At 70.9% G+C, this 57,063-nt stretch carries 51 protein-coding genes (1 of these 51 only partly in view); 21 read left to right on the top strand and 30 right to left on the bottom strand.

Going from position 1 to position 57,063, the window contains the following annotated elements:
• The 3 genes from QSK15_RS19990 to QSK15_RS20000 all read left to right on the top strand — a co-directional run.
• On the top strand, positions 1–239 hold a 239-nt coding region (locus tag QSK15_RS19990), incomplete at its 5' end, for a C39 family peptidase (protein ID WP_285795668.1).
• 261 nt (positions 240–500) lie between these two features.
• Positions 501–1,415 (top strand): DUF1996 domain-containing protein, encoded by a 915-nt coding sequence (locus QSK15_RS19995; RefSeq protein ID WP_285795669.1) that lies wholly within the window; start codon positions 501–503, stop codon positions 1,413–1,415.
• Positions 1,416–1,517: 102 nt separating this feature from the next.
• Positions 1,518–2,117, top strand: coding sequence for a DUF305 domain-containing protein (locus QSK15_RS20000; protein WP_285795670.1), 600 nt, complete (start codon positions 1,518–1,520; stop codon positions 2,115–2,117).
• Positions 2,118–2,168: 51 nt separating this feature from the next.
• Here the strand turns inward: QSK15_RS20000 and QSK15_RS20005 are convergent, their stop codons facing one another.
• Positions 2,169–3,821, bottom strand: a complete 1,653-nt coding sequence (locus QSK15_RS20005) for an ABC-F family ATP-binding cassette domain-containing protein (RefSeq protein ID WP_285795671.1) — start codon at positions 3,819–3,821, stop codon at positions 2,169–2,171.
• Positions 3,822–4,093: 272 nt separating this feature from the next.
• Positions 4,094–4,699, bottom strand: coding sequence for a TetR/AcrR family transcriptional regulator (locus tag QSK15_RS20010; protein WP_285795672.1), 606 nt, complete (start codon positions 4,697–4,699; stop codon positions 4,094–4,096).
• A gap of 131 nt (positions 4,700–4,830) precedes the next feature.
• Here QSK15_RS20010 and QSK15_RS20015 point away from each other — a divergent pair, with 131 nt between their 5' ends.
• Positions 4,831–5,931: an aldo/keto reductase gene (locus tag QSK15_RS20015; RefSeq protein ID WP_285795673.1), complete on the top strand. Its 1,101-nt coding sequence runs from the start codon at positions 4,831–4,833 to the stop codon at positions 5,929–5,931.
• On the opposite strand, the gene QSK15_RS20020 is transcribed toward QSK15_RS20015, so the two are convergent.
• The 4 genes from QSK15_RS20020 to QSK15_RS20035 form a co-directional block, all read right to left on the bottom strand.
• Complete coding sequence (locus QSK15_RS20020; protein WP_285795674.1) at positions 5,889–6,848, bottom strand: alpha/beta hydrolase; 960 nt, start codon at positions 6,846–6,848, stop codon at positions 5,889–5,891. The two genes, QSK15_RS20015 and QSK15_RS20020, sit on opposite strands and share 43 nt — an antisense overlap.
• A gap of 74 nt (positions 6,849–6,922) precedes the next feature.
• Positions 6,923–7,819 (bottom strand): acetyltransferase, encoded by an 897-nt coding sequence (locus tag QSK15_RS20025; protein ID WP_285795675.1) that lies wholly within the window; start codon positions 7,817–7,819, stop codon positions 6,923–6,925.
• Between the two features lie 158 nt (positions 7,820–7,977).
• Positions 7,978–9,177 carry a low temperature requirement protein A gene (locus tag QSK15_RS20030; protein WP_285795676.1) on the bottom strand — a complete coding sequence of 400 codons (1,200 nt, stop codon included), beginning with the start codon at positions 9,175–9,177 and terminating at the stop codon, positions 7,978–7,980.
• Positions 9,178–9,292: 115 nt separating this feature from the next.
• A complete protein-coding gene (locus tag QSK15_RS20035) occupies positions 9,293–10,837 on the bottom strand; it encodes a flavin-containing monooxygenase (protein ID WP_285795677.1) in 1,545 nt (514 codons plus the stop codon).
• A 267-nt stretch (positions 10,838–11,104) separates the two neighbouring features.
• Here QSK15_RS20035 and QSK15_RS20040 point away from each other — a divergent pair, with 267 nt between their 5' ends.
• From QSK15_RS20040 to QSK15_RS20055, 4 genes are all read left to right on the top strand, one after another.
• Positions 11,105–12,058 carry an AraC family transcriptional regulator gene (locus tag QSK15_RS20040; protein ID WP_285795678.1) on the top strand — a complete coding sequence of 318 codons (954 nt, stop codon included), beginning with the start codon at positions 11,105–11,107 and terminating at the stop codon, positions 12,056–12,058.
• Positions 12,059–12,191: 133 nt separating this feature from the next.
• Entirely contained in the window at positions 12,192–12,575 is a 384-nt protein-coding gene (locus QSK15_RS20045) for a MerR family transcriptional regulator (RefSeq protein ID WP_285795679.1), read from the top strand.
• 14 nt (positions 12,576–12,589) lie between these two features.
• A complete protein-coding gene (gene trxA / locus QSK15_RS20050) occupies positions 12,590–12,901 on the top strand; it encodes a thioredoxin (RefSeq protein WP_449892765.1) in 312 nt (103 codons plus the stop codon).
• 295 nt (positions 12,902–13,196) lie between these two features.
• Positions 13,197–14,165 (top strand): glycoside hydrolase family protein, encoded by a 969-nt coding sequence (locus tag QSK15_RS20055; RefSeq protein ID WP_285795681.1) that lies wholly within the window; start codon positions 13,197–13,199, stop codon positions 14,163–14,165.
• A 1-nt stretch (position 14,166) separates the two neighbouring features.
• Here QSK15_RS20055 and QSK15_RS20060 read toward each other — a convergent pair whose 3' ends face one another.
• Positions 14,167–15,060 (bottom strand): NAD-dependent epimerase/dehydratase family protein, encoded by an 894-nt coding sequence (locus QSK15_RS20060; protein ID WP_285795682.1) that lies wholly within the window; start codon positions 15,058–15,060, stop codon positions 14,167–14,169.
• 131 nt (positions 15,061–15,191) lie between these two features.
• Between QSK15_RS20060 and QSK15_RS20065 the strand changes: the two genes are divergently transcribed.
• Positions 15,192–15,611 carry a PPOX class F420-dependent oxidoreductase gene (locus QSK15_RS20065; RefSeq protein ID WP_285795683.1) on the top strand — a complete coding sequence of 140 codons (420 nt, stop codon included), beginning with the start codon at positions 15,192–15,194 and terminating at the stop codon, positions 15,609–15,611.
• 61 nt (positions 15,612–15,672) lie between these two features.
• Here QSK15_RS20065 and QSK15_RS20070 read toward each other — a convergent pair whose 3' ends face one another.
• Positions 15,673–16,557 carry a bile acid:sodium symporter family protein gene (locus tag QSK15_RS20070; protein WP_285795684.1) on the bottom strand — a complete coding sequence of 295 codons (885 nt, stop codon included), beginning with the start codon at positions 16,555–16,557 and terminating at the stop codon, positions 15,673–15,675.
• 145 nt (positions 16,558–16,702) lie between these two features.
• Here QSK15_RS20070 and QSK15_RS20075 point away from each other — a divergent pair, with 145 nt between their 5' ends.
• Both QSK15_RS20075 and QSK15_RS20080 read left to right on the top strand, forming a co-directional pair.
• Positions 16,703–18,028, top strand: coding sequence for a glycoside hydrolase family 18 protein (locus QSK15_RS20075; protein ID WP_285795685.1), 1,326 nt, complete (start codon positions 16,703–16,705; stop codon positions 18,026–18,028).
• A 137-nt stretch (positions 18,029–18,165) separates the two neighbouring features.
• A complete protein-coding gene (locus QSK15_RS20080) occupies positions 18,166–20,955 on the top strand; it encodes a M14 family zinc carboxypeptidase (RefSeq protein WP_285795686.1) in 2,790 nt (929 codons plus the stop codon).
• Positions 20,956–21,037: 82 nt separating this feature from the next.
• Here QSK15_RS20080 and QSK15_RS20085 read toward each other — a convergent pair whose 3' ends face one another.
• Positions 21,038–23,098, bottom strand: coding sequence for a cellulose binding domain-containing protein (locus tag QSK15_RS20085; protein ID WP_285795687.1), 2,061 nt, complete (start codon positions 23,096–23,098; stop codon positions 21,038–21,040).
• A gap of 618 nt (positions 23,099–23,716) precedes the next feature.
• Here QSK15_RS20085 and QSK15_RS20090 point away from each other — a divergent pair.
• The gene (locus QSK15_RS20090) at positions 23,717–24,424 is read left to right on the top strand and encodes a SanA/YdcF family protein (protein ID WP_285795688.1); all 708 of its coding nucleotides are present in this window, start codon (positions 23,717–23,719) and stop codon (positions 24,422–24,424) included.
• Positions 24,425–24,430: 6 nt separating this feature from the next.
• Here the strand turns inward: QSK15_RS20090 and QSK15_RS20095 are convergent, their stop codons facing one another.
• From QSK15_RS20095 to QSK15_RS20110, 4 genes are all read right to left on the bottom strand, one after another.
• Positions 24,431–25,414 carry a LacI family DNA-binding transcriptional regulator gene (locus tag QSK15_RS20095; RefSeq protein ID WP_502889639.1) on the bottom strand — a complete coding sequence of 328 codons (984 nt, stop codon included), beginning with the start codon at positions 25,412–25,414 and terminating at the stop codon, positions 24,431–24,433.
• An 89-nt stretch (positions 25,415–25,503) separates the two neighbouring features.
• A complete protein-coding gene (locus tag QSK15_RS20100; RefSeq protein ID WP_285795690.1) occupies positions 25,504–26,337 on the bottom strand; it encodes a carbohydrate ABC transporter permease in 834 nt (277 codons plus the stop codon).
• Positions 26,334–27,332, bottom strand: coding sequence for a carbohydrate ABC transporter permease (locus QSK15_RS20105; RefSeq protein ID WP_285795691.1), 999 nt, complete (start codon positions 27,330–27,332; stop codon positions 26,334–26,336). Before QSK15_RS20105 ends, QSK15_RS20100 begins: the two co-directional genes overlap by 4 nt.
• 49 nt (positions 27,333–27,381) lie before the next feature.
• Positions 27,382–28,674 (bottom strand): extracellular solute-binding protein, encoded by a 1,293-nt coding sequence (locus QSK15_RS20110; RefSeq protein WP_285795692.1) that lies wholly within the window; start codon positions 28,672–28,674, stop codon positions 27,382–27,384.
• Positions 28,675–28,926: 252 nt separating this feature from the next.
• On the opposite strand from QSK15_RS20110, the gene QSK15_RS20115 reads away from it, so the two are divergent.
• Positions 28,927–30,549 carry a glycoside hydrolase family 43 protein gene (locus tag QSK15_RS20115; protein ID WP_285795693.1) on the top strand — a complete coding sequence of 541 codons (1,623 nt, stop codon included), beginning with the start codon at positions 28,927–28,929 and terminating at the stop codon, positions 30,547–30,549.
• Between the two features lie 46 nt (positions 30,550–30,595).
• Here QSK15_RS20115 and QSK15_RS20120 read toward each other — a convergent pair whose 3' ends face one another.
• From QSK15_RS20120 to QSK15_RS20130, 3 genes are all read right to left on the bottom strand, one after another.
• Complete coding sequence (locus tag QSK15_RS20120) at positions 30,596–31,222, bottom strand: hypothetical protein (RefSeq protein WP_285795694.1); 627 nt, start codon at positions 31,220–31,222, stop codon at positions 30,596–30,598.
• Between the two features lie 133 nt (positions 31,223–31,355).
• Positions 31,356–32,066, bottom strand: a complete 711-nt coding sequence (locus QSK15_RS20125; RefSeq protein WP_285795695.1) for a hypothetical protein — start codon at positions 32,064–32,066, stop codon at positions 31,356–31,358.
• Complete coding sequence (locus QSK15_RS20130) at positions 32,063–32,662, bottom strand: RNA polymerase sigma factor (RefSeq protein WP_285795696.1); 600 nt, start codon at positions 32,660–32,662, stop codon at positions 32,063–32,065. The genes QSK15_RS20125 and QSK15_RS20130 overlap by 4 nt, the downstream gene beginning before the upstream one ends.
• Before the next feature lie 268 nt (positions 32,663–32,930).
• Here QSK15_RS20130 and QSK15_RS20135 point away from each other — a divergent pair, with 268 nt between their 5' ends.
• A complete protein-coding gene (locus tag QSK15_RS20135; RefSeq protein WP_285795697.1) occupies positions 32,931–34,139 on the top strand; it encodes a chitosanase in 1,209 nt (402 codons plus the stop codon).
• Positions 34,140–34,365: 226 nt separating this feature from the next.
• Here QSK15_RS20135 and QSK15_RS20140 read toward each other — a convergent pair whose 3' ends face one another.
• The gene (locus QSK15_RS20140; protein WP_285795698.1) at positions 34,366–34,998 is read right to left on the bottom strand and encodes an MBL fold metallo-hydrolase; all 633 of its coding nucleotides are present in this window, start codon (positions 34,996–34,998) and stop codon (positions 34,366–34,368) included.
• A 140-nt stretch (positions 34,999–35,138) separates the two neighbouring features.
• Here QSK15_RS20140 and QSK15_RS20145 point away from each other — a divergent pair, with 140 nt between their 5' ends.
• Together QSK15_RS20145 and QSK15_RS20150 are read left to right on the top strand one after the other, a co-directional pair.
• Complete coding sequence (locus tag QSK15_RS20145) at positions 35,139–36,389, top strand: HNH endonuclease signature motif containing protein (protein WP_285795699.1); 1,251 nt, start codon at positions 35,139–35,141, stop codon at positions 36,387–36,389.
• A 335-nt stretch (positions 36,390–36,724) separates the two neighbouring features.
• A complete protein-coding gene (locus tag QSK15_RS20150) occupies positions 36,725–38,617 on the top strand; it encodes an ABC transporter ATP-binding protein (RefSeq protein ID WP_285795700.1) in 1,893 nt (630 codons plus the stop codon).
• A gap of 137 nt (positions 38,618–38,754) precedes the next feature.
• Here QSK15_RS20150 and QSK15_RS20155 read toward each other — a convergent pair whose 3' ends face one another.
• Complete coding sequence (locus QSK15_RS20155) at positions 38,755–39,258, bottom strand: PepSY domain-containing protein (protein WP_285795701.1); 504 nt, start codon at positions 39,256–39,258, stop codon at positions 38,755–38,757.
• A 139-nt stretch (positions 39,259–39,397) separates the two neighbouring features.
• Entirely contained in the window at positions 39,398–39,880 is a 483-nt protein-coding gene (locus QSK15_RS20160) for a GNAT family N-acetyltransferase (RefSeq protein WP_285795702.1), read from the bottom strand.
• 69 nt (positions 39,881–39,949) lie between these two features.
• On the opposite strand from QSK15_RS20160, the gene QSK15_RS20165 reads away from it, so the two are divergent.
• The gene (locus tag QSK15_RS20165; RefSeq protein WP_285795703.1) at positions 39,950–40,831 is read left to right on the top strand and encodes a LysR substrate-binding domain-containing protein; all 882 of its coding nucleotides are present in this window, start codon (positions 39,950–39,952) and stop codon (positions 40,829–40,831) included.
• Between the two features lie 59 nt (positions 40,832–40,890).
• Here QSK15_RS20165 and QSK15_RS20170 read toward each other — a convergent pair whose 3' ends face one another.
• Genes QSK15_RS20170 through QSK15_RS20185 form a run of 4 tightly spaced genes read right to left on the bottom strand, consistent with a single transcriptional unit; the run spans position 40,891 to position 44,179 of the window.
• Positions 40,891–41,445, bottom strand: coding sequence for a DUF5872 domain-containing protein (locus QSK15_RS20170; protein WP_285795704.1), 555 nt, complete (start codon positions 41,443–41,445; stop codon positions 40,891–40,893).
• 28 nt (positions 41,446–41,473) lie between these two features.
• Entirely contained in the window at positions 41,474–42,763 is a 1,290-nt protein-coding gene (locus tag QSK15_RS20175; RefSeq protein ID WP_285795705.1) for a sensor histidine kinase, read from the bottom strand.
• A complete protein-coding gene (locus QSK15_RS20180) occupies positions 42,760–43,455 on the bottom strand; it encodes a response regulator transcription factor (protein ID WP_285795706.1) in 696 nt (231 codons plus the stop codon). Before QSK15_RS20180 ends, QSK15_RS20175 begins: the two co-directional genes overlap by 4 nt.
• A 25-nt stretch (positions 43,456–43,480) precedes the next feature.
• Positions 43,481–44,179 carry an SDR family NAD(P)-dependent oxidoreductase gene (locus tag QSK15_RS20185; RefSeq protein ID WP_285795707.1) on the bottom strand — a complete coding sequence of 233 codons (699 nt, stop codon included), beginning with the start codon at positions 44,177–44,179 and terminating at the stop codon, positions 43,481–43,483.
• Positions 44,180–44,280: 101 nt separating this feature from the next.
• On the opposite strand from QSK15_RS20185, the gene QSK15_RS20190 reads away from it, so the two are divergent.
• Both QSK15_RS20190 and QSK15_RS20195 read left to right on the top strand, forming a co-directional pair.
• Positions 44,281–45,183: a helix-turn-helix domain-containing protein gene (locus QSK15_RS20190; RefSeq protein WP_285795708.1), complete on the top strand. Its 903-nt coding sequence runs from the start codon at positions 44,281–44,283 to the stop codon at positions 45,181–45,183.
• A gap of 57 nt (positions 45,184–45,240) precedes the next feature.
• The gene (locus QSK15_RS20195; RefSeq protein ID WP_285795709.1) at positions 45,241–45,735 is read left to right on the top strand and encodes a septum formation initiator; all 495 of its coding nucleotides are present in this window, start codon (positions 45,241–45,243) and stop codon (positions 45,733–45,735) included.
• 37 nt (positions 45,736–45,772) lie between these two features.
• On the opposite strand, the gene QSK15_RS20200 is transcribed toward QSK15_RS20195, so the two are convergent.
• On the bottom strand, positions 45,773–46,213 hold the full coding sequence (locus QSK15_RS20200) for a MarR family winged helix-turn-helix transcriptional regulator (RefSeq protein ID WP_285795710.1): 441 nt from the start codon (positions 46,211–46,213) through the stop codon (positions 45,773–45,775).
• 54 nt (positions 46,214–46,267) lie between these two features.
• On the opposite strand from QSK15_RS20200, the gene QSK15_RS20205 reads away from it, so the two are divergent.
• On the top strand, positions 46,268–46,624 hold the full coding sequence (locus QSK15_RS20205; protein ID WP_285795711.1) for a hypothetical protein: 357 nt from the start codon (positions 46,268–46,270) through the stop codon (positions 46,622–46,624).
• Between the two features lie 13 nt (positions 46,625–46,637).
• Here QSK15_RS20205 and QSK15_RS20210 read toward each other — a convergent pair whose 3' ends face one another.
• The 3 genes from QSK15_RS20210 to QSK15_RS20220 all read right to left on the bottom strand — a co-directional run bounded on the left by QSK15_RS20210 (position 46,638) and on the right by QSK15_RS20220 (position 52,093).
• Entirely contained in the window at positions 46,638–47,714 is a 1,077-nt protein-coding gene (locus QSK15_RS20210) for a hypothetical protein (RefSeq protein ID WP_285795712.1), read from the bottom strand.
• A complete protein-coding gene (locus QSK15_RS20215; protein ID WP_285795713.1) occupies positions 47,711–48,058 on the bottom strand; it encodes a PadR family transcriptional regulator in 348 nt (115 codons plus the stop codon). The genes QSK15_RS20210 and QSK15_RS20215 overlap by 4 nt, the downstream gene beginning before the upstream one ends.
• A gap of 93 nt (positions 48,059–48,151) precedes the next feature.
• A complete protein-coding gene (locus QSK15_RS20220; protein ID WP_285795714.1) occupies positions 48,152–52,093 on the bottom strand; it encodes a ThuA domain-containing protein in 3,942 nt (1,313 codons plus the stop codon).
• A gap of 367 nt (positions 52,094–52,460) precedes the next feature.
• Here QSK15_RS20220 and QSK15_RS20225 point away from each other — a divergent pair, with 367 nt between their 5' ends.
• Positions 52,461–52,751, top strand: a complete 291-nt coding sequence (locus QSK15_RS20225; protein ID WP_285795715.1) for a DUF1540 domain-containing protein — start codon at positions 52,461–52,463, stop codon at positions 52,749–52,751.
• Positions 52,752–52,786: 35 nt separating this feature from the next.
• Here the strand turns inward: QSK15_RS20225 and QSK15_RS20230 are convergent, their stop codons facing one another.
• The 3 genes from QSK15_RS20230 to QSK15_RS20240 all read right to left on the bottom strand — a co-directional run.
• The gene (locus QSK15_RS20230) at positions 52,787–54,247 is read right to left on the bottom strand and encodes a dynamin family protein (RefSeq protein ID WP_285795716.1); all 1,461 of its coding nucleotides are present in this window, start codon (positions 54,245–54,247) and stop codon (positions 52,787–52,789) included.
• Entirely contained in the window at positions 54,244–56,097 is a 1,854-nt protein-coding gene (locus QSK15_RS20235) for a dynamin family protein (RefSeq protein WP_285795717.1), read from the bottom strand. Before QSK15_RS20235 ends, QSK15_RS20230 begins: the two co-directional genes overlap by 4 nt.
• A gap of 115 nt (positions 56,098–56,212) precedes the next feature.
• Positions 56,213–57,063 carry the 3' portion of an IniB N-terminal domain-containing protein gene (locus tag QSK15_RS20240; RefSeq protein WP_285795718.1) on the bottom strand. Its footprint extends 34 nt past the window's final position, so only the last 851 of its 885 coding nucleotides appear in the window; its start codon lies off the right edge, out of view; it ends in the stop codon at positions 56,213–56,215.

Raw genomic sequence — 57,063 nt, forward strand, 5'->3', positions numbered from 1 at the left:
TCGTCCGCACCGTCGACGACGGCCGCGCCGTGGTCGCCAACATCGCCGGCACCACCACCGACACCGACGGTGCCATCCACTCCTTCGAGGGCGGGCACTACATCAGCGTCGTCGGCTACCGCGACGGTGGGAACGTGGTGAAGATCGCCGACTCCGCCAACCCCGACACCGCCTCCTACGACGTCACCGTCGAGCACCTCGCCGACTGGATCGCCACCCGCGGCTACGCCACCAGCTGACCCACAACACCGGCACACCAACACACCAGCACACAACCGAAGGGCCGGACCCCATCACGGGGCCCGGCCCTTCGGCGTATTTTCCATCAGTTGCCGGACGTATTGACAAGAGTCGACATACGGGTGACGCTGGAACCAAGAGAGCGCTCTCTCTTCTTGGGCTCACCAAGCCACCACCATGTCTGGCCAGGACACACTCCGCTGTCTTCGGCGGCGGCGCCGGAGCTGTCCCTGACCCGTCCTCCCGACAGGAGTCACACGATGGACAGGGCCGCACCCCTCTCCGGCATGCCCCGCCGACTGCGCCTCGCCACGGCGATCGGTGCACTACTGGTGCTCCTCGGCACGTACCTGGTCTCCGCCACCGACCGGGCCGACGCCGCCCCCGACCGAGCCGGCGCTGACTTCGGCGCCAACGCCATCCGGGTCGCCGAGTTCCCCGCCGACTGCACCTACAGCCACCGGTTGCCGGACGACCCGATCATCTTCCCCGGGCTGCCCGGGGCCTCGCACATGCACAGCTTCTTCGGCAGCACCGTGACGAACGCCAACACCACGCTCCCCGACCTGGTCAACTCCCCCACCACCTGCAATCCACGGGTGGACGTCTCGTCCTATTGGGTGCCGACCCTGTACCGGGACAACGTCGCGGTGGAGCCGGCGATCGCCACGTTCTACTACCTGGGCGAGGGCGTACGCGCTGACGTCGTCGCGAACACCCAGCCGTTCCCGCAGGGGCTGCGGCTCGTCGCCGGCAACGCGAAGGCCACCGGGCCGAACGACAGCATCGCCCGCTGGTCCTGCCTGCACGCCGGACACGTGCCGCCGTCGAAGGACTTCGTCAACTGCCCGTCCGGCACGATGCTGGAGTCGTACCTGGACTTCCCGCAGTGCTGGAACGGCCGCGACCTCGACTCACCGGACCACAAGAGCCACCTGGCGTACCCGGTGAACCAGGCCTGCCCGAGCACCCACCCCGTGCACGTGCCGAAGTTGCGGCAGGTGCTGCGGTACCCGGTCACCGGTGACCCGTCGCGGTTCCGGTTGGCCTCCGGGCCGGGCTACACCATGCACGGCGACTTCTTCAACGCCTGGCCGGTGGCCGAGCTGGCCCGTCGGGTCCAGGACTGCATCCGTCCCGTCATCAAGTGCGGTCACGACGGCCGACCGATCTGAGCGACCGGGTCACACCCGGCGGCGGGTCCGGTCATCCCCGGGCCCGCCGCCTCCGGTCCGACGAGCGTCGGACCTGGTAGAGCGGGGTGGGGAGGGAGTCGGATGCACCAGTCCAGGGCGGGTGCCCTGCTCGTCGCCGTGCTGCTCGTCGCGGGCTGCGGTGTCGGGCACCGGGCGCCGGCCGGCACACCACCCGTTACCACGCCACCGGCGACAGTCACGCCGACACCGTCGGGTACGGCGGGTTCGTTCAACCCGACCGACATCGCGTGGCTGCAACTGACCGCCGCCATGGCCGAACGGCTGCTGCCCGTACTCGATCTGGTGCCGGCGCGCACCACCGACCCGGCCTGGCGGCGAAGGGCCGCGCAGGTCGCGGCCGCCCAGCGCGCGGACCTGGACCACGCCCGTCGACTACTCGCCGAGGCCGGCGCGCCGACGACCAATCCGCACAAGGGGCACGACATGCCGGGCATGGTCACCGCCGAGCAGTTGGCGGCGCTGCGGTCGGCCACCGGGGCGCCGCTTCACCGTCTGCTCGCCGGGCACCTGCGGGCGCACCTGACGCAGTCGATCCGGATCGCCGCTGCGGAGCAGCAGAACGGAGTCCAGCCCGCGACCGTCGCGCTCGCTGCCGCCATAACCCGCAACGCCACCACCCACCTCACCCACCTCCCACCTGAACCCCACCCACCCGGGTGATCAAGAGTTTCGCGTCACGACACGCCGAGTGGGTCGACGCAAACCTCTTGATCACCGCCGCAGGGAGCCGGGAACAGGGGGTGGACAGGGCGGCGGGATGGTGAGGTCGCGGCCCTGCCAGCGGGAGCGGAGTCTGCGGTCGTGACTGGCGACGACGATCGCGCCCGGGCCGGCACCCAGGGCATCCTCCAGTTCGTCGCAGAGCGTCGGCGAGAGGTGGTTGGTGGGCTCGTCGAGCAGGAGCAGTTCCGGCGGGTCGGCGACGAGCACCGCGAGGGCGAGCCGACGGCGCTGCCCCACCGACAGGTCGGCCACCGGGCGGTCGAGGTCCGCCGGGGCGAGCAGGCCGAGCGACGACAGTGGTAGGGCAGCGGCCCGCCCCAGCCCGACGGCCGCGTCGAAGATCTGCCGGGCGGTCCGCCGCGCGTCCGCGAAGACGCCGTCCTGGGCGAGCAGGCCAACCCGCAGACCGGGTCGTCGCCAGAGCGCCCCGGCACCGGTCAGGGAGCCGGCGAGCACCGCGAGCAGGGTCGACTTGCCCGCCCCGTTGGGGCCGGTCACCAGCAGCCGATCGCGGGACCTGATCTCCAAGTGCGCCACCCGCAGTCGACCGGGAACCTCCAGTCGGTCCACGGTGACGATGGCCTCGTCGCTGTCGCCGACAGCGAGCACGCTCGTGTGGAAGCGCAACGGCTCCGACGGCACCGGAACGGGGTCACGCTCGATCGTCTCCAGTCGGCGGGTGGCGTCGCGGACGCGACGGGAGATCTGGTTCTGTACACGGCCGGCGGTGTGCCCGTACCCCATCTTCTCGCTGTCGCGCGGGCCGCGGCCGTGCGCGACCTGATGCCCGGTCACGGCGGCGGCCTCCCGAAGGTCGGCGAGGAGCGCCTGCTCGTCGTCGTAACGCCGACGCCACCGTTGCGCCTCGGCGCGCTTCGCCGCCAGGTAGGCGGTGTAGCCGCCGCCGAAGCGGACCGGTCCGTCGACCGCCGGGTCCAGGTCGATGAGATCGGTGCAGACCGCGTCCAGGAAGGCCCGGTCGTGACTGGCCACCACTACCACCCCGGGCATGCCGCGCAGCTGGTCCTCGCAGAACGCTGCCGCCGCGTCGTCGAGGTGGTTGGTGGGCTCGTCGAGCAGCAGCGCGGCCGGCCGGCGGATCAGCACCGCCGCGAGGGCGAGCCGGCCTCGTTGCCCGCCGGAGAGTGCGCCCACCGTCCGGTCGTGGGGCAGCGCGCCGAGGCCGAGGCCGTCGAGGACCGTCCAGGCCCGCCGATCGGCGTCCCAGGCGTCGCGGTCCTGCGCCCGCTCCAGAACGTCGCCGTACGCAGCCAGCAGCCGGTCGTGCTGCTCGCTGTCCCGTAGCGAATCGGCCAGCGCGACGCCGATCCGGTCCAGCTCGGCGAGGTCGGTACGCGCCTCGCGCAGCGCGTCGTCGAGGACCGCGGCGATGGTCGTGGATGGGCCGAAGGGCAGCTCCTGGTGCAGGAAGCCGACGTCCGGTGGGCTCGTGACGGTGCCGGAGTCGGGTACGTCGACACCGGCCAGGACCCGCAGCAGGGTCGTCTTGCCGGTGCCGTTCTCACCGATCAGGCCGATCCGGTGGCCGGGCGCGGCGGTCAGGGAGACGCCGTCGAGCACCCGGCGGTCGCCGCGGACCCGCACCAGGTCCTGGGCGATGAGAGCAGGTCGAACAGACATGGGAACCTCGGAGAACGACGATTCGGGCGCGCACACGGGCACCCGGTGGGAGCAGGACATGACGACGGGGGCCGCGACGACGGCGGCGCGATCACGCGCCCGTCGGCGGCCGGTCCGGGTGCTCACCCGGAGATGTCGTCGTCACCTGCCACGTCTGCTCCCTGTCTCCGGCAACTCGCGTCAGAGACTAGCTGACCGTTCGGCGGCCCCGGCTGACATGATCGACCGCCCTTCCCCGACCCCGTCGGCCGGACGAGCAGATCCTGACACGATCAGGCCGTTCGAGCACCTGCCCGAAGCGAGTCGATGGTGAGGTCGAGGACGGCTTCGAGGTGGTCGATCTTCCCGGTGGAGAGCAGCAGAAGCACACCGCCCTGGATGCCGGCGAGCAGCGCCGCGGCGGCCCGGTCGGCGTCGAGGTCTCCGGCGATGTCGCCGGTCGACTGCATGTGCCGGATGCCCTCGGTGATCGCCTTCTGCCAGCGCCACATCAGCCCGGTCACGATCGCCTGCGCGCCGGGCGCCCGCCGGCCGGTCTGGCCGAGCAGACCGTTGAGGGGGCACTTCACCCCCTGCGCCTGGTACCGCTCGATCAGCCGGTCCCGCCAGGCGAGCCAGGCCGGCCAGGTCGTCAGGTTGCTCAGCATCGGCTCCTGGTCGAGGAGCACCTGGTCCGCCTCGTGCTGCGCCACCGCGAGCAGGAGCCCCTCCTTCCCGTCCGGGAAGTAGTGGAAGAGCTGCCCCTTGCTGGTGCCGGTGTGGGCCATCACATCTTCGAGGCGTACCTCGTCGACGCCGCGCTCGCGGATCTCGGCGGCCGCGCCGGCGACGATGCGGGCCCGGGTCGCCTCGCCCTTGCGGGTCAACGCCCGTGTCATGGGACCTCCTGGTCTGGGGTGCGGGTCCGACCCTAGCTCGCCTTTTGGACTTGCAGGTCCATTTTTGCCGAGCAAAAGTCTGGAACACGCGGCCCACAGCGGGCCGACACCACGATCGGAAAGGCACCACCATGAACCACTACTACCTGCTCGGGCGGTCCGGTCTGCGGGTGAGCCGGCTGGCACTGGGCACCATGAACTTCGGCGTCGACGGGTTCCACGCCGCGTACGGCAGAACCGAACAGGAGGCCGAACCGATCTTCCGGCAGTACCTGGAGGCGGGCGGGAACTTCATCGACACGGCGGACTTCTACACCGCCGGCGAGAGCGAGAAGATCCTCGGCCGCCTGATCGAGCGGGCCGGCGTACGTGAGCGGCTCGTGCTCACCAGCAAGGCCACCAACACCGTCGACCCGTCCGACCCGAACGCCAGCGGCAACGGTCGCAAGCACATCATGCGGGCCGTGGAGGCGTCGCTGCGCCGGCTCGGCACCGACTACATCGACCTGTACCTGCTGCACACCTGGGACCGGATCACCCCGGTCGAGGAGGTCGTGCACACCTTCGACGACCTGGTGCGCTCCGGCAAGATCCGGTACGCCGGGCTGTCCGACGTCCCGGCCTGGTACGCGGCCCGGGCGCAGAGCTACGCCGAGGCGCACGGGCTGGCCCCGATGGTCAACGTGCAGTTGCCGTACTCGCTCGTCACCCGGGACATCGAGGCGGAGCACGTGACGATGGCGCAGAGCCTGGGCATGGGGCTCACCGCGTGGAGCCCCATCGGCGGAGGGCTGCTCAGCGGCAAGTACCGGCGGACCGCCGAGGGCATGAGCGGGGCCGGCCGCCTGACGAACCCCGACGCCGCGGGTCGGGAGATCAGCCCCAACGACTGGCAGGTGATCGAGACGCTGGAGAGCGTGGCCGCCGATCTCGGGCGCAGCATGGCGCAGGTGGCGATCAACTGGGTGGCCACCCAGCCCGCCGTCGGGTCGGTGGTCATCGGGGCCAGCGGCCCCGAACAGCTCGCCAGCAACCTCGGCGCGCTCGACTTCGAGATCCCGGCCGACGCCCGACGTCGGCTCGACGAGGCGAGCGCTCCGAAGCTGCCGCTGCTCTACGGCATGTTCACCCCGCAGTACCAGTCCTGGGTGGTGAGCCCCGGCCTCGGCATCGGCGACAAGCCCGCCGGCTACGCCCCGGCGGTGTTCAACGGCGCCGGGTCGCCCTCGTAGAGCGCGACGTACCGCCGTCGCCACTCGTCGCCGTCGACGCCGAGATTGAGGGTGTTGTGCTCGACCCCCAACTCCTTTGGCAGGGTGCACACCCGCAGCGGTATCGCGTTCGCGTCGGCGATCCGGCGCGGCAGGTGCACCGCCGCCCGGAGGTCCACCACGGCGTCGAGCGGGCTGATCGCGACAGCTGCGGTCCGCAGACCGGTCCGCCGGGGCGGATTCGGCAGGGTACGGGCGATCGTCAGGTACTGGGTGACGGCGGCGAGGGAGTATCCGCGCGACGTGACGCGGTCCCGCAGGACGTGGCGTCCGTACAGCACGATGAGCGGTTTGACCGCGTAGGCCGGTGCCTGTCGCGGGTTCGGGCCGAAGAACGGCGACAGCAACAACAGGTGCCGTACGACGTTGCCGGGCACCTGCGCAAGCCAGGTGGCCAGCACGGCACCGCCGGAGATCCCGACGACGCCCACCTCGTCGCCGAGGGCCGCCGCGACGGCCCAACCCTGCGCGGCGTACGTCGTCAGCTCACCGGCCTGGACCCGGTGGTGGGCCCGCCGGTCGACGGTGCCGTGCTGGGGGGCCCGCGGGATCCAGACGTTGTACCCACTGTCGAAGAACGCCTCGGCCAAACCCGCGTACTGGTCCGGCGCGAGGGTGTATCCGTGCAGCAACAGCACGGCCCGGTCGGTACGGGAACCGTGGCTCAGCAGGCGACTGCGCGACTCGGGCCGAATCTCCGGATCGGCCGCCTCGGCGGCGATGGTGGCCTCGGCGGCACGGATGGCCGTGTCGAAGTCAAGCGGTCGGGCCGGCGCGCCCGACAGCGCACGGCGGCCCACCGGCCAGAGGTAGAGCCCGGCGACCGCCGCCACGACCAGCGCCAACCCGCCGAGGAGAAGGGCGATGATCTCCGGCATGTCCAGATGCTGACAGCTGACGGGGTCCGCGCCGGCTGAGGGGTGCGCCCGGGTGACCGGGCGCACCCGGTCAGCTATTCCTGACTGTCCGCCGGCGCGAAGGCGACCCGGGAACGCAACTGCCGGAAGCCGGTCCGCTCCAACTCCGCAAGCACCCTCACCCGGTGCGACTCCACATCGGCGATGACCTCGCGGGCACCACCGGCGGCCAGCACCCGCACCGCCTCGGCCAGCAGCTCGGGCCGGGCCGCCTCGTCGAGCAGGCCGAGATAGGCGAGCAGGGGGTAGCAGGCATCTCCGGCGGTGCCGACCAACCCGACCGGGTCGCCGGCCGCCAGGGCGACGCGCCATTCCTCGGTGGCGTCGCCCAGCCAGGCCACCGGGTCGGTGGCGAGGTCGACACCGGCAACCACCCGCGCGATCTCGACGCCGGTCAGCACGTCCGGCTCGACGATCCTGGCTACCAGCGCGTTGATTTCCGCCACGTCGGCGGGCGGCCGGAAGTCGTAGCGCCCGGAGGACGCCGGCAACGGGGGGCCCGTCCAGGAGCACCGGATCCGCTCCCCCCGCTCGACCAGCCCGGCCAGCCGGGCGGCCGCCATCGGTGCGCGCACCACGGCCAACACCTCCGGCCGACGCCGCCAGTGCGCCGGCAGCGCGGCGTAGTAGAGACCGGGACCACCCAGCGCCTCGTGGGCGGCGCGCAACAGCTCGGCACCCACCTCCGGCTCGGCGTCCAGATCGAACCGGTCCAGCCAGGGGGCACCGACCGCACCCGGCGGCAGGAGCCAGGCGGCCCGGCCCACCAACCGCCCGGCGCGCAACGCGACCCAGGTGGTCTCGGGCCGGTAGCCGCCGCCAGCCACCCCGTCGGCGTACCCGACCTGGCGCAGCTGGGGCAGCGGATCGGGCATGGAGTCGAACAGATTTTCCTCGCCCGCGACGAGCGGACGAATGACCAGATCAGTCATGGGTTGGTCCTCCGGGAAGCGAGCGCCCCGGGTCAGATCCGCGCGGACGCCGGAGCGCGGAGGGGGCGCAGAACATCGGACATTGTTCTGACCTCCTTCCCGCTCGACGGCGTGCCCGACGACCATACGTAACGTGGGCGGCGACCCGCAACCGATCCTCACAGCGTCGGGTTGGTCTCCGCCCCCCGCTTATGGGCCTGCTGGTCGTACACGGTGATGCCGGCCAGGATCAACGCCGCCACGGCAGCCACCGCGACCGGCGGGAGCAGCACCATCACGGGGGCCGCCACGACCATCGCCAGCGCACCGTAGTACAGCGCCCGACACCGCGGTGCGTTCCGGCTCTCCCTCTCCAGGAAGCTACGACCGATCAGGAACAGCACCGGACCGCCGAAGACGATGGCCACCAGCGCCCAGTCGATCGGCGGGTGCGGATCCTCGATGATCTGCCCGAAGCCGACGGCGGTGCAGATGATGCCGCCGACGATCAACAGCAGGCTGTAGCTCGCCCACCGGGACAGCTGGATCCCCTCCCCGCTCGGGGACGCGGCACGGCCGGACCTGACGTGATAGAAGTAGATCCGCCAGAACGAGACGACCGCCACGAACGAGGCGACGAGGGTGATCGTCCCCGCGGTCGAGAAGCCGGGGAAGCTGACCGCGGCGCCGGATTCGAGCACCACCTCGGCGAGAGCGATCATGAAGAACTGGTTGTACCGCTCGGCGAGATGCTCCTGCGAGACGGTGACCCCCGAGGTGGTGAGCTGTTTCCTGCCCATGCGGGGCAGGGCGTAGGTGGTGGCGGCGCCGATCAGCTCGATGGCGAGAGCGAGTGTCCAGAAGACACCCCGACCGAGACCACCGCTGATGCCGCCACTGATCCACAGCACGCTGGACGCCAGGTGCCAGGCGAGCACCCGGACCGCGAACCCTCGGCCCGCGTGACCGCGCAGGGCGACCGTCAGGAAGAGCGGCCGGCCCACCTGGATGACCACGTAGGTGCAGGCGAAGACGACGCCGCGTTGGCCGAAGGCCTGTGGCAACGTGACAGCCAGCACCAGCGTGCCGAACATCGTCGCCAGCAGGACGACCTGCAGGTCGGGGCGGCGAGGGTCGTAGGTGCTCGCCAGCAGGGCGTTGAGCGACCAGATCATCCACATCGCGGTGAAGAAGAGGACGGTCTGGCCCGCCTCGGAGAGCAGCGTCTGCCGGACGATGGTCAGGTCGTCCGCGACCCGCCCGGCGAGGCGGGCCAGCGCGAAGACGTAGACGATGTCGAACAGCAGTTCCAGGACGGTCGCCGAGCGCGGGCTCCTGCTGTCCCCGAGCCCACGAAAGAACTCGGTGCGGGTCAGCACGGACGGCGGGGCAGCTCAGCCGGCCGGGGCAGCCGGCACGGACGCAGCGCGGTGGTGGCCCTGTTCCGCTGCCATCGCCCCCGAGCCTCCTCACCGACCAGTCCCGCCTGATCCCCTATCTGCGCACTTTATCCATCTTTATCGGGCTGTCGTCGCTGATGGCGGATACCGGGTCGGCGGTACGCCGGATCATCTGCTCCGTCACCCCGCGGTACGAGCCCGGGTCGACCGGGAACAGCCACTGCCGGGCCCGGGTCAGCGAGCCGAGGTTGAGCCCCAGTTCGTCGAGCACCTCGTCGATGTTGTGCATCGAGAACGGGATGATGTTCGTGCCGCGAGCGTGCCGTCCGTTGGTGCGTGCCGTCATCCAGGCCAGTCGGGCGCGCACCTCGTCACGCATCCGGTCCTCGGGTGGCAGGGTGATCCCACCCCGCAGGTACGCGGCCGTCCAGACCGCCGCCATCTCCGCGCTGAGCGGGCTGAAGAACGACGAGTTGTAGCCGGCGAACGTCAGCCGCGGCACGCCGAGCGGCAGGATCTGCCGGTAGAGCATGAAGTTGCCGGCGTCGTCCTGCAACCGGGCGTGCACCGCGTCGTCGAGGAACGGCACGCGCTGGCGGAAGCCGGTGCCACAGATCACCAGGTCGGCGGGGAGCACCGTGCCGTCGGCCAGGCGGGCGGTGGGCCGGCCACCGTCATCGACCAGCAACTCGGTGATCACCTGATCCCGGTGCACGACGATGCGGCCGTCGGTGACCCGCTCGAAGAAGCCCTCGGTGGCGAGGCTGACCGTGCTGCGGGCGATGTCCTCGAAGCTGCCGTTGGGCACCAGGCCCAGCTCGCGCAGCTTGAACTGCCGGGTCGCGACCGAGCCGACGCTGGTGACCATGCGCTGCCGCAGGCCGTTCCCCGGGCCGTGCAGGAACCGCTCGAAGCCCTTCAGGTGCAGGTAGCGGAAGAGTGCCTCACCCATCCGGGTGAGCAACAGGTACTTGTAGTTGAGCGCCCCACCGAGCTTGCGGGGCATCTTCCAGAGCAGTTCCCGGGCCACCACGTGGGTCTGGGCGGCGACCTCGCTCACCGGGACCGCCACGTCGCAGGCCGACTTGCCGTACCCGACCACCAGGACGTGCTGACCCCGGGCCGCCTCGACGTCGGGGAACTCCCCCGTCGCCAGTACGCGCCCTCCGGCGGCGGCGAAGGCCTCCTGGCCATCGAAGGACGGCACGAGCGGGTCGGAGAAGATGCCGTTGGCGACGATGAGGTGGTCGTACCGTTGCACCGTCAACGGCTCCTGGACGCCGGTCGGCCGGGACGTGACCAGCCACCCGGTCTCGTCGTTGACGAGTTCGGCGGAGACGACCTCCGTGGACAGGCGCAGCGCACTGGCCAGCCCGAACTTCTCCACGTAGGTCTCCAGGTACCGCTGGACCTGCTCGCCGGAGGGCCACTGCGGGTAGTGGGCGGGCATCGGCAGGTCGGAGAGGTGGTAGGTGCCCTTGTCGTTCTGGGTGGTCAGACCGGGGTACCGCCGGGTACGGCTCCACACCCCGCCGACGTCGGGCGCGCGCTCGAACACGGTGACGTCGAATCCGCTCTGTCGCAGCACCTTCGCTGCGCTCACACCGGCGAATCCGGCACCGACGACAGCAATCCTCATGGTCTCCTCCAAACGACGTGAACCCTGCGACGTGAACCCTGCGACGTGAAGCAGTGCCGGAAACCCGCGCCGACGCTGACCCGGCCCGCGGTGCTCGCACGCTAGCGAGCACGCCGGGACTGTCGCTATCCGCGCGACGCGGGCGCTGTCCGCGGTACGCGGCCGAACCCTCCTGCTGTCGGGTCGACGGCTTTCCGGACTGTTCCGGCCCGCGCACGCCTTACGGTCAGCGCGACAGGACGCCCGGGGAGGTGTCGAATGGATGCGGTGACGGTCCGGACGGACGACGTCGACCGGGCGCGCGCCGAGGTGGGCCGGGTCTTCTGTCCACACCGGCTCACCCCGCAGGCGGGCGTCCGCAGCGTGCGCCTGCGGATGGCGGCTCGCCGAGCGGGCGGGGTGGGTGTCATCGACCTCGACTACGGGCAGGCGGTCCGCATTCAACCGCCCGCGCTGGAGACCTTCTACCTCGTCCAGATCCCCAGCGCCGGCAGCACGCTGATCCGGCACGCCGGTCAGACCGTCACCTCGACCCCCGACGTCGCCTCGGTCCTGTCCCCGTACGACGCCTCGGACATGCGGTGGTCCGAGGGCTCTCCCCACCGGATCTTCTACGCCGACCGGCACGCCGTCGACCGGGAACTCGCCCGCCTGCTGGGCCGGCCGGTGGACGAGCCGGTCCGCCTGGACGTCGGCATGCTCATGAGCACGCCGACCGCGCAGGCGTGGGCGCGCGGGGTGGCGTTCCTCGCCGACGAGCTGTCACAGCCGGCGGACGCGTCCCTGTTCGACCACCCGCAGGTCGCCGCCCGTTTCGAGCAGGGGCTCATCGGCAAGCTGTTGCTGGCCCACCGGCACAGCCACTCCCACCTGCTCGCCGAACCGGACCAGCACGCCCGCCCCGGGCGTCTCGTCCGCCGGGCCTGCGCGCTGATCTCCGAACACCACGGCGAGGCGCTGACCGTCGGTGACGTCGCCGAAGCGCTGCGGGTGAGCGTACGAACGCTGCAGGACTGTTTCCGCCGTGAGTTGCAGACCACCCCGACCGCGTACCTGCGGACCTGCCGGCTCGACGCGGCGCACCGCACGCTCCGCGCGGCCGCACCGGGGGTCTCCGTGACGACTGTCGCTCTGCAACACGGCTTCGTGCACCTCGGCCGGTTCGCGACCGAGTACCGGAGCCGGTTCGGCGAGTCGCCGTCGACGACCCTGCGTCGGTGACGAGCCTCGCCCGTCCCGCCGGCGTGCCCTCATAAGGGGCGTTTCTGACTGCTGACCGCGCCTCGCCCGGTGCTTGCCTTGACGCCGACGACAAGGTTTAGCGTGGTCGCGACGGGCCGATGGAGGAGGTCAGATGCTCATTGGCGAGTTGGCTGAGCGGGCCGGCACGAGCCCTCGCACGCTGCGCTACTACGAGGCGCACGGGTTGGTACGGGCGCAGCGCTCCGCCAGCGGCTACCGCATCTACGACGAGGCGGAGCTGCGCGTCGTACGGGAGATCCGGGCACTGCTCGACGTCGGCTTCGGCCTCGACGATGTCCGTCCGTTCGTCGCCTGCCTGCGGGCCGGCAACAGCTCCGGCGACGTCTGCCCGGACTCGGTGGTGGTACTGCGGCGCAAGATCGCCGAGGTCGACGCCGTCATCGACCGGCTCGGCGCGGTGCGCCACCAACTGCACGGTCAACTCACCCACGCGATCGCCCACCGGGAGAAGACATGTCTCAGAAGTCGGAAGTAGGTTCGCTGGTCACCGTGACCGACGACACGTTCGCGGAGCTGGTGCTGGCCAGCGACCGGCCCGTGGTCGTCGACTTCTGGGCGGACTGGTGCCCGCCCTGCAAGGCCATCGAGAAGAGCCTCGTCGAACTGGCCCAGGAGTTCGGTGACCGGATGGTCGTGGCGAAGCTCAACTCCGACGAGAACCCGGTGGCGACCCGTAGCTACCGGGTGATGTCCCTCCCCACGCTGCTGGTGTTCCGTCAGGGCGAGGTGGTCGGCTCGACAGTGGGGTCCCGGCCGAAGACGTACCTGCGACAGACCCTGACCGCACAGGCCGGGTGGTAGCGGCCAGCAGCGCGCCCGGGGACAGCGTTCCCGGGCACCATCAGCCGCGGAAATCGTTATCCCGGTCCGGCCGGCCAGTCTCCTGAGGGGAGGCAGGTGGCGCAGTGTCCGTCATCGCCCCCGTCAGGTAGCGGTACGACCAGGTGAGGGAGTCGAGACGATGCACGCAACCGGCCCGGGTGAAGCGGACGCCGCGAGGGGAAGACGAGGCGTCCACGCGGAACCCCGACGCGGGACGCTCGGCCGCCTCCCGGTCGGCGCGCGGCGGCTGCTGTGGCCGCTCCTGGTGGCCGCCGTGGTCGCCGTACTGGTGACCGGTGTGATCGTCGTGGTGCAGCCGACCGGGCCGACGCCGGCCCCGGCGGCGACCCAGGCCCTCGACGCGTCCACGTCCCCGAGTTCGCCGCCCGGCGCGCCCAGGACGAGCGCACCCACCGCCACGGCGAGCCCGGCGGGCGCGACGCCGACCCCGACGCCGGCGGTGCGGCCGACAACCGGGCGTCCGGTGGTCCCGGCGGCCCCGGCGGTGACCTCGAAGCGCAAGGGCGTCGGGGTGTGGACCTTCGACGGTGTCAGCCAGGCGCTGGCCGACTCCGGGGCGAGCTGGTACTACACCTGGGACGTGAAGCACCAGGGCGTCACCAGCCCGCAGGGCACCGAGTTCGTCCCGATGATCTGGGGGGCGAAGAGCGTGACCGCGAGCAACCTGCAACAGGCCACGCAGAACGGCCGTTACCTGCTCGGCTTCAACGAGCCGGACCTGAAGGGCCAGGCCGAGATGACAGTCGAGCAGGCGTTGGAGCTGTGGCCGCGGTTGCAGGCCACCGGCCTGCCGCTGGGCAGCCCGGCGGTGGCCTGGGGCGGCGACCGGCCGGGCGAGTGGCTCGACCGGTTCATGGCCGGGGCGAAGCAGCGCGGCTACCGCGTCGACTTCATCGCCCTGCACTGGTACGGCGGCGACTTCACCACCGCCAACGCGGTCAACCAGCTCAGGTCGTACCTCCAGGCCGTGCACGACCGCTACGACCTGCCGGTCTGGCTCACCGAGTTCGCCCTGATCGACTTCTCCAACGGAGTCCGCTTCCCCACCCAGGCACAACAGGCCGCGTTCCTCACCGCGGCGACGAAGATGCTGGGTGGGCTGTCCTGGCTACAGCGGTACGCGTGGTTCGGCCTGCCCGCCACCGACAAGGACCAGACCGGGCTGTTCCGCACCGGCGGCACGGCCACCGCCGTCGGTCGCGCCTACCAGGCGGCGCGCTGACCTACGCCGCGTCGACGTGGTCCCGCCAGGAGTGCTGCGGCTCGTAGCCCAGCACCCGGCGGGCCTTGTCGATGCTGAGCAGGGTCTCGTGCTCGCCCAGCGCCTTGCGGATCTCGACGTCCGGGTAGACCTCGGCCATCAGGCTGGCGCTGGAGCGGGTCATGACGGTGTCGGCGTTGGCGATGATGAACACGTCGGCGCCGGGTTGGTCGTACGCGAGCGCCCGCTCGACGGCCTGGGCTCCGTCGCGGGCGTCGATGTAGCCCCACAGGTTCCACCGGCGCAGTTGCGGGTCGGCGTCGAAGGTGGGGAACGGCGCGTAGTCCTCGACGTCCATCACGTTGGAGAAGCGCAGACCCACCGTGACCAGCTCCGGGTCCCATCGGCAGAAGTGCCGGGCCATTTCCTCCTCCAGTGCCTTGTTGAGCGAGTACGTCGACTCGGGCCGGGGCGCGTACTCCTCGTCGACCGGCGCGTACGGCGGCGGGGTGTCGAACGGCAGGCCGAGCACCGTCTCGCTGGACGCCCACACGACCCGTTTGATGCCGGCGGCCCGGGCGGCGGCGAACACGTTGTACGTCGCGGCGGAGTTGTTCGCGAAGGTGGTCGCGTTGGACATCAGCCCGGGGGCCGGCACCGCCGCCAGGTGCACGATCGCGTCGACGCCGCCCGCGTGCTCGTCGGCACCTCCGGTGAACGCCTCCACCACCTGCCCGTAGTCGGTCAGGTCGGCCAGCAGGAACTCGCCGTTCACGTCGCGCGGGTCGCGCCCACCGGCGCGGTCAACCGCCAACACGTCGACGCCGACGGCGCGCAGGTGGGTGACCACGGCTCGGCCGAGCTTGCCGGCGGCCCCGGTGACGACGACACGCCTGGGCAGTGCGGAATTGCTCATGACCACATCTTCGTCGCCGCCGGCGTCGCTCCGGCAGCCGGGTGCGCCACGCCCTGATCACGATCCGAGCGCGATCGGGGCGGCGGGTGCGTAACGTGCAGGGGTAAACGTTGTCGCGACGAGGAGACTTCATGTCCAAGCCACCGCTTCCCGAGGCCGCGGTCGCCATGCTCCAGAAGCCGAACCCCGCCGTCATCACCACCCTGCGCAACGGTGGCCAGCCGGTCTCCGCCGCCACCTGGTACCTGTGGGAGGACGGCCGGATCCTGGTGAACATGGACGAGAGCCGCCGCCGGCTGGAGCACGTCCGCAACGACCCCCGGGTGTCGCTCACCGTGCTCGACGAGGCTGGCTGGTACACCCACGTCAGCATCATCGGGCACGTCACCGAACTGCGCCCCGACGAGGGTCTCGCGGACATCGACCGGCTGTCGAAGCACTACACGGGCAACGCGTACCCACGGCGGGAGCGCGCCCGGGTCAGCGCCCTGATCGAGATCGACCGCTGGCACGGCTGGGGCGAGCAGAAGGACAACAACCAGGTCGGCTGACGTCGACCACCCGCCCTGTCGCCGCTGACCGTAGCCGTCAGCGGCGACAGGGCACTGCCGGTCAGGGGGTCAGTGTCGCGGCGGACCGGGTGCGGGCGCGGGTCACCAGGTAACCGAAGGCCGCCGCGGTGAAGAACATGACGATGCCGTAGACGGCGCCCGGGATCGCCATCTGAGTGCTGTTGAGCAGCGCCGGGCTGAGCGCGATGGTGATGGCCAGCGTGCTGTTGTGGATGCCGATCTCGAATCCGGCGGCCGTCGCGGCGCTGCGGTCCACACCGGCGAGGCGCGGCACCCCGTACCCGATGGCGAGGCTGAGCAGGTTGAAGGCGAGCACGGCCAGGCCGACCGAGACGAAGTAGTCGGCGATGTTCTCCCGCTCGCCGAGCACGGCACCGGCGATCACCGCGACGAGGACGACGACGGACAGGATCCGGACCGGGCGGTTCAGCCGCTCGGCCACGTGCGGCATCCGTGCCCGGATGAGCATGCCGATCGCGACCGGGACCAGCACGATGGCGAAGACCTGCAGCACCTTGTCGAACTGCAGGCCGATACTGCGCCCGTCGGGCAGGAAGTACGCCGCCGACAGGTTGACCAGGATCGGCAGGGTGAACACGGCGAGCACCGAGTTGATGGCGGTCAGGGTGATGTTCAGGGCCACGTGGCCGCCGAACAGGTGGCTGTAGAGGTTGGCCGTGGTGCCGCCCGGCGAGGCGGCCAGCAGCATCATGCCGACGGCCAACTCGGGTGCGAGGTCGAAGGCGAGCACGAGGCAGAAGCAGAGCGCCGGCAGCACCAGCACCTGACAGACCAGGGCGATGACGGCGGCTCGTGGATGGTGGGCCACCCGGCGGAAGTCCGCCATGGTCAGTCCGAGACCGAGACCGAGCATGATGATGCCGAGGGCGACGGGCAGTCCGATCAGAGTCACGGCGGAGTCCATGGCACAACATCGTTACCATCCGGTAACGCCGTCACAATCCCCCATGTGGCTGGCGGCTCTTGACCCCGGACGGTGACCGGCTTAACTTCATCAATCAGATAACTCTCTTTACTAATTCTGTCTGATGTCTCGTGGGAGTGTGCCGATGCGACCATTCCGTCACCGCCGTCTCACCGCCGTCGTCGCCCTGGCGACGATGCTGGTCACCGCCGCCCCACCGGCCGCCGCGAACGCGGGTGGAAAGGCGGACCGCGGTGGCTACCACCGGGTCGGCTACTTCACCCAGTGGGGCATCTACGGCCGGGCCTTCCCGGTCAAGAAACTCGACACCTCCGGAGCGGCGAGCCGCCTCACCCACCTCAACTACGCCTTCGGCAACGTCAGCGAGGACGGCCGCTGCTTCGTGGACGGTGGGCCGGGCGAGGGCGACGCCTGGGCCGACTACCAGCGGCCCGTCCCGGCCGAGGAGAGCGTCGACGGTGTCGCCGACGCCCCCGGCCAGGCGCTCAACGGCAACTTCAACCAGCTCGCCAAGCTCAAGGCCAGGCACCCCAAGCTGCAGGTGCTGATCTCGCTGGGCGGTTGGAGTTGGTCGACGTACTTCTCGAACGCGGCCCGCACCGACGCCTCCCGCAAGGCGTTCGTCGCGTCCTGCATCGACCTCTATCTCAAGGGCAACCTCCCGGGCAGCACCCCGGGCGCCGCAGCCGGTGTCTTCGACGGCATCGACCTCGACTGGGAGTGGCCCGGCTCCGAGGGTGAGCCCGGCAACGTCATCCGCCCGGAGGACCGGGAGAACTTCACGAAACTGCTTGCCGAGTTCCGCCGGCAACTCGACGCGTACGGGCGCACGACCCGCGCGCACCACCCGCTGACCGCGTTCCTGCCGGCCAGCCCGGCCACCATGGACGCCGGCTACGAGGGCCGCAAGATCTTCAAGTACCTGGACTTCGCCACCGTGCAGGGGTACGACTTCCACGGCGGCTGGGACGCGCGGGCCAACCAGCAGTCGGCGCTTCGCGTCCCGGCGGGCGCACCCGACAACCCGGACTTCTCCGTCGAGGTGGCCATCGACGGGTGGATCACCCGTGGCGCGCCACGGGGCAAGCTCGTGCTCGGCATCCCCTACTACGGTCGCGGCTGGACCGGCATCACCGGCGGCGGCAACGGCCTGTTCCAGCCGGCCACCGGGCCCGCGCCGGCCACTTTCGAAGCCGGGTACGAGGACTACAAGAAGCTCAGGACGCTGGCCGGCAACGGCTACACCGTGCACCGCGACCTGCGCGCCGGACACGCCTGGTTGTTCGACGGTACGACGTTGTGGACGTACGACGACCCGGCGGTGGTGTTGCAGAAGACGCTCTACATCCGACGTGCCGGCCTGGCCGGTGCCATGATCTGGTCCCTCGACGGCGACGACGACAACGCCACCCTGACCAAGACGATCGGCCTCGGCCTGACGACCTGGTAGGCGTACCCGATCCCTGCGGCCCGTCGCCGACCGACTCCTCGGCCGGCGGCGGGCCGGTCAGCCCTGCGGGGCTGTCATAGACTCCGGCCACTGCGAGGTTGTGCCCGAGAAGGGAAACACGACTCATGGCCCCATCGATGCGTCCAGTCCGGAAGGTCCCCGCCAGACGCCTGGCGAGTGCCGCCACGATCGCCCTCCTGCTCGGCACGACTCCCCTGCTCGGTGGCACACCTGCCGCGAGCGCCGCCCCGCCCTCCCGGTGCAGCGACGACCCGACCGCCCGGTTGGGCACCGTGCCCAGCCCGGAGACCGTGCTCGGCTTCCCGCTCGGCGCGGGTCAGGAGCGGGTCGTCACCAACGACGAGGTCCGCACCTACCTCGGGGCCGTCGACAGCGCCTCGAACCGGGTCGTCACCGGCGTGATGACCACCAGTGTGCTCGGCCAACCGCTGCCGTACGCGGTGGTGTCCAACGAACGTCACGTGCGGCCCGCCGCGCTGCGCAAGATCGCCGACGACGTCCGGGACCTGCGCGACCCGCGCCGGACCAGCGCGCGGACGGCCGCCCGGACGGCGAAGGACAGCCCGGCCATCGTCTGGGTCACCGCGAACGTGCACGGGGGCGAGAAGAGCGGCGCGGACGCGGCGCTCAAGACGCTGTACGAGTTGGCGGCCGGTCTGTCCTGCGCGGTCGCCGAGCGCAACGACAACCTGGTCACCATCATCGTCCCCACCCAGAACCCCGACGGCCGCGACGCCACCCGGCGGCAGAACGAGTTCGGCTTCGACCTGAACCGGGACTGGTTCGCCCGCACCCAGCAGGAAACCGACGGCAAGCTCGAACTGCTGCGCCGCTACCCGCCGCAGGTCTTCATCGACGCGCACGAGATGGGTGGCCGGCAGTACTTCTTCCCGCCCAACGCCGACCCGATCCACCACGAGATCGCCGGCGAGGCGGTGGACTGGATCAACCGGATCGGCGAGGCCAACAAGGCCGGCTTCGGCTTCAACGGGGCCTGCGACGACACGGTCACCACCGAGTGCTACTTCAACTACGACACGTACGACATGTTCTTCATGGGCTACGGCGACACCGTGCCGACCACCGGCTTCGGTGCGGCCGGCATGACGTACGAGAAGGGCAGCGCGTCGGCGGTGGCCGACCGGGTCCAGCAGCAGTTCCACACCCAGTGGTCGACGCTCGGCTGGGCCGCCGCGCACAAGCGTGAGGTGCTGGACGGCTACTTCGACATCTGGACCGACGCGCTCGCCCAGGGCCGGGCGGGCACGCTGGAGCCGAACGAGGTGGTGCAGCCCACCAACGAGGTCCAGTTCCCGGTGCCGGACGTCAAGATCCGTTCGTACTTCCTGCTGCCCGACCGGCAGCTCGCCGACGTCCGCCAACTCGTCGAACGGCTGCGCCGGATGGACGTCGAGGTGTACGAGGTGCAGAAGCCGACCCGGGTGCCCACCGCGCGGGTCTTCGGCGGGCGCAGCGCCACCAACGTGACGGTGCCCCGGGGCGCGTACTGGATCCCGATGGACCAGCCGCAGAAGCACTGGATCCAGGCCGTCATGGGTGAGGACCCGTACGTCCCGTTCCCGTACTTCTACGACGTGTCGTCCTGGAGCAATCCGCTGCTGATGGGCGTCAACACCATCTACACCGCGGACGCCGTGCGGCCGAAGGCCCAACTGGTCCGCGAGGTCTCCGGCGGTCGCACCGGCACGGCGTGGCCCTGGGGGTCGTACACGTACCCGCTGGACTCGGCAGCCGCCGCGGAGCTCACCTTCACCCTGCTCGGCCGGGGCGTCCCAGTGCTCCGCGACCTCACCACCGGCACCGTCGCCATCCCGGCGGCCACGGTGAACCGGACGGTCGACGGGCTGGCCGAATCCCTCGGGGTGACCCTCACCCCGGGCGGTCGACCGACCGGCACCCGCCTCGACCTGCCCGACGTGGGGTTGTTCCAGGGCACCGGCATCTCCACCACGTCGGGCTCGCACGGCGAGGCCCGCTACGTGCTCGGCAAGCGGTGGGGGCTGGACCTCAAGCCGGTCACCACTGCCGACATCAACGACAACACCGAGGCGTTCACCGGGCGTACCGTGCTGCTGGTGCCGGACGGCAGCAACCCGACCGGCGGTCTGACCGCCGCCGGGCAGGCCAACCTGCGCGAGTGGATCGCCCAGGGCCACACCTACGTGGGGCTGCGCAACGAGGGCACCCGGCTGGCCCGCGCCGCCGGGCTCACCTCCACCACGGAGAAGACCAAACCGGCCGACTACCTGGTGATCGGCTCACACCTGCGGGTCGACGTCGACACCGACAGCCCGGTCGCGTCGGGTCGCCCGGCGGAGGACTTCGAGTTCAACAACAGCGACCCGATCCTCACCCCGAGCAGCACCGGGACGAACGTGCTCAGCTACCCGACCGGTGACACCTTCTGGGCCAACGGCTACACCGTCGGGGCGGAGACACTGAAGGGCACGGCGGCCGTCGTCGACGAGCCGACCGGAGCCGGTCGGGCGGTGCTGTTCGCGTTCAATCCGCTCTTCCGCGCGTACAACGAAAGTGGTCTGCACCTGGTCGCCAACGCGCTGCTCTACCCGCCCGGCGCACCGGACGCCCGACGCGCGCCGGGCATCGACGCGGCGCGCGCCAGCGCCGCCGCCGCGCCGGCGGCCCCGGACCTGGGTGGCGGTTGGCGGCCGATCACCGTCGAGGTCGCGGCGGCGGACCTGCCCCGCACCAGGACGATCGTCGAACGCTTCACGTCCACCGCCCAGACGTCCGTGAAGGACAGCTCGGCGTACGTCGTGATCCCGAACCCGCAGGGCCTCCAGGCGGACGAACATCCGTTCACGAATGATCTGGTACGCGCGCTGCGCAACGCCGGGGTGCCGCTGCGGTCGGTGGTCGCCTGACCGACATTCCGGCGGGCACGGCGTTGCCCCGACGAGCGTGATGCCTGTGAGTCATCACGATGACTCACAGGCATCAGCTCGGTCAGCCGGTCGCGCAGACGGTGCCGTTGAGGGTGAACGCGGTGGGCAGCACGTTCGGGCCGCTGTACGCGCCGACGAAACCGGCACTCACTGTGGCACCCACGGCGATCTGCCGGTTGTCGTCGGTCGGGGTGACCCGCACGGCGGTGCCGACCTGTTCCCAGGTGGCGCTCCAGCCGCTGCTCACCTGCTGCCAGCCGGTGGGCCAGGCCCAGGTGAGCGTCCAGCCGCTGATCGGCTTCGTCCCGTTGTTGGTGATGTCGACGCCACCGATGTAGCCGTTGCCCCAGTCGTTGTTGGTGCTGAAACGGACGGTGCACGCGCTGGCGGCGGGGCTGCCGGTGGCGAAGGTGAGCGGCGGTGAGGCCCAGGAGACCCGTCCGGCGGTGTCACGGGCCAGCACGTTGACGGTGTACCTCCTGCCCGGCACCAGGTTGCCGACAGTGAACGAGGTGGACGCCGTCTCACCGAGCTGCTCGCTGACCGCGCCGTTCTGCCGGTACACCTCGTACTTCGCGATGGGGCTGCCACCCGGGGTCGCCGCCGGCCAGGTGATCGTCGCGGCGCGGTCGGTGACGCCGCTCGCGGTGGGCTGACCCGGCGTCGAGGGCCGTCCGGCGGACGTGCCGGCCGGTCGCAACACGATCGTGGTCAACGAGTACGCCGGCAGCGTGCGGCTGGTCGCCGAACCGGACTGGCTGGTCGCGATGCCGGTGGCGCCGTTGGTGAGGGTGGACACCGTCGGTGCGACCGCCGACGGGGTGAACCCGGCGTAGTCGATGGTGACCGGGTGGTCGTTGTCCGGGTCCTTGTTCACCAGCAGCACGGCGAGGTCGCCGTTGACCCGGCGGACGGCGTGCGCGGTGACCAGCGGCTCGTCGGTGCCGGCGCGGACGAACTGGTCGCCGGGCGTCGCGAAGAGCTTCATCATGCGCAGCCCGTGGTACGGCGCGAAGGGCGTGTTCAGCGGCGGTTGGCAGACCGAGCCGTCCTCGGTGCAGGCGCCGCTGGAGAGCATCCCGAAGTCGCCGTAGTCGGTCTGGCCGGCCACCTGCGTCACGGCGCCCATGCCGTTGTGCACGTTCCACCACTGGACGGTGAAGACGCCGCTCTCCAGCAGCCCGCTGTAGACGTCGGCCAGGAAGAGCGCCGCCGGCTGGGTGGTCCGGCCCGCGTCGACGTTCAGCTCGGTGAAGCTGATGCCGATTCGGTCGGCGTTCGCGCCGGCGTACCGCGCGAGTTGTTGCCGCAGCAGGTAGGTGGCATCGGGGAGGTGGTTGACGCGGGCCAGTGACTCGGCTGCGGTGCCTCCCGGGTACCAGTGCACGTCCACGAAGTCGATCTTCGGGCCGGCGATGGAGAGCACCGTCTGGTTCCACGGGCCGGGGTCGCTGCCGGCGGTGATCCCGTCCGGCCAGTTGCCCGGCATGGTCAGCACCGCGCCGACCTTGATGTCCGGGTCCACCGCCTTCATCGCGTCGGCGTACTCGACGACCAGCCTCGCGTACTGTGTCGCGCTCTTGTCCGGGTGGTTGTCCGCCTCCCACGCGGACCCGTAGTGGCCGTTGCCGTAGTTCTCGTTGCCGACGGTCCAGTAGCGGGCGTCGTAGCCCTTCGTCACGTTGGCGTACCGCACCCAGTCGGCGGCTTCGGCGGGCGTGCCGGTGCCGTAGTTTGCGATGATCATCGGTTGGGCGCCGGCGCGCCGGACCGCCGCCATGAAGGTGTCGAAGTCGGTTCCCGGCGCGACGTAACCGCCGGGCGCGGTGTGGTCCTTCCAGTGGTAGATGTCGGCGTACGAGCCGCCGGGGTAGCGCATCATCTGCACGCCGGCGTCGCGGAGCAGGTCCGATGTCTCGACGGTGCCGAGGTTCGCGTCCCAGATGGCGTGGTTGACGCCGAGCGCGGTGTCCGGCACGGTCGCCAGACCGGCGCGGGTGTTGACGGTCACGGTGACCGGGTCGGCTGCCGCGCTGGCGGATGGCGGGTTGACGCCCGCGAGCGCGCTCGCGGCGAGCAGCAGGCCCGCCAGGAGTGCCGCACGGGTCTTCGGTGTACGCATGGGTGGGGTTCCTTCGCGCAGGTGAGCCGCCCCTCCGGTCAGGGTGCGACGCGGGCACGGGCGAGCTCATGGACGACTGGCTCTCGTTGGTCCATCGCTTGTGTCACCGTCCCCCGGAGATCACATTCGGATCCCGGCTGCCCAGTGGACGGGGGTCAGCCCGCGCGCGGCTCATCGACGTACCACAATGGCACTGGCGGGTGGGCAATCTCAAGGCGCGTCAGGCATCCGGCAGCTGATGTGGTGCCGCCCGGCCGAGGATGATGGCGCTCTGGCGCGGGCCGGGTGGCGTCCCGCTGTTCGGGCCCGGACTCCGAACAGCGGGACGCCACCCGGGCGGCGAGGGCTGGGACCGACGGGCGTCGTGGCCGCGTGCCACCCGCCCCACGATCGTCGTCCGTCACCCCTCGGATCAGTGGCGACAACTCCGTCACAGCGGCCCGAGGTCGTTCGAGTATCGACGACTGTCCGTCACGTTAACGCTAACAGTAAGCGATTGTCCATAGACGTCCGTCTCTGTTCGCTGACCCGGTGGTGATGTTCCGGCTGGACGACGCGGCATCAGGTCGACGGCGACGCGGTCGATCGCCGGGAGCGCGAAGCGAATAGCCTTGCGGTATGCGGGGACGATTCGGGGCGGCCAGGCGGTGGTACGCGGAGCATCGGCGGTTGGCCTGCCGTGCGGTGCTCGCGCTCGTGGTGGGGGCGGTGGCGCTGGCCGGGGGCACGGTGGCCAGCGTGACGTGGATCCGCGACATCGCCGACGGCCACCTCTACGCTGAGGCCGAGGTGCCGGACGCGCCGGTCGCGCTGGTGCTGGGCACCAAGGTGGACGCGGACGGCACACCCTCCCCCGTCCTCGCGGCCCGGTTGGAGATCGCGCGGCGACTGTTCGACGCCGGCAAGGTCCGGGCGATCCTCGTGTCGGGCGACAACATGAACGCCGACTACAACGAGCCCGCCGCGATGCGGAGCTGGCTGGTGGAGCGGGGTGTGCCAGCACAGAAGGTGGTGCCGGACTACGCCGGATTCGACACCTACGACTCGTGCGCGCGGGCCGAGCGGATCTTCGGGGTGCGACGAGCCACAGTGGTGACCCAGTCCTTCCATCTTCCGCGCGCCGTGGCGCTGTGCCGGCGGCTCGGCATCGACGCCAACGGGGTGGGCGACGACAGCGCGAAGCGGTACGCCCAGACCTGGTGGTTCAGTTCCTCCCGGGAGAACGGCGCCTGCCTGAAGGCCACGCTGGATCTGCTCTCCGGTCGCGACCCGGCGCACCTGGGCCGGCGCGAGACCGGGGTCGACGACGCGTTGCGGCTCGGCTGAGCAGGATCACGACCGGGCGGGTGCGACGCTGTCGCGGACGATGAGTTCGGTGGCGAGCTCCACCCGGGGGCTCTCGGTCCGCTCGCCGCTGGCCAGCCGCAGCACGGTACGCGCGGCCAGCATGCCCATCTCGGCCAGGGGTTGGCGGACGGTGGTCAGCGGTGGCGAGCACCACCGCACCTCGGGCAGGTCGTCGAAGCCGACCACGCTGACATCGTTAGGCACCCGCAGGCCACGTTTGCGGACCGCCTCGTAGACGCCCAGGGCCATCTGATCACTGGAGGCGAAGATGGCGGTGGGCGGGTCGGGCAGGCTCAGCAGCTGTATACCCGCGGTGAAGCCGGACTCGTGGTAGAAGTTTCCCGGCCGGATCAGGGCGTCGTCGATGGGGATACGCGCGGCGCCGAGGGCGGCCCGGTAGCCGTCCATCCGGGCCCGGCTGCACATCAGGTGCGGCGGGCCGGCGATGAAGCCGATGCGACGATGACCAAGGTTGATCAGGTACTGGTTGGCGCTGAGGCTGCCCGCCCAGTTGGTGGCACCGATGGTGGGCGATTCCTGCGGGTCGACCCCGGCCGGGTCGATGATGACGACCGGCAGGTGCAGCCGACGCAGCTCGGCCTGCAACGGCGGATTCACCATCGAGGTCACGAAGATGATGCCCTCGGTGGAGCGGGTACGCATGTTGTCAAGCCACTGCTTGGCCGAGGACATCCGCCAGTGGATGGCCGACACGACGGTGCCGACGCCGCTGGCCTGGCCGACGTCCTCCACCCCCCGGATGATCTCCACCGCCCACGGGCTGTCCAGGTCGTTGAAGACCAGGTCGATCAGGGCGGCGTCGGTACGCCGGGCCGGTGCACGGCGGCGGTAGCCGTGCCGGTTGAGGAGCGCCTCGACGCGTTCCCGGGTGTCCGGGGCGACGTCGGAGCGGCCGTTGATGACCCGGGAGACGGTGGGTACGGAGACTCCGGCCAACCGGGCGATCATGGCGATGGTGACGTTTCGGCCGTTCGTTGTGCCCACGGTCCCCCCTGCCTCCTGTTGGAAACGTCAGGTCTGCTCGCGGTGGTGTGCTGTCATCCCTTGATGCTGCCGGTGAGGCCGCCGATGAGTTGGCGTTCGGCCACGGCGTAGAAACCCAGGGCCGGCACCATCGACAGCACGACGTAGGCGAGCACCCGTGCGGTCTCGGCGGTGTACTGACCCTGGAAGGCCTGCACCCCGACGGGCAGGGTCCACCAGCTCTGGTCGGTGAAGACGACCAGCGGGAGCATGAAGTTGTTCCAACTGGTCACCACGGCCAGCACCGAGACGGTGGCCAGGGCCGGGCGGGCCATCGGCAGCAGGACCCGCCAGAAGAAGCCGAAGGAGCCGCAGCCGTCGAGGACGGCGGCCTCCTCGATCTCCGCCGGGATGGTGCGGAAGAACTGACGCAGGATGATGATGGTGATCGGCAGCCCGAAGGCGGCCTGGGGCAGGATGACACCGAGCGGGTTGTCCAGCAGGCCCATGCCGCGCAGCAGGACGAACAGCGGCAGGATGGCCACCGCGAACGGGAACATCAGGCCGATCGCGAACAGGGTCACCAGAAACTCACGGCCCCGGAAGGCGTACCGCGCGAAGACGAACGCGGCCATCGCCGCCGCGGCGACGACGATGACTGTGCTGCTCACCGCGATGAGAAGACTGTTGCCGAGCTGCCGCCAGAACACCTCGGACATCAGGATGTCCGTGTAGTTCGACGGCAGCCAGGGGTCGGGCCAGCCCAGCGGATTGGTGGAGAGCTGACCGTTGTCCTTGAAGCCGCCGAGCACGCCGAACCAGACCGGTACGACGATGAGCGCTCCGACGAGGACGCAGACGAGGTGCAGCACGAGGCCGCGGGTCCGCTGCGCGCGGTTCACGGTCATCGCTGGCCTCCCTGGTTGGTGATCGCGCCCGCGGTGTCCCGACGCAGGACGATGCGCTGGTAGAAGAGAGCGAAGACGAGACTCAGCAGGAACATGACGATGCTGATCGCGCTGGCATAGCCGACCTCGAAGCGGCGGAAGCCGTACTCGTACATCGTCACGGCCATGGTCTCCGACGAATGGATCGGGCCGCCCCGGGTGAGCACCCAGACCATGTCGAACAGTTGGATGGTGCCGATGACCGACAGGAAGACGCTGATTCGGATCGTCGGCCCGAGCAGAGGCAGGGTGACGTGCCGGAACGCCTGCCAGGCGGAGGCGCCGTCGGTCACCGCGGCCTCGGACAACTCCTTGGGGATGCCCTGACGGGCGGCGAGGAAGAGCATCATGTAGAGGCCGAAGTACTTCCAGGACACCACGAGGAAGACGGCGTACAGCACGGTGTCCGGGTCGGCGAAGACCGTGCCGGCGTCGGCGCTCAACCACGTCGCGATCGCGTCGCCCAGGCCCCGGTTGGGAGAGAACACCAGGTCGAACAGGACGGCCGTGGTGACCTCGGAGAGCACGTACGGCGCGAAGAAGATCAGCCGGTACGCGGCGCGGCCCCGCAGTGGCTGGTTGAGCAGCATGGCCAGGGCCAACGCCGCGGGCAGTTGGACGACCAGGGACAGCAGCACCAGGACGAAGCCGCGCCAGAGGTCACCACGGAAGGTCGGGTCCTGGAAGGCGCGGGTGTAGTTGTCCAGCCCGACGAAGTTCTCCGGCAGCCCGAAGCCGTTCCACTTGTAGAGGCTGGCGTAGCTGGCCACCAGGATGGGGGCGACGACCAGCAGCAGGAACAGCACCAGGGCTGGGGTGAGGAAGATGGCGAGGACGCCGCCGCGGCCCGGCCGGGGCTGGCGGCCGCGCTGTCGCACGGTGCCCGGCCCCGGTGGCGGCGGGTCCGTCGCCGGGTCGCCGTGCCTGGCGTCCGACACGGTCGATGGCCTGGTCATGCCTGCTCCACAGGGGGTTTTCCGGCTACGGATGGGTGGGTGGTCACGGTCAGACGGTCTTCGCCACCTGCGTGATGTCCTTGACGATCTGCGCGGGCGACTTGTTGCCGGCGATCAACTCGGCGACGCTGTCGTTGATCTGCGAACCGAGCGCCGGCGCGTACGCCTGGTCGAGGTAGAGCTGGAAGCCGGTGTAGCTGGCCAGGGTCTCCGCGAGGAGCTTGCCGTTGGCGTCCGGGATGGCCGTCGCGGCCTCCCGCACCGTCGGTAGCACCGCGCCGGTCTGCGCCGACTTACGCTGGTTCTCCGCGCTGAGCAGGAACTTCAGGAAGTCGGCGGTGGCGGCGGGGGCGTCCTTGCCGATGGCGAAGCCGTTGCCGCCGCCGAACACCTCAGTCGTGGCGCCCTTTCCACCGTCGACAGTGGGAAAGGGGAAGAAGCCGAGCTTGTCGCCGAGGCCCTTCTTGCTGGTGGAACTGGAAGCCTGGACCGCGGGTGCCCACTGCCCCATCAGCTCCATCGCCGCGCCGCCGTTGCCCATGGCGGCGGCCTGGCCGTCGGGCGTGCCGTACGCCGCACCGAGGAAACCCTTCTGGAACGGCTGCAGGTCGACGAGTTCCTTCAGCCGATCGCCTGCGGCGACGAGGTCAGGCGAGTCGAAGTTCTTGTCGTCGACGGCCTTCTGCAGCGCGCCCACCCCGCCGATGCGCATCGCGAGGTAGGACCAGTAGTAGTGCGCCGGCCACTTGTCCTTGCCGGCCAGGGCGATCGGAGTGATGCCGGCGGCCTTGAGCTGACGGACCGCGTCGAGCACACCCGCCCAGGTGGTGGGCGCGGCGGTGATGCCGGCGCGGGTGAAGAGGTCCTTGTTGTACCAGAAACCGACCATGCCGATGTCGAACGGGACACCGTAGATCTTGCCGTCGATCGTGTACGGCTCCAGAGCGGCGGGCAGCAGGCCCCCGATCCACGGTTTCACGTCGTCGGTGATGTCCTTGACCAGGCCCGCGTCGACCTGCTGTTTGAGCACGCCGCCACCCCAGGACTGGAACAGGTCGGGCGGGTCGCCGGCCTGGGTGGCGGTGGTGAGCTTGGCCTTGAACGCCTCGTTCTCCAGGGGCTGGATGTCGAGGGTGACGTTCGGGTGTGCGGCCTTGTACTCGCTGGCCAGCGCCGCCCAGACCGGAAGCATCGGCTCGGTGTTCTGGATGTGCCACCAGTTGATGGTCTGCGGGGCGTTCGGGTCGCTGGGCTCGTCGTCGCCGCACGCGCTCAGCAGACAGGCGCCGACGCCGGCACCGGCGAGACCGAGCAGCGTTCGACGGGAAAGGTGCGTGGTCATGATCCATCCCTTCGGGAACTCACGGGGGTGCTCGAACGCCGGTTGAGCCGGCGGGTGGGGATCCGCGGATCTCCGAAACTTTCAATGCTTCGCCGGTAATACCGATCGATGGCCGGCACGCTACGAGCTGTCGCCGCACCGGTCAATACCTCTGTCCTAATACGAAAAGACCGGCTAGCGTAGGCACGACCTTCAATGGACCCGGATCCCGAGTTTCCGGAAGTTGCAGACCGCCCGCCGAGGGGAGCGCTCGTGTCGACCGACATCGCTAACGTGGCGACCGCCGCCCGGTCGATCCGCAATCCCGTCCTCGCGGGCTTCCACCCGGACCCGTCGATCCTGCGCGTCGGCGACGACTACTACCTGGCCACCTCGACCTTCGAGTGGTACCCGGGGGTGCGCGTGCACCACTCGCGCGATCTCGTGAACTGGCGCAGCCTCGGTGGGATCATCACCGAACGGCGGCTGCTCGATCTGCGCGGCTGCGGCGACTCCAACGGGGTGTGGGCGCCCGACCTGACGTACCACGACGGTCTGTTCCACCTCGTCTACAGCGACGTGGCCAGCTTCGCCAGCGGCTACTGGGATCCGCAGAACTTCCTGGTCACCGCCGAGGACATCACCGGCCCCTGGTCCGATCCGGTGAAACTGCACGGACGCGGGTTCGACGCGTCGCTGTTCCACGACGACGACGGCACCACCTGGCTGCTGGGCATGAGCGCGGACTGGCGACCCGGGCGCGACCGTTTCGGCGGCATCGAGATCCAACGCTACGACCTGACCGCGCGCCGGCTGGTCGGCAGCCCCCGCATCGTGTTCACCGGCTCCCCGGCCGGGCTCACCGAGGGTCCACACCTGTACCGCCACGACGGCTGGTACTGGCTGATCACCGCCGAGGGCGGCACCAGCTGGGAACACCAGGTCACCGTGGCTCGCTCCCGGGAGCTGTTCGGGCCGTACGAGGTGGACCCGGACGGGCCGCTGCTCACCTCCTGCGGGCGACCCGAGCTGCGGTTGCAGAAGGCCGGTCACGGCAGCCTGGTCCGTACCCAGCACGGCGAGTGGTACCTGGCCCACCTGGTCGGCCGCCCGTACTCGCCGCTGGGCAACTGCGTGCTGGGCCGGGAGACCGCGATCCAGCGGGTGGAGTGGCCGTCGGGCGGTTGGCCGCGGGTCGCCGCAGGGGTGCCCGCGGACGAGGTCGTCGCACCCGATCTACCCGCACACCCGTGGCCGGCGGAGCCCGAGACGGACCATTTCGACGCCCCGGAGCTGGGCCGGTGCTGGTCGACGCTGCGACGGCCGGCCACCGCGGACTGGGTCGACCTGCACAGCCGCCCGTCGTACCTGCGGATCCACGGCGGGCAGTCGCCGGTCGGCCGACAGGCACCCAGCCTGGTCGGGCGACGCGTCGGCGCGATGGAGTGCTCGCTGGAGACCGTGGTGGAGTTCGCGCCGGCCGACCACCGTCAGCTCGCCGGGATCACCGCCTACTACAACACCCTCAACTGGCACCACCTCTACCTGACCCGGGCCGACGACGGGCGGACAGTACTGGAGCTGCTCAGCTCCGACAACGGACGGCGCACCGCGTACCCCGAGCTGAGCGTCGATGTCGACGTCACCCGGGTCGGGTTGCGGGCCGTCTTCGACGGGCCGGCGGTGCGCTTCGAGTACGACCTCGACGCCGGTTGGCAGCGGCTACCGGTCGAACTGGACGCGACCATCCTCTCCGACGAACACGCCGCGCTGATCATCGACGGTGAGCCGGCGGCGTGGGGCTTCACCGGGGCCTTCCTCGGCCTGTGGGTGCAGGGCCTGGGCGGCGGCGACGTACACGCCGACTTCGACCTCGCCACCTACCGGGAGCGGTGACCACGCGGACGGCACTCGGCGGGTGCCGTCCGCGTTCCCACCCGTCCTACCCGACCTGGGCGGCGACTGTGCGCAGCTGGCCGAGAGTGGTGCGGAAACCGTGGCCGGACGCGGCCGGGTCCTCGGTGAGCAGACCACTGACGGCCATGGCCTGGGAGCGGGTCACGGCGATCGCCTCCGCGCCGGTTCCGCTCACGTCGAACACGCCGAAGTCGCCGCTGAGTGTCCGGAACGTCGGGGCCGTCGGGTCCTTGGCCAGGTAGAGCACCACGACCTGGCCCGCCTCGAGGGTGGACATGTGCGCCGAGTCCGGCACACCGCTGGGCAGGCTGGCGAGCGTGATCCGCGCCCCGGCCCGCACCGTCGATCCGGTCGTCGCCCGCAGCACCTCGTCGACCCGGAAACCGGCCGCCTCGACCTCGCCCCGGACGACCAGGTCCGCGGCCTCGCTGAGCTGCCGCACGGTGCCGTACCCGCGCAGCTTGCCCTTGATCGGCGGCACGGCGCTGGTCGGGGCGGCGCTGCTCGGGGCGGCGCTGCTCGGGGCGGCGCTGCTCGTAACGGGTGCGGCGGCCTGGTCGGCGTCGGCGCCACCGCACGCGGACAACGCCGCCGCGGCGAGCACGGCGGCGGCGGCCATCAGAGACCGGGTACGGCGCAGGTCGACTGCCATGGAACGCTCCTCGCGTCTCGGTGCCGTCCCGGGGCGTCTCGCCCGGGACGCGGCACTGGTTACGCCTTCTATCTGTGCGCTCCGGGCGGCGGGTTCCATCTTTTTCGACCTCAGCCGCGCTCGCTTTTCAAGCTCAGCCGCGCTCGCTGGCGAGCTGGCGGAGCTCGGTCAGCGTGGTGACGAACGCGCGGCCCGCCCCGGTGGCGTCCTCGGCGCGCAGACCGGTCACCGACATCGTCGCCGACCGGCTGGTGGCCGTCTCCCCGGCGAGGTCGAAGATCCCGAAGTCGCCGCTGAGCGGGGCGTAGACGCGCGCCTGCGGGTCACTGAGGGCCAGGTAGAGCACTGTCGGCCGGCCGGGCGACCCGGCCGATTCGGTGCCCACCATGATCTCGGTGGCGACCGGGGCGACCGGCGCGCGGTAGAGCACCTCGGCCACCCGGTAGACGCTCCGCCCGTCCGCCACCGACACGACCTCACCCCGGACCACCAGGTCCGCCGAGTCGGTGAGGTGGCGCACCGTGCCGTACGCCCGGATCTTGGCGACCGCGCCCGGCGGCGGGAGGCGGGCGGCCGAGCGGCTCGCCTGCGGCGACTGCGGCGCCGCCGTAGGTTCGTCGCCCGAGCTGACGGCGAGCCCGGCGCCGGCGGCCGCGACCAGGACCAGCGCCGCCAGCGCGAGCGCCGGGCGCCGCACTGCCCGGGGCGCGCTGGGGGTACGCGACTCCCGCGCGATCGCCGTCAGCAGCCGGTCGCGGTGCAGCTCGTGCCGGCCCGCCGGCAGGTCGCGATCGCCGGGGTGGGGGGCGATCTCCGCCCACTCGGCCGGGTCGGGCGCGCTCACCTGCTGACCTCCCGCACGAACGAGGCGTCCACGACCGGATGTCGCGCGGGGCGCGGCGGGGCATCGACGAGGGTACGGAGCCGGGCACGGGCGCGCGACAGTCGGGACCGCACCGTGCCGACCGGAACGCCCAGCGCCTCCGCTGCGGACTCGTAGTCGAGGCCCTCCCACAGGCACAGGGTCAGCACCTCGCGCTCGGGCCGGCGCAGCCGGGCCAGGGCATCGAGCGCGGCGGCGATGCGTCGGCTGTCGTCGAGTCGGCCGGCGACCTCGTCGGCGTGGTCGGGCACTGTGCGGTCGGCGGCGATCAGCGCGGCGGCCACCCTGCGGTAGCGGCGGTTGCTGCGGGTGTGGTTGCGGGCCTCGTTGGTGGCGATGCCGAGCAGCCAGGGACGCAGCGACCCGCCCTCCTCGGTGACCCGCTCCCGGGAACGCCAGGCTTGCAGGTAGGTGGCGGCCATGACGTCCTCCGCCGTGGCCCAGTCGGCGGTCAGCCGGAACGCGTGGTTGTACACCGAGCGCGCGTACGCGTCGAACAGCTCGGCGAACGCGGCGGTGTCACCGGCTCGTACCCGGGCGCGCAGACTCGACTCCATGACCATCTTCTGTCCGTCGGACGGTGCTGGTTCCGACGGACCGGCCCGTTGATCAGTTACGGCCCGACGATAGCCACCGGCAGGGACGCGCCGCCAACGACGGGGTGAACAGGTGCTGTCACGCCTCGCGGTCGCCGATTGACGGGAAATCGACGTACTGGTATCTGTTAATACAGTTTCCTGATGCTCGCGGTGCCCGCCGGGGCCGAACTACCGCGCCGGGTCACCGACCGGCCGGCGGCACGCCGCCCCTTCCCCGAGGAACACCATGGTTCACCAGAGAACAGCCGCCTTCGTCGCGGGAGCCCTGCTGATCGGCGTCGCCGCCGTCGGCTACGGCGTACCGTCGGCGAGCGCCGCGACCGCCGGCCCGATCACCGGCCTCGGTGGCAAGTGCATCGACGTGGCCGGCGCCAACCCGGCCAACGGCACGCCCGTCCAGCTCTACGACTGCAACGGCAGCGCGGCCCAGACGTGGACCGTCGGCAACACCGACACCTCGATCCGGGCCCTCGGCAAGTGCCTCGACGTGACCGCCGCGTCGACCGCCAACGGCGCCAAGGTGCAGCTGTACGACTGCAACAACACCGGCGCGCAGAAGTGGACCGCCAGCAACGGCGCGCTCGTCAACACCGGCTCCGGCAAGTGCCTCGACGTCACCGACCGGAGCACCGCGAACGGCGCGCGGTTGCAGATCTGGACCTGTGGCGGCACCACGAACCAGCGGTGGACCCTGCCGGGCGGCGGCACCCCCACCCCCACGCCCACCAACCCGAGCGGCACCAACCTCGACGACCCGGCGAAGAAGGACGTCGCCATGCAACTCGTCTCGGCCGCGGAGAACTCGTCGCTCGACTGGCGCGCGCAGTTCTCCTACATCGAGGACATCGGTGACGGGCGCGGCTACACCGCCGGCATCATCGGCTTCTGCTCCGGCACCGGCGACATGCTCGAACTGGTCGAGGCGTACACCCGCACCAAGCCGGGCAACGTGCTCGCCGGCTACCTGCCGGCGCTGCGCACCGTCAACGGCACCCCGTCGCACTCCGGCCTCGACCCCAACTTCCCCCGCGACTGGCGGACCGCGGCCACCGACCCGGTCTTCCAGGCCGCCCAGGAGGCCGAACGCGACCGGGTCTACTTCAACCCGTCGGTACGCGACGGCAAGAACGACCAGGTCCGGGCGCTCGGCCAGTTCGCCTACTACGACGCGGCGGTCATGCACGGGTACGAGGGCATGCGCCAGATCCGCAGCCGTGCCCTGAACCGGGCCAAGCCGCCGGCCCAGGGCGGCGACGAGCGGACCTGGCTCAACGCCTTCCTCGACGAGCGGGTCATCGAGATGAAGAAGGAGGTGGCCCACTCGGACACCTCCCGCGTCGACACCGCCCAGCGGGTGTTCCTCAACAACGGCAACTTCAACCTGAACACGCCGCTGGTGTTCGCCGTCTACGGCGATCAGTTCCGCATCGGCTAGGGCCCGTTTCATACCGGCGGTCGAGCCGAGGTGGAGTCCGGGCGGCGATCCGGCAAGGCGCGGTTTCGTCCGGGTACGGGTGTCGTATCCGGACGAAACCGCAACGCCGCCGGTCGTCCGGGACCGCCGCAGGCCGGCCAGTTTTCATGAAACAGGCCCTACCAGCGAGGGTGGGTGTGATCGCCGGTTGCCGGCTGCCCGTCCGGCCCGTTCCAAAGACAGGCTCCTAGCGGATTGTCACCGACTCCCCGACCGGGATACGCGCGTACTCGGTGCCGCCCTTGAAGTCCAACCAGCCGTCGAAGTACTCCTGGCCCAGCTCGTTGAGCGTGGCGTCGTGGATCGGCAACGCCCGCTCCGGCCGTACCGCCCGCACGAAGTCCAACGCCTCACTGAGCTTGAGCCAGGGTGCGGCAGCCGGCACGAGCAGCGTCGTCACCGGCGACGGCGGGACGAACAGCGAGTCGCCCGGGTGGTAGACCGTGCCGTCGACGACGAACCCGACGTTGGCGCAGCCCGGCAGACCGTCGTAGATCTCGGCGTGCGCCCCACCCACCACGTCGACGGCGAACCCGGCGGCCGTGAACCGCTGTCCCGCGTCGACGGCGACCGCTGCGCCGCCCAGCTCGGGGGCCGACTCGACCGCTGCCGACGGCAGGTACACCCGCAACGCGGAGTTGCGCCGGCTCGCCGCCACGAGCTTGTCGACGTCGAGATGGTCGGGATGCTCGTGCGTCACCAGCACCTCGTCGACCCCGTCGAGCGCCTCGGCCTCCGAGAACGTCCCCGGGTCGATGACCAGTACCCGGTCGTCCGCCTCCAGGCGCACACAGGCGTGGCCGTATTTGATCAAACGCATGCGCCCACTATGGCACCGACGGACGGCGGCGACCTGCTCGGCGTCCGGCCGGGTGGTCCCAAACGAGGGTGAGCCCTACCGCCTCGATCAATCGATCATGATGACTGAAGGTTGTCGTACGTACGTTCTAGTGTCGGGTCATGGTCGAGGGGTTGGCGCAGGCAGACGCAGCGGTCGCAGGCTGCGTCGACGCCGCCGTCTGGGCCCTTTCCGAGCAGGACCTGATCGCCGCGCTCGACGCCGCGCACCGCCTCGATCAACGCCTCGCCGCGGTGAAGCTGGCCCTGATCCGCGAACTCGACGGCCGCGGCACCGCCACCGCCCACGGCGCCTCCTCCACCATGGTCTGGCTCCGCGAACGCCTGCACCTCACCATCACGGCCGCCCGCCGCCTCGTCGACCTCGCCAGCACCCTCGACACGGCCCACCCCGCCATCCGACAAGCACTCGCCGACGGGCACGTCACCCTCGACCAGGCCCAGGTCATCACCGACACCGCCACCACCGTGCACACCACCGCCGGTCCCGAGGCCGCCGACAAGGCCGTCAGCCTGCTCACCGACTGGGCCGGGCAATTCGACCCCACCCACCTCCGCAAACTCGGCACCCGCATCCTCGAGCACGTCGCCCCCGATCTCGCGGACGCCGCCACCCAAGCCGCCCTCGACGCCGAGGCCCGCCGCGCAACCCGCGACCGACACCTCACCCTCTCCACCCTCACCGACGGCCGGCTACGACTCACCGGCACTCTCGACACCGAAACCGCCGGCCTCCTGCGCGCCGCCATCGACCCGCTCAGCGCACCCTCCGGCGCTGATGACCAGCGCTCTCCCGGGCAACGCCGCCACGACGCTCTCGCCGACGTCTGCCGGCTCGCCCTGCGCACCGGCGAACTGCCCGAACACGGCGGCGACCCCGCGCACATCGTCGTCACCACCAACTACGACGAACTGACCCGGCAGTTGTCTCGCGGTGTGCTCGACACCGGCGCGCACCTCACCCCCGACACCGTTCGACGCCTCGCCTGCGACGCCACCATCCTTCCCGCCGTCCTCAGCGGAGCCGGCCAGGTCCTTGACGTCGGTCGACAACGCCGCCTCATCACCGGCTCCCTCCGACGCGCCCTCGTGCTGCGCGACCGCGGCTGCGCCTTCCCCGGCTGCGACCGTCCACCCCGCTGGTGCGCCGCCCACCACATCCACCACTGGGCCGACGGCGGCCCGACAAACCTCGACAACGCCGTTCTGCTCTGCGGCCATCACCACCGACACGTCCACCAGAGCGACTGGGTCGTCCGGCTCGGCAACGACGGGCACGCCGAGTTCATCCCACCGGCCTGGCTCGACCCCGAACAACTCCCCCGCCGCAACCACTACCACCGACGAACGTAGGAGCGACCAGCCGAGAACGATCGCCGCCTGCCAGGTAGGCGCGCCAGAAACGAGCGGAGACCGAGCGCCGAGGCGACACCGCTTCGTACGCCTGTCGACCGGCCGAGCAGAGCGCTGCCGGTGGTGACTCACAAGGGCTTGCAGTGCCGGTGTGCGACGGCTCGCGGGCGGACCTCCATCCACCAGTGCTCCGCGAACGCGAGGGCGTCGCGGTTGGACGCGGTGCCGGAGGTCATCAACGGCACCGATGCCTACCCGACATGACGGCCACTGTCGGTAATCCAGTTGACCTCAAGCTCAGGTGAGGTCCTAGCCTCCGACATTGGAGGTAATGCATGAGCATGGAAGTTACCGCGTGGATGTCTCTGCACCACGCGATGAACGCGCAGGACGAGCGACCGCTGTCCCGCGCGACCTTGAAGCGGATCGCGCAGTTCGCGCGGCCACACCGCGCTCTGATCATCAGGTTCCTGCTGCTGAGTGTGGTGACGGCGGTTCTCACCGTGGCGGCGCCTGTGCTCGCGGGTCGGGTGGTCGACGCGATCGTCGACGGCGCCGACAGTGGCGTCGTGATCCGGTTGGCGGTACTGATCGCCGTCATCGCCCTCGCCGAGGCCGGGCTGGGTCTGGTGACACGGTTTCTCTCCGCCAGCATCGGTGAGGGGTTGATCGTCCAACTGCGGACGGCGGTCTTCGACCACGTGCAGCGCATGCCGGTGGCGTTCTTCACGCGGACCCGTACGGGTGCGCTGGTCAGCCGCCTGAACAACGACGTGATCGGTGCGCAGCGGGCCTTCAGCGACACCCTGTCGAGTGTGGTCGGCAACGCGGTCACGCTGATGCTGACGTTGGGCGTGATGCTCACCTTCTCCTGGCAGATCACGTTGCTGGCGTTGGTCCTGCTGCCCATCTTCGTACTCCCGGCCCGCCGGATGGGTTCGCGGCTCGCCCGGTTGCAGCGGGAGGCCGCCGAGCACAACGCGGCCATGAGCACCCGGATGACCGAACGCTTCTCCGCACCCGGGGCCACGCTGGTCAAGCTGTACGGGCGGCCGGCCGAGGAGTCCGCCGAGTTCGCGGCGCGGGCACGTCGGGTCCGGGACATCGGCATCCGCACCGCGATGCTGCAGTGGGTCTTCATCACCGCCCTCACCGTCGTCGGCTCGCTGGCGCTGGCCCTGGTCTACGGGTTGGGTGGTCTCTACGCGCTACGGGGCAGCCTCGACGCCGGGACGGTGGTCGCCCTCGCGCTGCTGCTGTCCCGCCTGTACGCCCCGCTGACCTCGCTGGCCAGTGCCCGCGTCGAGGTGATGAGCGCGCTGGTGAGTTTCGAGCGGGTGTTCGAGGTGCTCGACCTCAAGCCGCTGATCCTCGACCGGCCCGATGCCCGGCCGCTGCCCGAGGGGCCGGTGGCGGTGGAGTTCGAGGGGGTCCGGTTCGGCTACCCGTCAGCCGACAAGGTGTCGCTCGCGTCCCTGGAGGACGTGGCGAAGCTGGACACGCGCGGCGGCGAGGAGGTGCTGCACGGGGTGTCGTTCCGCGCCGAAGCGGGGCAGATGGTGGCGCTCGTCGGCTCCTCCGGGGCGGGCAAGTCGACGATCGCGCAACTCGTGCCCCGCCTGTACGACGTCGAGGACGGTGCGGTGAGGCTCGCCGACGTCGACGTACGCGACCTGTCGGCCGAGTCGATCCGGACGGCACTGGGCGTGGTGACCCAGGACGGGCACCTCTTCCACGAGAGCATCCGCGCCAACCTGGCGTTCGCCCAGCCGGACGCGACCGAGGACGAGATGTGGGAGGTGCTCCGGCGGGCCCGACTCGACGACCTGATCCGCTCCCTTCCCGATGGGCTCGACACCGTCGTCGGCGAGCGCGGATACCGCCTGTCCGGCGGGGAACGGCAACGACTCACCATCGCACGACTGCTGCTGGCCCGTCCGCGCGTGGTCATCCTCGACGAAGCCACCGCGCATCTCGACTCCACCTCGGAGGCGGCGGTGCAGGACGCCCTCGCCGAGGCCCTGACCGGCCGGACGAGCGTGGTCATCGCGCACCGGCTCTCCACCATCCGGGCGGCCGATCAGATCCTCGTCGTGGAAGACGGACGGATCGTGGAGCGCGGGCGTCACAGTGATCTGCTCGCGGCCGGCGGTCGCTACCACGAGCTGTACCGCACCCAGTTCGCCCAGGAGCAACCGCCGGTGCAGGAACAACGCGTCGCCATCTGACGGTTCACGATCGCCTCGCGAACGCACGCGGTGGTCGGCCCGCCCACGAGGACGGTCCGACCACCGGGTCACAGCGGGTGGAAGTCGACGTCGCCGCTCATCGCGTAGCAACACCTGAGGTGGGCGGCGACGGCCAATCAGTCGTCGTCGTCGTTGTCGTCGTTGTCGTCGTTGTCGTCGTCGTCCGCTTCGTCGGCGTCGTCGTCGTCGTCGACCGGCTCCTGCTCGGCCTTGACCACCGACCCGTTGTCCCGGTCGACGTCCACCTCGTGCTCGGTGTCGCCCGCGACGATCTCGACGCTCCACACCGGGCGGCCATTCTCCTGCTCGGCTTCGACCTCGACGATCTGACCGCCACCGGCCTTGGCGAGGGCGATCTCACCGGCACGCGTCTCGTCGACCGCGCTGCTCGCGGGCGCGCTACCGGTCGACGGCGTACCGGATGGGGTCCCGGCCGACGGCGTGCCACTCGACGGCGTACCCGACGGTGCCTCGGTGGTCGGCGGCGCGACGGTTGCCGCGGCGAGCGCCGTGCCGCCGGTACGCGAGTCGTTCGCGGCGGTGACGCCGAGCGCGACCCCGGCCACCGCCAGCACCGCCGACCCGCCGACCGACGCCAGAAGCAGATTGGTGCGCTTCATCGTGGTGTCCACCTTTCCTCGGTTGTCGACTCCGAGGATCGGTCAGATCGGGATAGCACCGCGCTGTCCGAACGCTAAGGCCGGGTTAAGCCGACGATCCTGCACCGCCCCCTCGGGACTGTGCGTCGGCTTCGAGCGGTCAGAGCGCCATCCGCATGAAGACGTCGGCGCGGGCGTACGGCGGCAGCGGGATCTGTTCCGGATCGACGTGCTGGAAGCCGACACTTTCGTAGAGGTGCACGGCGTTCGCAAGCTTGGTGTTGCTGCCCAGGAACAGGGTGGCCGCGCCGAGCCGGCGGGCGCGCGCGATCGCCAGCTCGATGAGCTGGCGGCCGATGCCCCTACCGCGGGCCGCCGGGGCCACCGCCATCTTCGACAGTTCGAAGACCTCCGCCGAGCTGCGGATCAGTGCGACACAGCCGACGATCTCCTGGCCGTCCCGGACGATCAGCACGTCACCACCCGGGTCGACGATGGCCGAGAACGGGTCGTCGAGCGTCTTGCGGTCAGACTCCTCAAGGGCGGCGAAGAAGTGGCAGATCCATTCTTCGTTCAACGTCCGGAAGGCGGCGGCCTCCTCGGCGGTCGTCATGGACGTGACGGTCAGCGTGCTCGGGTTCATGGTTCGATTCTCTGAGCCCGCTATCCGAACGTCCAATATCTTGTTCCGAGCAATCTATATCCTTGGCATATGGATCCTGAACTGCGCCATCTGCGGTACTTCGTCGCGGTCGCCGAGGAGCTGCACTTCGGTCGGGCCGCGGCACGGCTGCGGATGGCTCAACCGCCGCTGTCGCAGCAGATCCGCCAACTGGAGGCGATGATCGGTACGCCACTGTTCGCTCGCACCTCCCGGTCGGTGACGCTGACGCCGGCGGGTGAGGCGTACCTGGTCCGGTGCCGGCGGGTGCTGGCCGCCGTCGCCGACGATGTGCACGAGGCGGGCCGCATCGGCCGCGGCGAGCAGGGACGCTTCGACATCGGCTTCGTCAGTTCGGCGATCCAGCTCGGACTGGCCGGGCCGATTCGTCGGTTCCGGGAACACCATCCGGCCGTTCACCTGCGTCTGCACGAGGCGTTCACGGCGCAGATCGTCGACCGGCTGTTGACCGGCGAGATCGATGTCGGCGTGGTCCGGGACGCGGACGACCACGACGACCTGGTCGGCACCACGTTCGCCACCGAGACCTTCGTCGCCGTCCTGCCGGCCGACCACCCGCGCGCGAAAGACCCCAGCATCGACGCCGCGCTGCTGCGCGACGACCCGTTCGTCTTCTTCCCCCGGGTGGCCGGCGAGCGGGCCTACCAGCGCAACCTTCGACCGTGCCTGGACGCCGGCTACACACCGCGCGTCGTCCAGGTCGCCAGCAGTTGGAACACTCTGGCGCACCTGGTCGCGGCCGGCCTCGGGGTCACGATCGCGCCGGCGAGCATCTCCGCAGTGGTGCCCCCGCCGGTGGCGGTACTGCCGTTGACCGGCACCGGGGCCACCACGGAGATGCGGATCCTGCGCCGCCGGGATGACGACCGGATCACCTCGACGAGCTTCGGGGCCGTAGGGCAGGTGCCCTGACCTCGACGGCACAAGAACAGCCTCGACGGCACGGCAGGGGCGGATCCGCCCGCACCCGGCTAGCCGCGCCTGTTGAGTTCCGCCTCCAGCCGCTGAACGAGCGTCTTGCGGTCCTTGCTGGCGCGCTCATTGCGCAGTGCGGTCTTCAGCTGTCGGGTGTCGAGGCCACGGACCAGCTTGGCCGCTTCCGCGACCGACATCTCCGACATCCGGCCGGCCGTGGTGGCGTCCCGACGGGCGCGTTTCGCCGGCCCGGTGTTGGCGACGTACTGCTTGCCGGATCGGGACGCCTCGCGCTTCTTCGTGTCGGTCGCGCGCCGCTGGCTCTCCGACATCTCCTCCCAGGCCTTCTTGGGCAGGTAGCGACTCGTCGTGCCGTCCTTGCGCGCCCGGGTGTCGCCCTCCTTCGTCTGCCATTTCTCGTTGCCCCAGCGCTGGAGCGACTTCTGCCGCTCGTCCTTTTCGCCCAGGAATCCGCCGCCGCGCTTCTTGTACTCCTGAGTGACCAGCTGTGACTTGCGCGCCGACCACTGCCCCGGCCGGCCGCCCTTGTCGGAGGCCTTGATTTCCTCTTTGATCTGCTCTCGGAGCTCGGGTTTCGTGTACCGCGCCATGACTGGCAGCTACCCGGCACCGCACCGGCTATGCGTCCTGCGGCGACGCCGCAGACCCGAGCCGGAGCAGCACCTGGGCGCCGCCCGCCGGGCCGGTGCGCAACTCCAGCCGACCGCCGGCGGCCTGCGCGGCCCGGCGGGCGATGTCCAGGCCGAGGCCGGTGGACCCGGCGGCGCTCGCGCCTCGCCGGATCGCCCCGGCGGGCATGCCCGGGCCCTCGTCGGTGACCGTGAGCACCACCTCGCCCGCCTCGCGGGCGAGCCGGACGGCGAACGGCGTGCCGTCGGGGGTGTGCGCGAAGACGTTGCCGAGCAGGGCGTCCACGGCCGCCGTCAGGTTGTCGGCGGCCACACCGACCGGAAGTGGGCCGGGCGTCAGGTCGAGGGTGACGGCCCGGCCGGTGTCCTCGGCCAGCACCGACCAGAACGCGACCCGGTCGGCGACGATCGCCGCCGCGTCCGCGGCGGCCGGCTGCGCCGCCGGGGTGTGTCGCCACCGGGCCTGCCGGATCAGCCCGGTCACGGCGCGTTCGAGCCCGTCGGCGGCGGCGGTGATCCGGGCGGCGTCGTCCGGGTCACGCAACGACTCCGCCTCCAGGCGCAACGCCGTCAGCGGCGTACGCAGCTGGTGTGACAGGTCGGCGACCTGTTCGCGTTCCTGCACCAGGAGCACCTGGATCCGGCTGGCGAGATGGTTGAGCGCGCCGGCCACCTCGCGCAGTTCGGGGGGACCGGCCGGCGTGACCCGCGCGTCCAACTCGGCGTTGGCGAGCCGGTGGGAGACGGCTGAGAGGTCGCTGATCGGCCGGACCAGGGTGCGCGCCAGCCGGTCGGCGACCGCCAACCCGATCAGCACGAGGATCACGCCGAGCAGCGCCAGCACCAACCAGGCCCGGGTCACTCCGGCGGTCAGCTCGTGCTGCGGTACCGCGATCCGGATCACTCCGGTGCCGTCCGCCCGCCCCTGCACGGCGATGACCACCTCCCGGCCGGCCGCCGACTCCCCGGTGAGGCTCTGTCCGCGCGCGGCGAGGGCCACCGCCGGGGTACGCGGTGTCTGGGCGCCGAGCACCGTGCCGTCGGGCAGGAAGACGCTCACCGCTCGCCCGGATTCGGCGGCGAGCTGCTCGACGGTGAGCCGGATGGTCGCCGCGTCGGCGGTGCCGACCACCGGCACCAGACTTTGCGCGTCGGCAGTGGCCCGAACGGTGGCCCGGTCCTCGGCGACGGTGCGGACCAGCAGCGCCAACGGCACCAGGAACGCGATGAGGGTGAGGACGCTGACCGCGGCGACCAGCAGCGCGAGGCGGGCCCTCACGGCTGCGCCGCCGGAGCTTCCAGACGCACCCCGACACCTCGCACCGTGTGCAGGTAGCGAGGCTGCTGGGCGTTCTCCCCCAGCTTGCGACGCAACCAGGACAGGTGCACGTCGACGGTCTTGTCGGCGCCCCCGTACGGGATCTGCCAGACCTCGGTGAGCAGTTCGCGTTTGGTGACCACCTGGCCGGGTCGGCCGGCCAGGTGGTGCAACAGGTCGAACTCGCGGGGCGTCAGCTCGACCGCGGTCCCGTCCAGGGTGACCTGCCGGGCGCGGGGGTCGACGCGGAGCCCGCCGACGACCAGCGTCGGGTCCTGCCCGTCCGGGCCGGAGGGGCCCCGGCGCAGCACCGCGCGGGCGCGGGCGTCGAGCTGCGCCGCGGTGAACGGCTTGACCACGTAGTCGTCGGCGCCCGCGTCGAGCACCCGGACGATCTCGGCCTCGTCGTCGCGGGCGGTCGCCACGATGACCGGCACCGAGCTGACCGCGCGCAGCATCCGCAGCAACTCGCGGCCGTCCAGGTCGGGCAGGCCCAGGTCGAGGACGACGAGGTCGGGTCGGTCCTCCAACGCGTCGCGGAGCCCGGCCATCGCGGTCGAGGCCGCGGCCACCGCGTGGCCGCGTTCGCGCAGGGCCCGGATCAGCGGGGTACGGATCGTCAGGTCGTCCTCGATGAGCAGTAGACGCGGCACACCTGGCAGGCTAGCGGCTCACCGCCTAGGACCACGCGATCTCGCCCCGGCGGTCGACGAAGCGGCCCGAGCCGTGTCCCGGACCTTCCGTCGCGAGGGCGACGATGGCGTCGGTGCCCTCGGTGACGGTCTGCGGACCGCTGTTTCCGTTGAGGTCCGTGGCGGTGTATCCGGGGTCGGCGGCGTTGATCCGGATGTCCGTCAGCGCCTTGGCGTACTGGGTGGTCAGCATGGTGAGCGCCGCCTTGGAGGACGTGTAGACGGGGGCGATGACACCCGATTCGGGTCGCGAACGGTCATGGGTGGCCGCCAACGAGCCCATCGCACTGCTCACGTTGATGATCACCGGATCGGGTGAACGGCGCAGCAGCGGTAGAAACGCGGTTGTCGTCCGCACCACGCCGATGAGATTGACATCGAGGACGGCGAGCAGGTCGTCGCTTCTCAGTTCGCTCGGGTCACCGAACGGGCCGTGGATGCCGGCGTTGTTGATCAGCACGTCGATGCGGCCCTCGTGCTTCTCGACCTCGGCCGCCGCGGCGGCGACCGAGTCGTCGTCGGTGACATCGATCGGCACGAAACGGGCTCCGAGGCTGTCCGCCGCCGCAGCGCCCAGCTCGGGGTCGCGAGCTCCGACGAGAACGGTGTGGCCCAGCTCGATGAGGCGGCGGGCGGTCTCGCGACCGAGCCCCTTGTTGGCTCCGGTGATGAAGGTGATCGTCATGCGTCCATCGTTTGCTGCCGCGCAGGCAGGTGCCAGGGACGTCGCGACGGTAGGACAAGCAATACCACCCTCATCCTGGTGGGGTGCGAAACAATCGGGGCGTGACGACGCGGGCTACGGGACTGGGGGCGACGATCCGTGCCTGGCGCGACCGCCTGTCGCCGGCCGCCACCGGGCTGCCCGCGGGTCATGGGCGCCGAGCCGCCGGGCTGCGACGGGAGGAGTTGGCCGAGCTTGCCGGGGTATCGGTGGACTACATCGTGCGCCTGGAACAGGGGCGGGCGACCACCCCGTCGGCGCAGGTGACCTCCGCACTCGCTCGTGCCCTACAGCTGACGTCCGCCGAACGCGACCATCTCTTCCGGCTGGCCAACCTGGCCGCACCGACGGACGGCCAGATCTCTGATCACATTCCGCCGGGCGTGCAGCGGGTGGTGGGCCGTCTCGGTGACGCCGCTGTCGCCGTGTTCGCGGCAGATTGGCAGGTGATCCGGTGGAACCAGGGTTGGGCGGCGCTGCTGGGCGACCCGTCCGCGTCCCCGCCGATCCGTCGCAACTTCGCCCGCGACACCTTCCCGGTGGACTCAGACGGGCCGGGGATGTCACGCTGGCCGGTGATCTCCCTGGACGCCGCTGCCACCAGCGCCGCCGTCGTCTCCGACCTCCGGCGGGCCACCGGCCGATTTCCCCGTGATCGACGTCTGGCGAAGCTCATCCGTGACCTCGCCGAGGGCAACGAGCAGTTCGCCGACCTGTGGGCGGCCGGGGCCGTCACCGCTCACCGGGAAGACCGCAAGATCGTCGAACATCCGGTGGTCGGTGCCGTGCGGGTCGACTGCGATGTCCTGACCGACGGCGACGCCGAACTGAAGATCGTGATCCTCACCGCGGCCCCGGGCACCGACGACGAGACCAAGATCCGCCTGGCCACGGTGGCAGGCGTCCACCACCCGGCGGCGTCCGCGGAGCTCGGCGACAGGGCCCGCCACCCGGGCAGGCGTTAACCGTGCCTTAGGGTCCGGATGTGCCGGCGACAACCGTGGATCGGGGATAGTCAGGCGATGGGCCGTCGTTCGATCCTCGTCGCCACCGGGTGGGTGGCCACCGCCGCCATCGCGACCCTGATCGGCTTGGGCGCGATCCGTTTGGTGGGCGAGAGCCTCACCGGCACCCCGGGTGGGGTGCGCAGCGAGGCCGAGATCGAGCGGGCCCTGGCCGCACCGGAGCCGGCGCCCACCGGCACCACCGGCACCGCCTCGGCCACACCGGGTACGACGGGCACCGGATCGGCCGCGCCAGGCACGACGGGGCCCGCGCCGACCGCCAGCTCCGGGGCCCGCCGGGGGTTCGCCACCGACGGTGGCACGGCCGTGGCCGAGTGCGGCCCCGGCGGCGTACGCCTCGTCTCCTGGGCGCCCGCGCAGGGTTACCGGGTCCGCGACGTGGACCGGGGCCCGGACGACGACGTCGAGGTCACGTTCCAGGGGGCGACCCGGGAGTACGAGTTGAAGGTGCGCTGCATCGGCTCGGAGCCGGTGGCTGTCGCCGACGACTGACGACCGGCGGGCAGTCATGCTGCGGGGCGCGGCGGGCTCACCGGCGTCGCAGGGCGTCCACCAACCGTTGGAGGGTCGCGCGGGCGTCCTCGAGATCATCGAGGCTGAGGCCGGCCCGGTCCACGACCTCCCGGCGGTCAGCGTCCGAACGCTCCAGGAGGCCGGTGAGCGTGTCCCGGCCCGCCTCCGTGAGTGTCACGAGTGGCGCTCGCCGGTGATCCGGGTTGTCGCGCAACTCCACCATTGCGGCACGGGCCAGGTCGTCGACCACCCGCTGCACGCTCTGTCGGGCCAGGCCGAGTCGGCGCGCCGCGCTCGCGACAGTGCGGGAGCCGTCGGAGAGCACGCTCATCACGTGCCATCGCGCGGCAGTTTGCCCCTCTGCTCGGGCGAGTTCCTCGCTGGAGCGCCGAGACTCCCCCGCCAGTTCGTACACGTCCGCCATCAGCAGCCGGTACGCGTCGACCCGATCCGTCACGGACAGCATGGTACCAGCATTGACAGCCTACTACTGGAGTGACAGCATGCTGTCATGATTCTTCGACTGTGGAGCGGATGGACCGAGCCCGCTCACGCGGACGCCTACGAGCGGTTGTTGACACAGGACATCGCGCCCGCGATCCTCGCCCGGGGCGTGGACGGGCTTCGGGAGCTCCGGGTTCTGCGCCGCTCGCCGCAGGAGCTGGACCCCACCACGGGCAGCGAGTTCCTCACCGCCATGACGTTCACCGACTTCGCTGCGGTGTCAGCCTTCACCGGTGGCGATCCGTCAACCTCCGTCGTCCCGCCAGCCGCCCGCGACCTGCTCGGGCGCTTCGATCGGCGGTCCCGGCACTATCTGAGTCGTGCGGTGTTCCGCGACGGTGACGGGAGCACCACGCTCGGATGAGCCGTCCGTCGCCTCACTGACCCGTCGGCTGCTCGCGGTCGGCGTCTCGGCCGAGGGCGACCATGCGCAGGGTCTCCTCCCGACGACGTACGAGCAGCACCCCGGCCAGGAAGGTCACCGGCCCGACCAGCACCAGCATCGCCCACTGCGCCGGCACCAGAGGGATGGGGTGTCCCATGTGCATGGTCGAGGTGACCCAACCGGCGAGGGTGCTGTCGATCACCAGGGCGAGGGCCGCCACCGGCAGGAGCATGACCACGATCCGCCGACGCACCCCCGGGGTGAGCGTGGCCACCGCGACCACCATGGCCGACGCGGCCACCGCCAGGCCCGCGACGTAGAGCCAGAGCACCAGCTCACTGCTCGCCTCAAGGCCGTAGAAGACCTGGTAGGACACCCCACCAACGAAGCTGAACGCGGGACTGGTGACCCGGTTCGTCACCAACAGGGCGACCACCGCGGCGGGCGCGAGCAGCAGCGCCAGCAGTCGGCGTACGCCCAGCACCGCGATCGCCCGGCGACGCGGCACCGGGACGGTGAGCGCTGCGGCAGCCACCACGGCGAGGGCGAACTGCGGCAGCGTGTCCACCACGTACGTCGGGTTGTCAGCCGTATGCGGGGCGACGAGCGCGCCCCAGCTGAACACGCCGGCCCAGGCCAGAGCGGCGGCGACCCGGCGCCACCCGATCAGCACCGCCGCGCAGACGCCCGCCCAGCCGGCGACGCGCAGCCAGTCGACGAGATCCGGGCGTGCCGACCCGAACCCGGGCGGCAGGCTCCGGGTGAGGACGAGTTGGTCGAGCAGCGCCTTTCCGGCGACGGCCAGCAGCACGACCCCGACCAGCAGGCCGGTCACCGTCGCCGCGTCGGCCCAGCTCGGCTCGGTGAACCCCCGTGCGCCCACCCGCAGCCGCGCCCGCAACCCCTCCCCGACCAGATTCCGCACGTCGACGGCGGCGGGTCGCCGCTGGCCCGGCCGCGCGCCGGCGAGGAGCACGGCCAGCATCTCGTCCTCGTACACCCGGCGGTGTTCCCACGGGTAGACGGCCAGCAGCCGCCGGTAGCGGCGCTCCAGATCGTCGCTGCTCACGCCGCACCCCCGTCGCTGAGCAGGCCGCCGCGGCGCAGCCGCACCCGGGCGGCGTCCGCGTTGTGTCGCAGCCGGGACGCCTCTTCGCTGAGCCGCCGCGCGCCCAGCGCCGTGAGGCGGTAGTAGCGGCGCAGTCGTGACTGGACCACCTCCTCGCGCTCGACCTCGATGAGACCGTCGGCACGGAGCCGGTCGAGGACGGCGTAGAGGGTGCCGGCGCGCAGCCGCACCCGGCCGTCGGAGATGCGCAGCACGTCCTCGATGACGGCGTACCCGTGCAGGGGCGCCTCGGCGAGCGCGGTGAGCACCAGGAACGTCGGTTCCCGCAGTGGAGCCTCAGCCATGCCAGGAGCATATACAGATTGCCGGTATATACAAGAGGGAGACAGTACGTGGCCGGCACGGATCACCGTGCCGGCCACGTCACCGATGGCGGTTCAGCTGGTGTACGCCTCCACCTCCCAGAGCGAGTGGCCGTATCCGGTGCCCCGAGCGGTGCCGTAGATCCGCAGGTATCGGCCGTTGGCACCCAGACCCGCGTGCTCGTCCACCCCGCCGTCGGCCCCGGTCACCGTCTTCACCGTGGTCCAGGTGGTGCCGTCGTTCGAGGTCTGGATCTGGTACGCGCTGCTGTACGCCGCCTCCCAGCTCAGCTTCACCCGGCCGATCGCGGTGGCGCTGCCGAGATCCACCCGGATCCACTGCGGGTCGGAGAACGTGCTCGACCAGCGGGTGGTGAGGCTGCCGTCGACCGCCTGCGCGCCGGTCACGTCCGCCCCCTCGTTGCTGGACGTCGTCGTCGGCTTGTTGCGCAGCAGGTTGCCCCCGGTCGGGCCGCCGGTGCCGCCGTACACCTCGAACTCGAACAGGGAGTAGCCCCAGGCGGTGCCCCTCGTGGTGCCGAGAAGGCGGACGTACCGGCCGGACCCGCTGAGCCCGGTCAGGTCGTCCACCCCGCCGTCGCCACCGGTCACCGTACGGACCGTGGTGAAGGTGACCCCGTCCGGCGAGGTCTGGATCTGGTATCCGCTGCCGTACGCCGCCTCCCAGCTCAGCTTGACCCGGTTGATGGCGTACGTGGCGCCGAGGTCCACGTCGATCCACTGCGGGTCGGCGAAGGCGCTGCCCCACCGGGTGCCGGCCACGCCGTCGAACGCGTTGCCCGCGACGAACGCGCCCTCGAAGCTGGACGCCCGCGCCGGCTTGCCCCGGGCCAGGTTGGTGCCGGGCTCGGGATCCGGGTCGGGGTCCGGATCCGGCCCGGGTCCGCCAGGGCTGGTGGAGAGGGTGAACTCGTCGATGTCGAAGTACGGGCCGGTGCCCTTGAAGACCAGGAACAGCGTCCGGGTGCCGGTCGGGGCGGTGACCCCACCGGTGACAGTGGCGAAGGTGGCGTACCCGCCGGTGGGCGTGACGGTGGCCGAGCCGACCAGCGGGCCGGTGGGCGAGTCGACCCGCAACTCCAACGTGCCGCCACCGCCGGCCGGTGCGCCGACCCGGGCGCTGAACGACTGGACGCCGGTCAGGTTGTACGGGCGGAACGAGATCCAGTCGTTGTTGTCGACGTAGCCGACCGCCGCCCCGCCGTGCCCGGCGGCCCCGGCGACTATCTGGACGCCGGACGAGTCACCGAAGTGCTCCGCCTGACGGACCCGTGGTTGCAGCACCGCCTGGGTGTGCGTGGTCAGCGCCGGCTGACCGCCCCCACCCAGGTCGGTGTACTCGGCGTCGATGATGCCGAAGATGTTCGCCGCGGTGTCGTGCTCGCCGTCGGCCGAGGTCTGGATGACCCCGGTGCAGCCCTGCACACTGCCCAGTTGGTGGCCGTGCGAGTCGTGGCCGAGCACGTAGTTCACCTTCACCCGGGCGCAGTTGACCGCGCCGTCCTGGGCGTCGGTGACGGTGACGGAGAACGGCACCGCGTCCCCGAAGGTGAAGGTCTGCCCGTTCAACGGGGTGTTCACGGTGACCACCGGGGCGCTGTTGCCGACCGTGACGACCACGCTCGCGGTGGCCGTCTTGCCGGTGGTGTCCCGGACGGTCAGCGTCGGGCTGCGGGTCCCGTTGGTGGTGTACGTGAAGCTCGGGTTCGCCGCCGTCGAGTCGGTGGTGCCGTTGTTGTCGAAGTCCCAGGCGTAGGTGAACGGGTCGCCGTCCGGGTCGAGGGTGCCGGCCGAGGAGAACGCCACGGTCAGCGGTGCGGTGCCGCTGGTCGGGGTTGCCGACACCTTCGCGATGGGCGCTCTGCCCTCGCGGGCGTACTCGATGCGGTAGAGCGCCGAGTTGGCGTCGCCGTTGAACCAGCCGGTGCCGTAGTCGAGCACGTAGAGCGCGCCGTCCGGGCCGAACTCCATGTCCATGACCTGGGTGCCGGTCCACGGGAACGGGTTGATCTTCAGCGGCTGGCCGGACGCGTCGAGTTTGATGTTCTTGATCCAGCGCCGGCCGAACTCACCGGCGAAGTAGGTCCCGTCGTAGTACTGCGGGAACGCCACGGGCGAGGTGTTGTTCGGGTCGTACCGGTAGACCGGCCCGCCCATCGGCGACAGGCCACCGCCGGTGAACTCCGGCGGCGACCCGGAGCCGCCGTACGGCAGCCAGGCAGGGACGGCCGGCGGCAGCTGGGTGATGCCGGTGTTGTTGGGTGAGTTGTTCACCGGCCCACCGGCGCAGTCGAACTTCGCCCCGGACGGCCCGGACGGGAAGGTGTAGTCGTTGTAGGCGTCGTTGCGGGCGGTGCAGTACGGCCAGCCGTAGAAGCCGGGTCGGTCGATGCGGGCGAACTCGACGTTGCCGGCCGGTCCCCGGTTGGGGTCGGCGGTGCCCGCGTCGGGGCCGTAGTCACCGAGGTAGACGATCCCGGTGGCCTTGTCCACGCTCATCCGGAACGGGTTGCGGAAACCCATCGCGTAGATCTCCGGGCGGGTCCGCGCGGTGCCCGGGGCGAACATGTTGCCGGCCGGGATGGTGTATCCGCCGGCCGCGCTCGGCTTGATCCGGAGGACCTTGCCGCGCAGGTCGTTGCTGTTCGCCGAGGTGCGCTGCGCGTCGAAGGCCGGGTTGCGCCCGGCCCGCTCGTCGATCGGGGTGAAGCCGGCCGAGTCGAACGGGTTGGTGTCGTCTCCGGTGGACAGGTAGAGGTTGCCGGCCGCGTCGAAGTCCATGTCACCGCCGACGTGGCAGCACATCCCCCGGCTGGTCGGCACGTTGAGGATCAGCGTCTCGCTGGCCAGGTTGATGGTGTTGTCCGCGTTCACGGTGAACCGGGCCAGCCGGTTGACGCCGTCCCAGACCGCGAAGTCGGCCGGGGTGCCGGTGGCTGGCGCGCCGCCGCCGGGGGTGTTCAGTGGTGGCGCGAAGTAGGCGTACACCCAGCGGTTGGTGGCGAAGTTGGGGTCGGCCTTGATGCCCTGCAGGCCCTCCTCGTCGCCGGTGTAGACCGGCAGGGTGGCGGCGATCTTGGTGTTGCCGGCGGCGTCGGTGTGCCGGATCACGCCGTTGCGGCTGGTGTGCAGCACGCCCCGGTCCGGTAGGACGGTGAGGCTCATCGGCTCACCGGTCTCGGCCGCGCCCTTGGCCAGCTCGACCTGCTGGAAGCTGCTGGTGACGGTGGGGCCGCAGTCGGCGTCGACCTCCCCCGCCGCCGTCCGGATGCCGCCGAGCAGGTGCTGGCGGAAGGCCGCCTCGCTGTACGACGCGTCGGTGTGCCCCAGCCCGGTGTACCAGGCTCGACCGCCGGAGTAGTTCTGGCACCAGGAGATCGGGTGGTCGGCGCCCATGCTCCCGCCCGAGTACGTGCCCTCGTCCAGGGTGGCCAGCACGTGAACGTTGCCCCGGGGGTTGGTGCGGTAGTTGTACAGCTCGTCGAACCGGCTCCACCGCTGCGGCAGCGTGGCGGTCGACGGGTGCACCTGGTCGGCGACCTTCACGGTGACGGTCTGCTCGGCCGGGTGCGAGGCGAAGTACGCCCCGACCAGCCCTCCGTACCACTGCCAGTCGTACTCGGTGTCGGCGGCGGAGTGCACGCCCACGTACCCGCCGCCGTCGGTGATGTAGCGCTCGAACGCGGCCTGCTGGGCGGCGTTGAGCACGTCACCGGTGGTGGAGAGCCAGATCACCGCGGCGAACCGGTCGAGGTTGGCGTCGGTGAACTGACCGGCGTCCTCGGTGGCCTCGACGGTGAAGCCGTTGGCGGTGCCGAGTTGCTGGATCGCCGCGATGCCGGGGGTGATGGATCCGTGCCGGAAGCCGGCGGTCTTGCTGAAGACCAGCACGGTGAAGGGCGCGGCGCTGGCCGTGGGTGGCGCGGCGACGATGCCGCCCGCCACGAGGATCGCGCTCAGCGCGAGGCCGAGCCACGATCTCAGGGATCTGCGCACAGTGGGGTCCTTTCGCGGTGCGGGGGACGGCGTGCGCCGATCACGCCTGACGGTGGTGGGACGAGACATGCGAATGCATCGTTGCCTTCGGATCACTGGCGCGTCAAGGACTTCAGCAGCATCCGTGAGAGCGTTATCTCCGCAGGTCAGGCGCGACCGTACGGAGTGAGATCGAATAACGGTTTTCCGGCCGCGAACCGCACGCCGGTTCGTTGGCGACGCTCGGAACGGAGGCTGCGGCGGTGCGGCGGTCGCGCGGTTTAGGCAAGGCTGCCCTATCCGGAACATCCCGAAAAGGGACAGCTGACAGGGAGTTGTCACGTCGAGGCCGGGTATGAGGGTGACCACCAACGGAAGGGACACCGCCATGACCGACATGCTGGAGATGCCGCGGGTACACGAGTGCACGGTCACCGACTGCGGTTACAACCACGACGGCTGCCACGCGTTCGCCATCACCATCGGGCAGCAGAACGCCAGTTGCGCCACTTTCATCGACACCTCGGCGAAGGGCGGGCTGGACCGCGTCATCGCCCAGGTCGGCGCCTGCAAGCGGGCCGACTGCCAGCACAACGCCGAGCTGGAGTGCCACGCACCGTCCATCCGGGTGGGCCCGGGCCAGGACATCGCGGACTGTCAGACGTACGAACCGCGCTGAGACCACCACCGCGGGGCGGGGGCGGCCGTCGCGGCTCAGCGGCCGCCCGCCACCAGCTCGGCGATCATCCCCTCGCAACTGCGGACGACGACCTGAGCCCCGCGCCGCTGGGCCAGCGGGAGCAGCGGATCCTCCGCCCGGTCCCGCCACCGCCACTGCGCCTCCGAAGCGACCTCCCAGAGCCGCCGCACATCGGCCTCATGCTCGACACCGAGCCGAGCCGCGAGGCCCACCCCGTCACCGCCGACGAGCCGCTGCGCCTCGGCGGCCAGCTCCGCGTCGAACCCCAGCCGGGCGTTCCGCAACGCCACCAACAGGCGCAACTCCCGGAACTCGTGCGCACCGGCGAGGATCTGCTCCACCGCGCCGACCAACTCGGCGGACCCCCGGATGGGCTCCGACCGCAGCAGCGCCTCCACCGCGGCCAGCGCGGACCGGGCCTTCAGCGCGTCGCGGCGATCGATGAAACACCGTGTCACCGACTCGCGCAGCTCGGTCAGACCACTGCGCCGAATCAGTTCGGCGGACAGCTTGACCCGGCTGTCGAACCCGCTGCGCACCAACGTGGCCGCCAGCCGGACCCCGATAACCCCGAACCGACCCAGCAGCGCGGCGCGCACCTCGGTGTCCAGCCGTACCGGCAGCTCGCCGTGGAGGAAGCGGTCGGCGGAGATGAGGTGGGCGTCCAGCTCCGCCCGGGGCACCTGGGCCACTGTCGCGAGCGCGGCGAAGTCCGACTCACCGAGCATCCGGCCCGCCAGGCCGATCATCGCGCTGCACGCCACGACGTTGACGCTGAGCGCGTTGACCCTCGGGTCACGGTGCTGCCGCCGGGCCAGCTGGCGGGCCGCGAGCAGGCCGTCGATGCGACCCCCGCCGGTCTCGTCGGCCCGGGACAACACCATGATCACGTTGACCGGGGCGGACTGACCGACAGCACTGTCGCGTGCGGACTCCAGCACCCGCAGATCGCTGTCGCGACAGTCACGGGTCAGGTACAACACCGCGTCCGAATCCCGCAGCACCCGCTCCAACACCGGCGACCGGTCCTGCTCGGCGCCGCTTGTGACCGCCGGGGTGTCGATCAGCGTGATCTGTCGCAGCGCCCGCGTCGGCCACCGCACCACGATGTCCCGAACCTCGCCCGCACCCCAGCCCAGATCCACCCGCAGCCCGGTCGCCGACTTCACCACCGCCAACTCCTGCGGTGGCTGCCCGACCGGGTACGCGATGGCCCGCGGCGCTTCGCCGTCCTCGTACCAGGTGAAGGCGCCGTCCGCCCGCTCGACCGGCGCGACCTCCTCGCCCATCAGCGCGTTCAGCACCGTCGACTTGCCCGATCGCCACGGGCCGACGACGGCGATCCGCAGCGGCTGCTCCAACCGGGCCACCTGATGCCGAAGCTCCGCCACGGCCCGCGGATTGTCCTGGTACAGCTCGATGGCCTGGTGCAGCAACCCCCACGCCGCCTCGTCCAGGCGCACCCCCACCGTCATGTCTGCGGCTCCAGCAGCAGCGGAGCCGAGCGGGCGCCGGTCAACTGCTGGGCCTGCTCGTAGAGCGCGGCCAACCGGGTCATCTTCAGCCGGATCTCGCGTTGCCGCTGCTCGCGCACCGAGGCATCGGTGTCGGCCTCCTGCTTCGCGCTGCGGAACGACTGCACGATGGCCTCCTGGAGTTCCTCGGTCAGCCCCGTGAAGTGGTCCCGCAACATCCGCTGCACCTGCCGGGCGGCGTCGCGGCAGTCCCGGACGATCCGGACGAAGAAGTCGTCGACATGCCGCTGGATGGCCGTCTTGACGGTGGCCTGCCGGCGACGCAGCAACTGCTTGCTCTCGTCGCGGATGCTCTTGCCGCCGAAGAGCGCCCCGATGCCGACCGAGACCGGGTTGATCATCGGCATTCCGGCCAGGGTGGTCGCCAGCCCGAACATCAGCATGCCGCCGTACGAGCCCTTCATGCCGGTGAACAGCTTCTGGCCCGTGGTGAACCGGTCGATCATCGGCCGTTGCAGCTCGGGCAGTCGCTCGCCCATGTCCTCCGGCATCGTCATCGACCAGGGTGGCAGCACGTCGTAGCCGTACCTGTCGAAGTTGGCGGCCACCCGCCGGGCGATCCAGTCGCAGCGCTGGATCAGCCACTCGTGGTTCGCCTCCGCCGCCTCCACCAGGCTCCGCTCCAGCCACTCCTGGAAGGTGTCCCAGGCGACCAACGGATCCGCGGTGTCGAACGCCTCGTCCACCGCGCGCAGGATCTGACGGGTCCGGTCGCGCAGGTCGTACTCGAGGTCGGCGAGCAGGTCGGTGATCTCGTCGGTCAGGGTGTTCTGCCACCGGGTGGAGCACCGACGCAGTTCGTCGACCTCGCGCTGCGCCGCGTGCAGCCGGGCCATCGGCCCGGACTGCTCCTCTTCCTCCTGGGTCGCCAACTCGGCGCGCAGCGGCGCGGCCAACTGCTCCACCACCGTGCGGGCCACCGTCTGCACCGCCGCTCGGGCCAGGTGGTCGGCCTTGCCGGCCAGGTCGCGTTGCAGGCGGGCGATCAGCGCCGGGAACCCGGACTCGGCGTTGAGCGCGCGGTCGTCGGCCGCGGCGGCGCGCAGCCGCAGCGCCGCGGAGACCGGGATCAGCGTCGCCGGCACCCCCGCCTCGGCCAGGTGCTGCCGGTTGCGCTCAGCGACCGTACGCCAGTCCGCCACCAGGTCGGTCTTGCTCTGCACCACCACCACGTTCGGATGGGAACGCATGATGTGCAGCAGCATGTTCAGCTCGGCGACGGACAGCTCCCGGGTCGAGTCGGACACCAGCAGCACGGTGTCCGCGCGGGTGAACGCGGCGACCGGGGCGGCGGCGCCGAGACCGGCGACCTCGTCGGTGCCCGGGGTGTCCACAAGCACCACCCCGGCCCCGAGCAGGGCGCGCGGCAGCCCGATCTCGACGTACGCCGGGCCGCCGCCGGGCCGACGCCCGACCAGCCCGGCCACGCTCGCCGCGACCTGGTTGAGCGCCACCGGGGTCCGCTCGATGGTCACCGTGGCGGCGCCGGTGGCATGGCCCGGGGTTGGTGGCGGCGCCTGGGCCACCGCCGCGGTGGGGGCCTCGGCGTGCCGCACCACTGTCGGCAGGACGGTGGTGCGGCCGTCGCCGACCGGGCAGGCCGGAGCGTTGATGATCGCGTTGATCAGCTGACTCTTACCCTGGTTCGGCTCGCCGATGACCAGGACACGCAGTGTCGGGTCCAGCAGTTGCGCACGCTTCTGCCGCACCGTCTGGAGCAGGTCACCGCGACCGTGTGCAGTGCACGTGCGGGCGATCTCGTCCAGCACGTCCAACCAGATCCCGGCCATCACCGCACCAAGTGTGCGGATTTCGGCTCAATTATCAAGAGGGACCGGATGTGGAACCGGAAGGGGCCGGATCGCCCGAGACGATCCGGCCCCGCGCTCCGCCCGGAGATCCGGGTCAGAGCAGACCGCCGGTGATACCCAGCAGCCCGTGATCGGACGAGGCGTGCGAGTCGCCGCCGAGCACACCGTCGGTGACCCCACCGGTCACGTCACCGACCGTGTCGGTGACACCGGGGAGGAGGCTGTCCACCTGGTGCGTCACGCCGCCCACCGTCGACGACACGTCAAGCGGCGGGACCCCGCCGACGACGCCGTCGCCGTGCCCGAGGCCCAGCCCGTTGAGGGTGTCGTCGACACCCAGCGAGCTGACGACCCCGCCGAGCTGACCCTGGGTGCCGGAGAGGACACCACCGGTCAGGTCGCCGCCGATCAGGTTCGAGTCGGTGCCGTCGAGCAGACCGGTAGGGTCACCGACGGTGCTGGTGACGTCCCCGAGCACCGGGTCCGCGATGGCGTCCACCGGCTGCACCACGTCCGCGTCGAGCGTGTGCGCCACGTCGGAGACACCGGCCAGGTCGGTGTCCAGGCCGGACGGACCGACGCCCAGACCGATGCCGGGCAGCACGGTGACCCCGGCGGCGGCGGTCGACGGGTCGACAGCGATGGCGCCGAGCACGCCGGCCTTGACGTCCACGCCACTGGGCGAGCTGGTGACGCTGATCTGCTGCGCCACGCTCTGCAACTGACCCACCACGTCGGTGGTGTCGGTGAGCAGCGGGTCCAGCCCGAGCTGCTCCACCGGCGAGGCCAGCGGCGCGAGGCCCGCCCCCGGCGCGTAGTCGACGACCAGCGGCACGACGTCCTGCACGTCAGCAGCGGTGATGTCGGTGAGCCCGGCGCCCCGCAACGCACCCTCGGGGTCGAGGTCGAAGGCCGACCGCGCGTCCGGGTTCGTCAGTAGGTCGA

It is taken from the genome of Micromonospora sp. NBRC 107095 (assembly GCF_030269705.1).
Lineage (GTDB): Bacteria > Actinomycetota > Actinomycetes > Mycobacteriales > Micromonosporaceae > Micromonospora > Micromonospora parva.

Bases quoted from the DNA above. Each gene is read 5' to 3' on its own strand.
- QSK15_RS20140 (WP_285795698.1), bottom strand. From the start codon at position 34,998: ATGCGTTTGATCAAATACGGCCACGCCTGTGTGCGCCTGGAGGCGGAC.
- QSK15_RS20170 (WP_285795704.1), bottom strand. From the start codon at position 41,445: ATGGCGCGGTACACGAAACCCGAGCTCCGAGAGCAGATCAAAGAGGAA.
- QSK15_RS20105 (WP_285795691.1), bottom strand. From the start codon at position 27,332: ATGACCAGGCCATCGACCGTGTCGGACGCCAGGCACGGCGACCCGGCG.
- QSK15_RS20130 (WP_285795696.1), bottom strand. From the start codon at position 32,662: ATGGAGTCGAGTCTGCGCGCCCGGGTACGAGCCGGTGACACCGCCGCG.
- QSK15_RS20165 (WP_285795703.1), top strand. From the start codon at position 39,950: ATGGATCCTGAACTGCGCCATCTGCGGTACTTCGTCGCGGTCGCCGAG.
- QSK15_RS20230 (WP_285795716.1), bottom strand. From the start codon at position 54,247: ATGACGGTGGGGGTGCGCCTGGACGAGGCGGCGTGGGGGTTGCTGCAC.
- QSK15_RS20215 (WP_285795713.1), bottom strand. From the start codon at position 48,058: ATGGCTGAGGCTCCACTGCGGGAACCGACGTTCCTGGTGCTCACCGCG.
- QSK15_RS20080 (WP_285795686.1), top strand. From the start codon at position 18,166: ATGCGTCCAGTCCGGAAGGTCCCCGCCAGACGCCTGGCGAGTGCCGCC.
- QSK15_RS20095 (WP_502889639.1), bottom strand. From the start codon at position 25,414: ATGATCGCCCGGTTGGCCGGAGTCTCCGTACCCACCGTCTCCCGGGTC.
- QSK15_RS20145 (WP_285795699.1), top strand. From the start codon at position 35,139: ATGGTCGAGGGGTTGGCGCAGGCAGACGCAGCGGTCGCAGGCTGCGTC.
- QSK15_RS20135 (WP_285795697.1), top strand. From the start codon at position 32,931: ATGGTTCACCAGAGAACAGCCGCCTTCGTCGCGGGAGCCCTGCTGATC.
- QSK15_RS20150 (WP_285795700.1), top strand. From the start codon at position 36,725: ATGAGCATGGAAGTTACCGCGTGGATGTCTCTGCACCACGCGATGAAC.
- QSK15_RS20085 (WP_285795687.1), bottom strand. From the start codon at position 23,098: ATGCGTACACCGAAGACCCGTGCGGCACTCCTGGCGGGCCTGCTGCTC.
- QSK15_RS20035 (WP_285795677.1), bottom strand. From the start codon at position 10,837: ATGAGGATTGCTGTCGTCGGTGCCGGATTCGCCGGTGTGAGCGCAGCG.
- QSK15_RS20065 (WP_285795683.1), top strand. From the start codon at position 15,192: ATGTCCAAGCCACCGCTTCCCGAGGCCGCGGTCGCCATGCTCCAGAAG.
- QSK15_RS20120 (WP_285795694.1), bottom strand. From the start codon at position 31,222: ATGGCAGTCGACCTGCGCCGTACCCGGTCTCTGATGGCCGCCGCCGCC.
- QSK15_RS20225 (WP_285795715.1), top strand. From the start codon at position 52,461: ATGACCGACATGCTGGAGATGCCGCGGGTACACGAGTGCACGGTCACC.
- QSK15_RS19995 (WP_285795669.1), top strand. From the start codon at position 501: ATGGACAGGGCCGCACCCCTCTCCGGCATGCCCCGCCGACTGCGCCTC.
- QSK15_RS20185 (WP_285795707.1), bottom strand. From the start codon at position 44,179: ATGACGATCACCTTCATCACCGGAGCCAACAAGGGGCTCGGTCGCGAG.
- QSK15_RS20020 (WP_285795674.1), bottom strand. From the start codon at position 6,848: ATGCCGGAGATCATCGCCCTTCTCCTCGGCGGGTTGGCGCTGGTCGTG.
- QSK15_RS20015 (WP_285795673.1), top strand. From the start codon at position 4,831: ATGAACCACTACTACCTGCTCGGGCGGTCCGGTCTGCGGGTGAGCCGG.
- QSK15_RS20235 (WP_285795717.1), bottom strand. From the start codon at position 56,097: ATGGCCGGGATCTGGTTGGACGTGCTGGACGAGATCGCCCGCACGTGC.
- QSK15_RS20010 (WP_285795672.1), bottom strand. From the start codon at position 4,699: ATGACACGGGCGTTGACCCGCAAGGGCGAGGCGACCCGGGCCCGCATC.
- QSK15_RS20060 (WP_285795682.1), bottom strand. From the start codon at position 15,060: ATGAGCAATTCCGCACTGCCCAGGCGTGTCGTCGTCACCGGGGCCGCC.
- QSK15_RS20160 (WP_285795702.1), bottom strand. From the start codon at position 39,880: ATGAACCCGAGCACGCTGACCGTCACGTCCATGACGACCGCCGAGGAG.
- QSK15_RS20195 (WP_285795709.1), top strand. From the start codon at position 45,241: ATGGGCCGTCGTTCGATCCTCGTCGCCACCGGGTGGGTGGCCACCGCC.
- QSK15_RS20090 (WP_285795688.1), top strand. From the start codon at position 23,717: ATGCGGGGACGATTCGGGGCGGCCAGGCGGTGGTACGCGGAGCATCGG.
- QSK15_RS20025 (WP_285795675.1), bottom strand. From the start codon at position 7,819: ATGACTGATCTGGTCATTCGTCCGCTCGTCGCGGGCGAGGAAAATCTG.
- QSK15_RS20070 (WP_285795684.1), bottom strand. From the start codon at position 16,557: ATGGACTCCGCCGTGACTCTGATCGGACTGCCCGTCGCCCTCGGCATC.
- QSK15_RS20110 (WP_285795692.1), bottom strand. From the start codon at position 28,674: ATGACCACGCACCTTTCCCGTCGAACGCTGCTCGGTCTCGCCGGTGCC.
- QSK15_RS20100 (WP_285795690.1), bottom strand. From the start codon at position 26,337: ATGACCGTGAACCGCGCGCAGCGGACCCGCGGCCTCGTGCTGCACCTC.
- QSK15_RS20000 (WP_285795670.1), top strand. From the start codon at position 1,518: ATGCACCAGTCCAGGGCGGGTGCCCTGCTCGTCGCCGTGCTGCTCGTC.
- QSK15_RS20045 (WP_285795679.1), top strand. From the start codon at position 12,192: ATGCTCATTGGCGAGTTGGCTGAGCGGGCCGGCACGAGCCCTCGCACG.
- QSK15_RS20155 (WP_285795701.1), bottom strand. From the start codon at position 39,258: ATGAAGCGCACCAATCTGCTTCTGGCGTCGGTCGGCGGGTCGGCGGTG.
- QSK15_RS20005 (WP_285795671.1), bottom strand. From the start codon at position 3,821: ATGTCTGTTCGACCTGCTCTCATCGCCCAGGACCTGGTGCGGGTCCGC.
- QSK15_RS20075 (WP_285795685.1), top strand. From the start codon at position 16,703: ATGCGACCATTCCGTCACCGCCGTCTCACCGCCGTCGTCGCCCTGGCG.
- QSK15_RS20205 (WP_285795711.1), top strand. From the start codon at position 46,268: ATGATTCTTCGACTGTGGAGCGGATGGACCGAGCCCGCTCACGCGGAC.